This window comes from Spirosoma profusum (assembly GCF_014699005.1).
GTDB lineage: Bacteria > Bacteroidota > Bacteroidia > Cytophagales > Spirosomataceae > Spirosoma > Spirosoma profusum.
This window is the reverse complement of the sequence record NZ_JACWZY010000019.1, coordinates 1-57,671: the sequence shown is the minus strand read 5'-3', so window position 1 is coordinate 57,671 and position 57,671 is coordinate 1. Positions and strand designations below refer to the sequence as shown.

General features: G+C 48.5%; 41 protein-coding genes. 18 read left to right on the top strand and 23 right to left on the bottom strand.

The features are described from left to right. Positions 1-45: 45 nt before the first annotated feature. From nadE to IC229_RS20650, 4 genes are read left to right on the top strand one after another with little or no spacing between them, the layout of a single operon-like run. The gene (gene nadE, locus IC229_RS20665; RefSeq protein WP_190888917.1) at positions 46-2,130 is read left to right on the top strand and encodes an NAD(+) synthase; all 2,085 of its coding nucleotides are present in this window, start codon (positions 46-48) and stop codon (positions 2,128-2,130) included. A gap of 38 nt (positions 2,131-2,168) precedes the next feature. Continuing rightward, positions 2,169-3,443: an AAA family ATPase gene (locus IC229_RS20660; RefSeq protein WP_190888916.1), complete on the top strand. Its 1,275-nt coding sequence runs from the start codon at positions 2,169-2,171 to the stop codon at positions 3,441-3,443. Continuing rightward, positions 3,440-4,063 (top strand): hypothetical protein, encoded by a 624-nt coding sequence (locus tag IC229_RS20655; RefSeq protein WP_190888915.1) that lies wholly within the window; start codon positions 3,440-3,442, stop codon positions 4,061-4,063. The genes IC229_RS20660 and IC229_RS20655 overlap by 4 nt, the downstream gene beginning before the upstream one ends. 10 nt (positions 4,064-4,073) lie before the next feature. After that, positions 4,074-4,931 carry a DMT family transporter gene (locus IC229_RS20650; protein WP_190888914.1) on the top strand — a complete coding sequence of 286 codons (858 nt, stop codon included), beginning with the start codon at positions 4,074-4,076 and terminating at the stop codon, positions 4,929-4,931. 36 nt (positions 4,932-4,967) lie between these two features. On the opposite strand, the gene IC229_RS20645 is transcribed toward IC229_RS20650, so the two are convergent. Next, complete coding sequence (locus tag IC229_RS20645) at positions 4,968-5,903, bottom strand: OmpA family protein (RefSeq protein WP_190888913.1); 936 nt, start codon at positions 5,901-5,903, stop codon at positions 4,968-4,970. 228 nt (positions 5,904-6,131) lie between these two features. Here IC229_RS20645 and IC229_RS20640 point away from each other — a divergent pair, with 228 nt between their 5' ends. Then, a complete protein-coding gene (locus IC229_RS20640) occupies positions 6,132-7,229 on the top strand; it encodes a hypothetical protein (RefSeq protein WP_190888912.1) in 1,098 nt (365 codons plus the stop codon). 430 nt (positions 7,230-7,659) lie between these two features. Here IC229_RS20640 and hemH read toward each other — a convergent pair whose 3' ends face one another. Then, positions 7,660-8,721, bottom strand: coding sequence for a ferrochelatase (gene hemH, locus IC229_RS20635; protein WP_190888911.1), 1,062 nt, complete (start codon positions 8,719-8,721; stop codon positions 7,660-7,662). Positions 8,722-8,813: 92 nt separating this feature from the next. Further along, on the bottom strand, positions 8,814-9,599 hold the full coding sequence (locus IC229_RS20630) for a hypothetical protein (protein ID WP_190888910.1): 786 nt from the start codon (positions 9,597-9,599) through the stop codon (positions 8,814-8,816). 367 nt (positions 9,600-9,966) lie between these two features. Between IC229_RS20630 and IC229_RS20625 the strand changes: the two genes are divergently transcribed. The 3 genes from IC229_RS20625 to IC229_RS20615 all read left to right on the top strand — a co-directional run bounded on the left by IC229_RS20625 (position 9,967) and on the right by IC229_RS20615 (position 12,410). Next, positions 9,967-10,842 carry a PorT family protein gene (locus IC229_RS20625; protein ID WP_223834102.1) on the top strand — a complete coding sequence of 292 codons (876 nt, stop codon included), beginning with the start codon at positions 9,967-9,969 and terminating at the stop codon, positions 10,840-10,842. A gap of 233 nt (positions 10,843-11,075) precedes the next feature. Further along, positions 11,076-11,642 carry a precorrin-2 dehydrogenase/sirohydrochlorin ferrochelatase family protein gene (locus tag IC229_RS20620; RefSeq protein ID WP_190888909.1) on the top strand — a complete coding sequence of 189 codons (567 nt, stop codon included), beginning with the start codon at positions 11,076-11,078 and terminating at the stop codon, positions 11,640-11,642. Between the two features lie 21 nt (positions 11,643-11,663). Further along, on the top strand, positions 11,664-12,410 hold the full coding sequence (locus IC229_RS20615) for a TlpA family protein disulfide reductase (RefSeq protein ID WP_190888908.1): 747 nt from the start codon (positions 11,664-11,666) through the stop codon (positions 12,408-12,410). 128 nt (positions 12,411-12,538) lie between these two features. Here the strand turns inward: IC229_RS20615 and IC229_RS20610 are convergent, their stop codons facing one another. The 4 genes from IC229_RS20610 to IC229_RS20595 all read right to left on the bottom strand — a co-directional run bounded on the left by IC229_RS20610 (position 12,539) and on the right by IC229_RS20595 (position 16,829). Beyond that, the gene (locus IC229_RS20610) at positions 12,539-12,874 is read right to left on the bottom strand and encodes an MGMT family protein (protein ID WP_190888907.1); all 336 of its coding nucleotides are present in this window, start codon (positions 12,872-12,874) and stop codon (positions 12,539-12,541) included. Next, a complete protein-coding gene (locus IC229_RS20605) occupies positions 12,874-13,446 on the bottom strand; it encodes a DUF3109 family protein (RefSeq protein WP_190888906.1) in 573 nt (190 codons plus the stop codon). The genes IC229_RS20610 and IC229_RS20605 overlap by 1 nt, the downstream gene beginning before the upstream one ends. A gap of 262 nt (positions 13,447-13,708) precedes the next feature. Beyond that, positions 13,709-16,144, bottom strand: coding sequence for a LysM peptidoglycan-binding domain-containing protein (locus IC229_RS20600; RefSeq protein WP_190888905.1), 2,436 nt, complete (start codon positions 16,142-16,144; stop codon positions 13,709-13,711). A gap of 43 nt (positions 16,145-16,187) precedes the next feature. Continuing rightward, a complete protein-coding gene (locus tag IC229_RS20595; RefSeq protein ID WP_190888904.1) occupies positions 16,188-16,829 on the bottom strand; it encodes an O-methyltransferase in 642 nt (213 codons plus the stop codon). 198 nt (positions 16,830-17,027) lie between these two features. On the opposite strand from IC229_RS20595, the gene IC229_RS20590 reads away from it, so the two are divergent. Beyond that, positions 17,028-17,438 (top strand): RidA family protein, encoded by a 411-nt coding sequence (locus tag IC229_RS20590; RefSeq protein WP_190888903.1) that lies wholly within the window; start codon positions 17,028-17,030, stop codon positions 17,436-17,438. 67 nt (positions 17,439-17,505) lie between these two features. Beyond that, positions 17,506-18,003, top strand: a complete 498-nt coding sequence (locus IC229_RS20585) for a hypothetical protein (protein WP_190888902.1) — start codon at positions 17,506-17,508, stop codon at positions 18,001-18,003. 269 nt (positions 18,004-18,272) lie between these two features. Here IC229_RS20585 and IC229_RS20580 read toward each other — a convergent pair whose 3' ends face one another. The 7 genes from IC229_RS20580 to IC229_RS20550 all read right to left on the bottom strand — a co-directional run bounded on the left by IC229_RS20580 (position 18,273) and on the right by IC229_RS20550 (position 32,387). Next, positions 18,273-22,394: a non-ribosomal peptide synthetase gene (locus tag IC229_RS20580; RefSeq protein WP_317171605.1), complete on the bottom strand. Its 4,122-nt coding sequence runs from the start codon at positions 22,392-22,394 to the stop codon at positions 18,273-18,275. A 467-nt stretch (positions 22,395-22,861) separates the two neighbouring features. Beyond that, positions 22,862-23,314, bottom strand: coding sequence for a D-aminoacyl-tRNA deacylase (dtd, locus tag IC229_RS20575; protein ID WP_190888900.1), 453 nt, complete (start codon positions 23,312-23,314; stop codon positions 22,862-22,864). A 151-nt stretch (positions 23,315-23,465) separates the two neighbouring features. Next, on the bottom strand, positions 23,466-24,629 hold the full coding sequence (locus IC229_RS20570) for a serine hydrolase domain-containing protein (protein ID WP_190888899.1): 1,164 nt from the start codon (positions 24,627-24,629) through the stop codon (positions 23,466-23,468). Between the two features lie 518 nt (positions 24,630-25,147). Continuing rightward, positions 25,148-26,656 (bottom strand): DUF1501 domain-containing protein, encoded by a 1,509-nt coding sequence (locus tag IC229_RS20565; protein ID WP_190888898.1) that lies wholly within the window; start codon positions 26,654-26,656, stop codon positions 25,148-25,150. 1 nt (position 26,657) lies between these two features. Then, positions 26,658-29,447 (bottom strand): DUF1553 domain-containing protein, encoded by a 2,790-nt coding sequence (locus IC229_RS20560; RefSeq protein ID WP_190888897.1) that lies wholly within the window; start codon positions 29,445-29,447, stop codon positions 26,658-26,660. A 215-nt stretch (positions 29,448-29,662) separates the two neighbouring features. Then, the gene (locus tag IC229_RS20555; protein WP_190888896.1) at positions 29,663-30,838 is read right to left on the bottom strand and encodes a serine hydrolase domain-containing protein; all 1,176 of its coding nucleotides are present in this window, start codon (positions 30,836-30,838) and stop codon (positions 29,663-29,665) included. Between the two features lie 61 nt (positions 30,839-30,899). Further along, positions 30,900-32,387: a M28 family peptidase gene (locus IC229_RS20550; RefSeq protein WP_190888895.1), complete on the bottom strand. Its 1,488-nt coding sequence runs from the start codon at positions 32,385-32,387 to the stop codon at positions 30,900-30,902. A 111-nt stretch (positions 32,388-32,498) separates the two neighbouring features. On the opposite strand from IC229_RS20550, the gene IC229_RS20545 reads away from it, so the two are divergent. The 3 genes from IC229_RS20545 (at position 32,499) to IC229_RS20535 (ending at position 36,604) form a co-directional block, all read left to right on the top strand. Further along, positions 32,499-34,064, top strand: a complete 1,566-nt coding sequence (locus tag IC229_RS20545; RefSeq protein WP_190888894.1) for a serine hydrolase — start codon at positions 32,499-32,501, stop codon at positions 34,062-34,064. A gap of 277 nt (positions 34,065-34,341) precedes the next feature. Beyond that, positions 34,342-35,862, top strand: coding sequence for a M20/M25/M40 family metallo-hydrolase (locus IC229_RS20540; RefSeq protein WP_190888893.1), 1,521 nt, complete (start codon positions 34,342-34,344; stop codon positions 35,860-35,862). 190 nt (positions 35,863-36,052) lie between these two features. Then, complete coding sequence (locus IC229_RS20535) at positions 36,053-36,604, top strand: YceI family protein (protein ID WP_190888892.1); 552 nt, start codon at positions 36,053-36,055, stop codon at positions 36,602-36,604. Positions 36,605-36,678: 74 nt separating this feature from the next. On the opposite strand, the gene IC229_RS20530 is transcribed toward IC229_RS20535, so the two are convergent. The 4 genes from IC229_RS20530 to IC229_RS20515 all read right to left on the bottom strand — a co-directional run bounded on the left by IC229_RS20530 (position 36,679) and on the right by IC229_RS20515 (position 42,361). Continuing rightward, a complete protein-coding gene (locus IC229_RS20530) occupies positions 36,679-39,069 on the bottom strand; it encodes a gliding motility-associated C-terminal domain-containing protein (protein WP_190888891.1) in 2,391 nt (796 codons plus the stop codon). Between the two features lie 299 nt (positions 39,070-39,368). After that, a complete protein-coding gene (locus IC229_RS20525; protein ID WP_190888890.1) occupies positions 39,369-40,127 on the bottom strand; it encodes a DUF2490 domain-containing protein in 759 nt (252 codons plus the stop codon). Further along, a complete protein-coding gene (locus IC229_RS20520) occupies positions 40,072-40,758 on the bottom strand; it encodes a DUF4956 domain-containing protein (RefSeq protein ID WP_190888889.1) in 687 nt (228 codons plus the stop codon). The genes IC229_RS20525 and IC229_RS20520 overlap by 56 nt, the downstream gene beginning before the upstream one ends. 4 nt (positions 40,759-40,762) lie before the next feature. Then, positions 40,763-42,361, bottom strand: a complete 1,599-nt coding sequence (locus IC229_RS20515) for a CotH kinase family protein (protein ID WP_223834101.1) — start codon at positions 42,359-42,361, stop codon at positions 40,763-40,765. Between the two features lie 111 nt (positions 42,362-42,472). On the opposite strand from IC229_RS20515, the gene IC229_RS20510 reads away from it, so the two are divergent. Then, positions 42,473-44,950: a glycoside hydrolase family 95 protein gene (locus IC229_RS20510; RefSeq protein WP_190888888.1), complete on the top strand. Its 2,478-nt coding sequence runs from the start codon at positions 42,473-42,475 to the stop codon at positions 44,948-44,950. A 55-nt stretch (positions 44,951-45,005) separates the two neighbouring features. Here the strand turns inward: IC229_RS20510 and IC229_RS20505 are convergent, their stop codons facing one another. The 4 genes from IC229_RS20505 to IC229_RS20490 all read right to left on the bottom strand — a co-directional run bounded on the left by IC229_RS20505 (position 45,006) and on the right by IC229_RS20490 (position 49,626). Continuing rightward, complete coding sequence (locus IC229_RS20505) at positions 45,006-46,346, bottom strand: DUF4270 family protein (RefSeq protein WP_190888887.1); 1,341 nt, start codon at positions 46,344-46,346, stop codon at positions 45,006-45,008. Between the two features lie 11 nt (positions 46,347-46,357). Further along, positions 46,358-46,717: a DUF4907 domain-containing protein gene (locus tag IC229_RS20500; RefSeq protein WP_190888886.1), complete on the bottom strand. Its 360-nt coding sequence runs from the start codon at positions 46,715-46,717 to the stop codon at positions 46,358-46,360. A gap of 7 nt (positions 46,718-46,724) precedes the next feature. Then, a complete protein-coding gene (locus IC229_RS20495; protein WP_190888885.1) occupies positions 46,725-47,819 on the bottom strand; it encodes a Kelch repeat-containing protein in 1,095 nt (364 codons plus the stop codon). A 334-nt stretch (positions 47,820-48,153) separates the two neighbouring features. Next, entirely contained in the window at positions 48,154-49,626 is a 1,473-nt protein-coding gene (locus tag IC229_RS20490) for a S41 family peptidase (RefSeq protein ID WP_190888884.1), read from the bottom strand. Between the two features lie 591 nt (positions 49,627-50,217). On the opposite strand from IC229_RS20490, the gene IC229_RS20485 reads away from it, so the two are divergent. The 3 genes from IC229_RS20485 (at position 50,218) to IC229_RS20475 (ending at position 53,226) form a co-directional block, all read left to right on the top strand. Next, positions 50,218-50,733: a gluconate 2-dehydrogenase subunit 3 family protein gene (locus IC229_RS20485; RefSeq protein ID WP_190889002.1), complete on the top strand. Its 516-nt coding sequence runs from the start codon at positions 50,218-50,220 to the stop codon at positions 50,731-50,733. An 82-nt stretch (positions 50,734-50,815) separates the two neighbouring features. Beyond that, positions 50,816-52,528: a GMC oxidoreductase gene (locus IC229_RS20480; protein ID WP_190888883.1), complete on the top strand. Its 1,713-nt coding sequence runs from the start codon at positions 50,816-50,818 to the stop codon at positions 52,526-52,528. 83 nt (positions 52,529-52,611) lie between these two features. Then, positions 52,612-53,226, top strand: a complete 615-nt coding sequence (locus IC229_RS20475) for a class I SAM-dependent methyltransferase (RefSeq protein WP_190888882.1) — start codon at positions 52,612-52,614, stop codon at positions 53,224-53,226. A 163-nt stretch (positions 53,227-53,389) separates the two neighbouring features. On the opposite strand, the gene IC229_RS20470 is transcribed toward IC229_RS20475, so the two are convergent. Continuing rightward, positions 53,390-56,014 (bottom strand): PQQ-dependent sugar dehydrogenase, encoded by a 2,625-nt coding sequence (locus tag IC229_RS20470; protein ID WP_190888881.1) that lies wholly within the window; start codon positions 56,012-56,014, stop codon positions 53,390-53,392. A gap of 165 nt (positions 56,015-56,179) precedes the next feature. Between IC229_RS20470 and IC229_RS20465 the strand changes: the two genes are divergently transcribed. Continuing rightward, positions 56,180-57,490, top strand: a complete 1,311-nt coding sequence (locus tag IC229_RS20465; RefSeq protein WP_190889001.1) for a PQQ-dependent sugar dehydrogenase — start codon at positions 56,180-56,182, stop codon at positions 57,488-57,490. Positions 57,491-57,671: the final 181 nt, after the last annotated feature.

The following is a 57,671-nucleotide window of genomic DNA, read 5'->3' as shown; positions in this document are numbered from 1 at the left end:
TCTCTCATTCGCTCCGCTTCGGCGGTCCGATTTCACTCATTAAACATGAAACTCCTCAAAATTGCCGCTGGTGTCCTGAATCAAACCCCACTTGCTTGGGAATCCAATAAACAAAACATCATCAATGCCATTGCCGAAGCACAACGTCAGAATGTCAGTTTGCTGTGTCTGACGGAGTTATGTATTTCGGGTTATGGCTGTGAGGATGCCTTTTTTGCCCAAAATACCATCGATCAGTCCATTGCTTCACTGCTCGATATCGTGGAACATACGAACGATATTGCGGTGGCGGTTGGGTTGCCATTACGTCACAATAACCGCACGTTCGATGTGGCTTGTCTGATCGCTAATAAGCGGATTCTGGGTTTTGCAGTGAAGCAGAATATGGCGAATAACGGCGTGCATTACGAAACACGCTGGTTCCAGCCGTGGCCGGCGTATGTGCGCGAAGAAATAAAAATCGGCGATTTCATGTACCCGTTTGGGGATATTGTTTTCGACCTGTCGGGTGTGCGGATTGGGTTCGAGATTTGCGAAGATGCGTGGGTATCGAACCGCCCTGGCCGGATGCTCTATGAACGAGGGATCGATATTATTCTGAATCCCACGGCCAGCCATTTTGCTTTTCTGAAATCGCAGGTTAGGGAACGGTTTGTGGTGGATGGGTCGCGGGCGTTTGGCGTGAGCTACGTGTATGCGAACATGTTGGGCAACGAATCAGGACGTATCATTTTCGACGGCGATGCAATGGTGGCTTCCAACGGCGAACTGCTGGTGTCGGGAGCGCGGCTGAGCTACGAAGATTTCCTGATTGTGCCAGCCGTAATCGACGTGGATGCTACCCGCCTGAGTCAGACCCAGAACCGGGGTAATCTTGCCCTGGCGTACCCAAATCTGCGCGTAACAGACCGTTTCGACTGGCCTGATGTTGCGCCAGTTATACAGAAAGCCGAACTCGAAGCCTGGGAACGTGGCGGGTATCTGAAGGAAGAAGAATTTGCGCGTGCTGTTGCGCTGGGACTGTTCGATTACCTGCGGAAAAGTCGCTCGCAGGGCTACGTATTGTCGTTGAGCGGGGGCGCTGATTCGTCGGCCATTGCGGCTCTGGTGTTTCTGATGATTCGAATGGCGATTGAAAATATTGGTATTGAGGGAGTTAAAAAGAAATTGAGTTATATAAAAGCGATTCAGGATTGTACTACGTCGGAGCAGATGGTTAGTAAGTTGCTGACAGTCATGTATCAGGGTACCGAAAACTCGTCGGATGATACGTTCAATTCTGCCAAAATGCTGGCCGACGATATTGGTGCTACGTTCCTGAATATCAACATCAATGGCCTGGTTGATACGTATCGCGGACTGATTGAAGAACAACTGGGTCGGAAACTTTCCTGGGATACCGACGACGTAGCACTGCAAAATATTCAGGCGCGGGTACGGGCTCCGGGTATCTGGATGATGGCGAACATTAACAACGCGCTATTGCTCAGTACGTCGAACCGCTCTGAAGCCGCTGTCGGTTATGCGACGATGGATGGTGATACGGCGGGCAGTATTTCACCGATTACGGGTATCGACAAGCATTTTCTACGCGGCTGGCTACGTTGGCTCGAAACGGTTGGCCTGAACGTGAAAAACGAATGGACCCCCGCCGACCGAACTGGTTCCGTTTCTGATCCGAACTCATCCGACCAGTTAATAAAAGTGAACGGATTGAGTGCCGTGAATAACCTGCAACCCACCGCCGAACTACGTCCGCTGGACAAAAAACAGACCGACGAAGACGATCTGATGCCCTACGACGTACTGAACTCCATCGAAGAGGCAGCTGTCCGCGATAAGCAGCCACCCGTGGACGTATTACGTATTGTGGAAGTACGTTATGCAGGTGTACACGACCGCGAAAAACTGCTACTCTGGGTCGAACGATTCTTCAAACTCTGGAGCCGCAATCAGTGGAAACGCGAACGCTACGCCCCCAGCTTCCACCTCGACGATCACAATCTCGATCCCCGTTCCTGGTGCCGCTTCCCGATTTTATCCGGTGGTTTCGAGAAGGAACTCGCCGACATGCGCGACTGGGCCGCCGAGCAGAAGCCAAATACGCGTAAGGGGAAGATTGGGTTTTAGGAAGCCATTATGGTTAACTTTGTGAAAAGCCACCGATTATGATTAAGCCGGAAGAATTTCCTTATATCAAATCCTTGTACGTAAACGATTGTTACGCGTACAAGAAATTTAATATTGAATTACACGATTATAAGCCATTCAGTCATCTAATTCTTACAGGGAAGAATGGTTCGGGTAAGAGTACGATTTTAAGCGCAATTGATCGTCGATTTTTTTTTGAGGATAGACCTGAAAGTGAAAGGCCAAAATTAATCGCTAGTACAGTAGTTGCAGAAAAAGAAGTTATTAGAATAAATGAAACCACAGTTCCTCCCGGGAAGATCTTATTTCAAGTAGAAATTAATTTCACTATACCTCATAACATTAATAAAAACGGGGAAATAAGAGCGATTATGCCTCAAGAGATTTTCAATCATTATCACATTAAAGTGTACTCTTATTTCAAAGCAAGACGATGGATTTCTATTCAGGAAGTTGATGGCCCTTCTAAGGAATTAGATTTTGTTGATAAGCTAAATTCTAAAGATTCTACTAACTATTTCACATCAGCATTTAAACAATATTTAGTCAATAAAAAAATTGATCAAGCGTTTGCTCAAATTGATCAGCGTATTGAACAAGTAAAGACAACGGAAGCTTTCTTTAAAACTCTACGCGAAAAGCTAAGTGAGGTTTTTGGGATTAAAATTGACTCAATCGAATTTGATCACAAAAGCTATGAATTTTATCTTCATTTAGAAGATGGTCGTAGACTTACATTTGATATATTACCAGAAGGTTTTTCGGCTGTCTTAACTATTTTAATGGACTTGTTTATGCGAGTTGATCTTATTCGCAAGCAAGTCAACGATTATAGTTATGATCCTTGCGGCATTGTTTTAATAGATGAGCCAGAAGCGCATCTACACCTTCAACTGCAAGAGCAGATTTTACCACTATTAATAGACTTATTTCCCAATATACAATTCATTGCTGCTACGCACTCACCAGCAGTAATTGCCAGCATAAAAAACGCGACTATTTTTGATCTTACTACGAAAGAAACTCGTATCAGTGAAGACGCTGTTGGGCGGAGTTATTCTGATTTAATGATGTCTCATTTTGGCTTGAATAATGAGTATTCTAAAGCCGCAGATGATATCATTTTGCAGGTCAACAGTGTGTTAAATACGTTTGGAAATAAACCGGAGGAAATGAAAGCTGCTTTGCAGAAAATTTACGATGAGAATAGTGCTTATCTTTCTCCGACCCTAAAAGTAGAATTAGAGTTATTAATTGCTCAGCAAGAAGCCCAACAGATTGCCCATCAATGATTAACGTAGTACGGGGCGTGTCCGCTCCACCTTCATTAGCCAGCCAAATTTCTTACCGGAGTTCAGACGTAATTGACGTACTGCATCAAGTCTTTAATGGTAAGTGCTATTTAACCGAAAAGGTGTTTGATAGCCCGAAGGAAATGGAGATTGACCATTTCCTGACGCAACACGAACGGCCTGATCTTAAATACGAATGGAAAAATCTGTATGCTATAGATCAGAAGGCAAATAAGAAAAAGCCTAAAACTACGCCAGAGGGCGGTTACCTTGATCCGTGTAATCCTGACGATGACGTAGAGCGGGAAATTATTTACATTGTCGAATTTGGAGGAAATGCTTTATTTAAAGCGCGGGATTCATCCAATCAAAAAGCAGTAAATACGGCTAATTTGCTTAATCACCTTCACAAAGATTTAAAACCTGCTGTAAAAGACAAGCATCATGAGGTTGTCAATGCCGTTGCTGAATGGCACACTGCAAAGGTATTATGCAATCAGCGTGAAGAATTAGAAAAGGAATTACTAATAAAAAAGCTGTTATCTCGTGACAGTCATTTTACCATGCTAATGCGCTCAATTAAAGCAATTCAGAGCCTTCCTACTGATTTCTTTGATTGAGTCGAAACGAATGAAATCAGTATTACCCGGTCTTCTTTTTGCGGCTCTCTGGGCCTCGGCTTCCGTTGCTACAAAATTCGGTGTCCAATCTGTTCATCCGCTGATACTGGCCAATATTCGTTTTCTAATTGCAGGAAGTGGAATGGTTCTGTTCGCGTATGGTATCCAACGTTTGCCCAATGCGTCGCCAACACGGATAGAATGGCAACGGCTGACTATTTTCGCCTTACTGAACACAACGATTTATCTAGGGTCTTTTGTGCTGGCTATGAAGCAGGTATCGGCGGGTATCGGAAGTTTGTCTACCGCTACCAATCCATTGCTGATTGCCTTGCTTTCTGCATTGTGGCTACGTCGAAAACCCCGCTGGAACGAACTAGGCGGTTTAGTGCTGGGGCTGTTAGGCGTAGCAGCTGCTACGTATCCACTCCTGCAAAACAGTTACGCAACCATAGAAGGTCTGCTTATTCTGTCGGTGGGTATGGTCTCGGTGTCGGCGGCGACGGTGTACTACGCCCGGTTCGACTGGCGATTACCCAATCTAGTCATTAATGGCTGGCAGGTACTTATTGGCGGACTACTTCTACTGCCCTTTACGTTCCTGTTTGCCGATTTCAGTGGAGCTCACTACGACGTACGCTTTTGGGCATCAGTGCTCTGGTTGATTTTGCCGGTATCAGTAGGAGCGCTTCAACTGTGGTTCTATTTGGTGAAGCAAGATCCTATTCGGGCGTCACTCTGGCTTTATCTCTGCCCCATTTTCGGCTTTACCTATTCCTACCTGTTCATGGATGAACCGATTACGTTATATACAATTGCCGGTACGTTCCTGGTGATTGGTGGGCTTTGGTTGGGGAGAAAGGCATAGGGGCATGGGGCAGAGGGCAACTAGCCCTGTGCTACGTCACTGCTTCACCACAATCATCTCTACCCGCCGATTTAACTGGCGGGACACTTCGTTGCGATTGTTGGCAATAGGGCGGGTGGGGCCGTAGCCTCGTGTTGTAATTCGGTTAGCTGCAATGCCGCCCTGAACCAGAAAGTCTTTTACTACGTCGACGCGCTGCTTGGAAAGCCGCAAATTCTCATCGAAATCGCCCTGATTATCCGTATGACCCGCCAGTTCAATTTCTGTTGTTGGATGATCACGCATGTAGGCCAGAAGCTGCTCTAAAGCGGGCTGAGCATCGGGCAATAACTCTGCTTTACTTTGTACAAACTGAATTGCCTTCAACTGCGTGGTTTTGCCAGGAACCACGACTAGAGGTGGGGGCGTGTACATAATTTTGGCGTCAAGCGTTTTTGGGGGCGCTACACGTGCGCTGGTGCTGGACGTTGGTGGTTGCGCTGTTCCGCGAGCGGTGATTTCCGAGGGTGCAACGGTTGAGGGAGAAGCCTGCGTTTGGCTTACTGCCGATGCCGTTGTGGTGGGTTGGGTTTGTTGGGCTATTGGTTGCTTTCCTGGACGATATAGCAGGGTAGGGCGCATTCTTTCTATGCTACTAGCCCGGTCGGATGTAAATGCAAATACTTCTTCAAAAGGAGCGTACCCGTTTGCCTTCGCCATAAAAATGTACGTTTGCTTAGGGGAGATTTTAAGCTGATACGTACCGTCGGCATTCGTAGGTTGCTTATCCTGTATAATTCCGCTCTGATTTTTGGCCTCAATAGTAGCGCCGGCGATTGGTTTTTTGGTTTCTGCATCGAGTATGGTGCCTTTTACCGTAGCCAGGCCGTCATCAGCGACAGTCTGTGGCGGTGGCTTGGCCTGACTTAGTGATGGGAATGCATTCCACAGGCATAGCCAACTGGCAATCACTATATACTTAATCCACTTCATCTTATAAAGGCAACGTACTATGAGGGCGCAAAAGTACGCCTAAATGCGAAAAAAGTAAGCATCGAATGATACGTTCAGGGAGTGAATTTAGTGTCAATTTTAACACTATTTTAAGTGTTGATTTTAGTGTTAAAAAATGCTAGTTAAATAGTTGTATTTCAAAGGGTTATATGCTGAAAATAATTGCCAGGAAATGAACGTGAAATGGGCTTTTTTCGTTAATTAGTTATGAAACAAATAACCAACGCAACGATGCATTCCCCGAACGCTCAGGCACCTCTTGCTCAACCCTCGACGGGCAATTTGCCACTCGATGACAACTGGCGGAAGTCAATTCCGGCGCAGGTGTTTCTGAACCATTTTTTCGCGATGGATTACCACATCCATCACCAGAATGACCTGTTTGATATAGCCCGTTTTCCGATATTTCAGCAGTTTAACGGATTAGTGACCGACGAAACGCGGAAGTCGCTGGAGAAACTGTTGCTCAATAGCTGGAGTGCCGAATATGCGTTACGTATCACGCCCGTCGTGAACGATGAACAGTATCTGCAAAGCTCGCTGCACTGGACGTTCCCACAGGCGTATTACAGCGCTTTGTTCAGCGCGCGTGCGTTCTTGGCTGTTCAGGGCATTAACGTCAGCAATGAAGAGTTAATCCGCAAACGGATTGGTAACATGGTAGTACGTGGTTATTATCCGGCTTCTATTGGCTATTATGCGCTGGGGCCTATCAATAATTATCGAATTCAGCGGTTGCCTATGTCCCGGCGGTTCAACGTAGTAGGTAAATCGGATTTGCAGCTTCCTTCGCGTGAAGGATCGGTGCAGGCCGAGTTAGCCCAATTCCTGAAAACTACACGCGACCAACGTGTACGGGCACTACGTAATGCGATTCAGAATAATCCGAAAACGGCGCTACGTAGCCCGAAAACTGGAGAGATTTTGCAGAAATTCAGTATTGAACAGTATAAACAACTGGCAAAACAGATTGGCTATACGACGTATTTCGATATGCTGAGCCGCCTGCGGATTTCGTCGTCGAACCGGGGCGGTGGCCCGCGTGAGATCGAGCGATTTGTCGACTCCGATATTGATGTGAAGTTATTTCACGAAAGTCTGGTCAACATTGTAGCGCATATAAATTCGGTGCACGAAGCCTACATTGCTAAAGCATTGGGTATTCAGGCTTATCGTGAGCTTGTAGCCAAACTGCCCTCTTATCTTCAGGAGAGTTTTGTGCGTGAACGGATGAATACCATTATCGCACCTATGCTTGCTCCGCCTAGCTCTGAGCAAGATTCATCCTTACGTATGGCTGCCTAAAAGACCATTCATAGTAAATTCAGTACCAAGTCCCGATCAGCGATGGTCGGGATTTTTTATAAATAATTTAAGCATTAAATGTTTGATAATCAGTATTTTAAAAATAAAGAAGCGTTTTTCTTTAACGAAAAAAATTAATACTTTTTCAAACACTATCAGATTTAGGTCGTTTATAATATGTCATGCAGATACAACTACTAGTTATAAGGAAGACTATATTGCTGTGAACCAGATACTGTATATCGAGTATTGGAGTGTTGTAATAAATTATGTCTTATAAATAGGGGTTCTGTATCTGCCGTAACGAAAAGCCCGCTTTCTCTTCTTGAGAAGCGGGCTTGTTTTGTAGCGCGGGTGACAACCCGCAGCCCTAGAATCTGTAATCATTAATGTAAAAGTGCAGACTCTAAGGCTGCGGGTTGCCACCGCGTTACGCTGTTTTTACCAAATCAACCAACGCGTCAATCCAGATTGGACTATCGTTCAGACTTTCAACCAGTTGCCAGTGTTGACCACCGGCTTTTTCAAAAAGCTCTTTGTATTCAACGCCAACTTCAATGGTTGTTTCCAGGCAATCGGCGACGAACGCGGGCGAAAAGGCCAGTACGCTTTTAATGCCCTTGGCGGGTAACTCCTTGATAACTTCGTCAGTATACGGCTTAATCCAGGGATCGCTGCCGAGCCGCGACTGAAACGACGTAACATATTTGCCTTCAGGAATACGTAACGCTTTGACTAATAAACGTGTGGTTTCGAAACACTGAGCCCGGTAACAATGCTGATTCAGCGCATGGAACGTTGCGCAGCAATCGTCAAATCGACAGGTGGTTTTCGTTACGTCGCCTTTCCGAATCTGACTTTCAGGCAGTCCGTGATAACTGAATAGAAAGAAGTCAAAGTCGTGCGCGGCCATGTATTTCCGGGCAGTTTGAGCGAAACCCTCAATAAAATTCGGGTGCTCCAGAAAGCGGTTAACGAACCGAATGGCGGGTATTACCTCCCAGGACTTTACAATTTCCATCACTTTCTGATAGACAGAACCTGTAGAGGCCGATGCGTATTGCGGGAACAGTGGCACAACAACGATGTCAGCCAGGCCGAGTTGCTGAAATTCGTTCAGACCTGCTTCGATGCTTGGGCTTTGGTAGCGCATGGCTAATTTTACTACGTACTGACTACCAAGCTGTTGCTGTAACTTTTCTTCAACCTGATGCCCGTAGTACTTCAAGGGTGAGCCGGTTTCAGTCCAGAGTTCTTTATAAATCTTTGCTGATTTTGGCGCCCTGAACGGTGCGATGAAACCGTTGACCAGCAGCGACCGTGGAATCAGTGGAATGTCGATGACGCGACCATCCATCAGAAATTCGCGCAGGTATTTACGCACATCGGGCACGGCCGGGCTATCGGGCGTACCGAGGTTAACCAGTAAAACGCCCGTCTTACCAACTGTTTTTTGATTAATAATAGAGGATTGTATAGCAGAAACTTCCATCTTAAGGAATAAATGATAAGTGATAAACGATGAGTGATAAACGATAAGTGATGACCGCTCCGGCGGCCCGGTCATCACTTATCGTTTATCACTCATTTCGCTTCAGGATACCGGCTCAGATCGGTACGTGTGAAATCGCTGAAGACTTCACCAGGTAAACCCGTAAACACCATAATATCACTCAGATCGCGCTCCCCGCGTTCGGTTGCGAGCAAGATGGTACCATGTTGTTCGTAGCCCTCCCAGGGCAACGTAAAGGTTGGTTCTTTATCATTACCGTCTTGAAAATGAGCCCACTGTGAAACAAGGTGTGATTTCTTGTCTACCCATACTTTATATTGGGCGCTGGCTACGTTAGTACTGCCCTTATACGTTACCAGCAATACGTCGGCAGGTTTGCCCGACTGAGTGGGTTCATCGCCAACGTAACAGAGAGTCACACCCGTATCTTTCAGTTTAAAGGGCATAAACAGCCAGTGGGAGTCATTGAGCCAGTGTTTTTTACTCTGCTTAACGTACTTCGCCACCGAATCGGGTTGGGTGAGTTCTTCGCCGTTTCGATAGACGCGCCCCATGTCATTATTGATGTTCAGCAAAATTGTCTGATCGTCGCGCAGATTATCGATACGAACACTGCCTGAGTACTTATTCCACACAAATTTACGTACACCGTCATAAGTCCAGGCAACCAACTGGGTTTCATCCCAGGCAGTACGTCCGCCCATGGCTTCCATCACGGCGTCGGCAATCTGTATGGCCCGTGCATCGGAACCCGACTGGTCGAAGCCGGGTGCGGGTGGATTGGGCGTTTTCTTGACCTGAGCTATACTTATTGTTCCACCCAGCAGCAGGCAGGCAGCTAAACAAATGATTCTCATAGACCGTGTAGATTGTCTTCCAAATACTCGACAAATGAGAAAAATGGGTCTGTCCATCAATCTCGACTGTGCAGTACTGAAGTTTGGGTTCGCAAAATTACAATATTGGTGTATTAGCTTAGGCCGATATATACTGGATTTTACCAATAGGCTGAATGCTCCGTTTACCGTGAATACCTAACAAATACCATTAACTCAATGATTGAAAGCTTTGTTGGCATTATTTATAGTTAACACAATTATTAATAAGCAATCTATTAAGCCAAAACAGAATAGTTCAAAACATTGTCCCCAAATAAGCTGTTAATAGGGTGTAATTTCGATTACGTCTTATTTTTATACAACTCAACGAGTTCTGAAAAACATCATGAAAACCTATGTACCACTGCTGGCCATGTGCCTTGGCAGTTTCGGTCTCGCCCAGGCGCAGACGACGACAACTACAACAACGAACAGCACCTACAGTACGTCTCCTGCAACAACTGACACTACGTACAGGTCATCCTCGATGACCACCGACAGCTCCAATATGGCGCCGACAACCAATAGCACGAACATGGCGCCCACTACGAACAGCAGTAACTCCTCCATGAGTAACAGCAATATGAACAGCGCGCCGACTCGAACGAACGAATCCACGACTACGACCACTACGTATAATTCGGGGGATGCTTCGATGAATTCATCGGATGCAGCGCCCAAAAGCGAGAGATCGTGGGGTAAACAAGGTAAATTTGGGATTTACGCTGGTGTAAACTTCTCCCGCTTTGTGAACGAACCAATTCCTGATGGAGCTTATCGGGCAGGCTGGCAGGCAGGTCTTTATGGCCGTACGGGCGGAACAATATTTGGTCAGTTAGGAGTGGAATACCGTACCTCTACGTCGAATCTGGTACGTTCAGGAACGGGGCAGCCCTCGCAAACCGCCGGCGAAATTCGTGGCCAGATTGATCAGCAGTTTGTAGCTATTCCGGCCTATGTTGGGGTACGGGTGGGTAGTGCACTGGGTCTGCGGATTCAGGTCGGTGCCGAACTATCGACGATGATCATCAATTCGAGCAATCAGTTTGGTATCGGCAAAGATGATGTACGTCGTACCTTGCTGAATGGCCTGGGTGGTGTTGGTATCAACCTCGGACCACTGACACTGGACGCCGTATATAACCTCGGTCTGCAAAACGTTTTCGACAACAACGATACGAAACGTAACATGCTGGCTTTCAATCTTGGCTTCCGATTCTAGATTAGTTGAGATAACGTACTAGATAGGCCGCTCCCTCACAGGAGCGGCTTTTTTGTTGCTGAATTTGAAAATAGTCAATAGTCGATAGTCAATAGTTGTAAGTTTGTCAGCGTAATTCAGTTGGATTTATGAAAACGGTTACAGCTATTAACCTGTAACAGAACGTAGTGCTACGTATCAAACAACATTAGATTTAACTGCTATTGACTGACGACTATCTACTACCGATTGTCATGAACACTCTATTTCCCATTTTCGTCAAGGCCGAAAACCTGCATACGCTTATTGTAGGAGGGGGCTACGTTGGCCTCGAAAAGCTGACAGCTCTGCTTAGTAATTCGCCTGAAGCACGCGTTACGTTGGTTGCCCCCGACATACGTAGTGAAATTCGTGAGTTGGCCCGCCAGTTTCTTAAACTGGAGTTGATTCAGGAACCGTATCACGAACTCTATCTGTCGGATAAGGATCTGGTGATCGTTGGTACAAACGATAAAGCCGTTAATCGACAGGTACAGGCCGATTGCAAACGAAAACGAATTCTGGTCAACGTAGCAGATACGCCTGAATTGTGCGACTTTTACCTGAGTTCGGTCGTGAAAAAAGGCGACCTGAAAATTGCTATTTCGACCAATGGCAAATCGCCGACCTTTGCCAAACGGTTTCGGGAAGTGCTGGAAGATATCTTACCCGACAGCCTCCAGGAAACGCTCGACAACCTGACTGCCATCCGCAACCAGCTTAAAGGCGATTTTGTGCAGAAAATGGAAAAGCTGAATGAGATTACAAAAGTGCTACGCTAATATTCTTACGGTCAACGTTTTATGAAAAATGTATCTGTATTTCTTTTTGTAGTTGTTACGTTCATTTTCACGAATTACGGCTTAATAGCTCAGCCTAATGTGCGCATTGAGCGGGGGGCTATTAGCCGTCAAATTAGAATCGACGAAACGACAAAAATTACTGATAAAAAGACAGGTAAAACTATTTCGTATCAGGAGTATCGGGAACTTACAAAAGCAGACCCATTTGGGTATCATCTGGAGCCCGTTTTCGATGAATATGGCGAAGTAAGCGCGTATAAACTCCGCTCCGTAACCTCAGAAGAAAGGCAAACTCATAGCTTTACGAGCTTTGCCCCGGCCCTACGCCCCAAAGTAGGTGAACCTATGCCCGAATTCGTGATGAAAGGGATCGACGATAAGGTGTATCGGTTGTCTGACCTGAAGGGCCACGTCGTTGTGCTCAGCTTCTGGATTAGTTTACGAAAACCATTCTGGGGACCGAAACAGGCACAGGGTTTTGCTGAGGTGTTACGTCCTTATCGGTCTGAAACTGACCCGCTTTCGTTAGGCGTTTTGCAGGACTCCAAAGAAGATATTGAGCGTTTTTTAGCCTCAGAAACCCTTCCATTCATTCCAGTTCCTAATTCGTATGGCTTCCACCAGAAGTTTCACATTACAGGATCGCCAAGCTTCATGGTTATCGACAAAGCCGGTAACGTAGCGGCCTACATAGAAGGTCAGGATTATGACCAACTCCAGAAAGCTCTGCAAGTTGTGATTCGGTGATAGACCTGTACTTTAACGTAAAGTTTGGTAGCTGCTTTTTGTCATCCTGACGCAGGGAGGATCTTAATGTGGCATCACTAGAGAGCTAGGACACATTAAGATCCTTCCTGCGTCAGGATGACAAAAAATCACAATTCCAGCTCTACATTCGGGTCCCAGAAAACTGTTTTGAAATCAACGACCTTATCGTTTTCAATTCGAACTCCTTCATTTTCCAGCAGTCGCTGCATGACGTTTGGCTCGCCAAAAAAGTGCTTACCGGATAAAACTCCCACACTGTTCACGACCCGATGCGCCGGTACGTCGGGACGGTTATGACAGCCATTCATAGCCCAGCCCACCATGCGCGCTCCCGCCCGAAGACTGAGGTAACGGGCAATAGTGCCATACGTAGTAACACGGCCTCGCGGTACCAAACGTACTACCTCATAAACTTCCTCAAAATAATCGCGTTGTTCGGCCATTAACTGTTACTTTTCTCTTCGATAGCCTGCGACAAACGGTCATACCATTCTTCGCCGTAGGCACGTATCAGAGCCTCGCGAACGAATTTATAGATCGGTACATTCAACTGCTCACCAAAGCCGCAGGCCGGATTGCAGATAGGCCAACGGTCGTAGTTGAGGGCGTGATACGCGTCGTATTTGGTTACTCTAATGGGGTAGAGGTGGCACGAAATGGGTTTTTTCCAATCGACTTTGCCGTCGTTGTACGCTTCTTCAATCCCGCATTTCAGAATGCCACGCTCGTCCCAGATGGCATAGACACACTCGCGCCCACCTACAGTTGTTGTAACGGAGCCGCCAAAACCATCGGGTTCGTGGCCACCGCGTTGTTCAATAACGTTAATGCCTTCGGGTGAAAGATAGGGCTTGATATCAGGGTAAATACGGTCGAGAATGGCGGATTCGTCAGGTTCAAGCGGAGCACCCATATCGCCTTCTACGCAGCAGGCACCTTTGCATTTATCGAGATTGCAAACGAAAAACTTTTCAGCAACATCGTCGCTGATGCAGGTATTATCCAGGAGAATCATATACGTAAAGATACGTATCGTTCCCCAAATTTGTCGAAGAGAACAGTCAATCATTGAAAAAGCCACCCCGATTATTGGAGCAGCTTTTTGGCTTGATACGTATCGAGTGTTAGATTTTTAACATTCCAGCTTTTTTGTGATTCTGGTGATTTTTGTCATTCTGAGGCACGAAGAATCTTGAAGCTGGCAAACCTGAGAATTAGGATACGTTAAGATTCTTCGTGCCTCAGAATGACAAAAATCACCAGAATCACAAAAACGTCTATTTAACAATCTTGATTTTCTGACCCAATTTCACGTTGTTATCAGCCATGTTGTTCCACGACTGAATCTGCTCGGCCGTTACACCGTAGATCTGGGTGAGCCGGAACATGGTTTCGCCTTTGGCAACGGTATGATACGTAACAGATGATTTGTCCGTCGACGTAGCAGTGTTGGCTGGGGCCGATGCCTGACTGGTACGTGTCGGGCTGGCTTTAACAAGTAACTGCTGACCTACTTCCAGTACGTCGTTATTCGTTAAATTATTCATCGCCATCAGTTGATCGACGCTGAGGCCGTAAAGCTTGGAGATGCTGTAGTACGTCTGACCGGCTTCAACGGTATGCGTTCCGGTAGCACTTTTGCCACTACTCGCTGTGGTGGGCGTGGTCGTCGGACGAGTAACAGCAGGTGTGCTGGGTGCCGACGTAACTGGCTTTGTTTCAGGTGCAGTACGTTCAGGTGTAGTACGTTCAGGAGTGCTACGTTCCGGAGTTACAGGACGAGTATCGTTTTTTGCTACGTCAGCGTTGGTCGACCGCGAAGGCGTTTTGCTAACGGCGGTTAAGGAGCCATCAGCCTGTTGCTCACGTGGGCCTTCATATTTACCGGTTTCAGGACGCCCCATATCTGCATCCGATACGTTGGTTGGTTTAGTACGTTGCGTACTGGCAGTTGCATCAGACGTTTTTGGTTTTGATGTAGTGTTTGTAATAACATCAGCCGTCTTGTCGCGTTCAGGAGTTGTTGCTACCGGAACTTCTTTGACGGGTTGCGTAGCATCCGGCGTCCGGACAATCACGACCCGTTGCGAACCATCAGCGTCTGTCGGACTGCTGGTTGTCGGAGCTGGGCGATTGGTGGACGCAGGCGAACTGGTTGGCTGAATAGACGGACGTTGCGGCTCCGTACGAGGGGGAGCAGAAGCGGGTTCCGACGTGCCATCGCTGGGCGTAACACCACCACCTACTAATTTGGGCTGATATAACTTCCGTTCCGAAGCATTTTTGGGTACGTTGTTACCACCGTTCACCGTACGTGTCGCACCTGCCGACGGGTTTACTGAAGCTACTTCACGATTCGCCGGGGTTGGCGTCTGATCGTAAACCGGTGGCGCAGGCGCGTTAATAACTTCTACAGGCTTATTGGCCGGACGCCGGTCGCGGAGCCACATCACACGACCTGTCAGCAATTTCTGGATGCGGTCCAGGCGGTTGTAGCGCATCAGCTTTTTCAGCCGAATACCGTAGCGTTGCGAAATACTACGCGATGTTTCGCCGTCGCGTACGGTGTGAAAGGGCACAAGCGCTTTTTTTCGTTTCTTGGCGAGGTAATACACATCGTTGACGATGATAGGGTCTTTTTCGCCCATATCGTTGTAGCGAAGGAAACTCGACAGACTAATTTTGGCTTTCCGCGACAACAAAGCGGCATTATCGCCAGCCTGCGCCTGAATACCCGGCAATCCGTTGATTTCGTAAAGTACCGGGTCGTTTTTGCTGCTCAACCCGGTCGTAACCCGACGTAGTACTGGAAAACCAACATCGTTCTGGACAAATTCCGGGGTTTTCTTCGACCCCACGTTTACGATTTTCTGCCGAACATCGTTGATCTGATTGCTGGCCACAGGTACAGCCATGATATAAGCCTTGTCGGTCGGGAGGGTTTCGCCAATCACCCAGCGGTTGTATTTTCGAAGCTCAAACTCATCGACATCAAGTTCTTCGGCGATGGTTTTTATGGATTTGCCACCTCCGTTCGGGTATTCAATCAACGCGAAACGGTTGCTGGTCTGGTGCGTCTGGAGGGCGTTTTCGATAGCTACTTTATGGGCGAAGAAACGGAGGATGTAGCGATCAGTACGTCCGTCAAGAGCGATTTCACGGGCGTAGGACCAATCGGGTGGAATCAGTTTGGCAATACCGCCCGCCCCGAGGTAATACGAATACAGTGATGCTACCCAGTTGTTGAACTGTGCATTACTCTTTTTCAAGTACTTAGCCGCTCCCCGCGACGAGCTTGTGATGTTTTTTCGCTCATCAATCTGGTCGTCTACCCGCATTCCATAATCCATTGCGGTTTCGCGCTTGAACTGCCAGTATCCCACAGCCGACGATGACGATACGGCATCGGGCGTGAGCGAACTCTCCTGTACGGCCAGGTATTTAAAATCGGTTGGTACGTCTTCGTCGATGAAAATCGACTCGATCATTGGGAAATAGAGCACTACACGGTCGAGTTTGGCCGTCCAGTACTGCCGGTTCGATAGGAGGGCGTTGACATCCTGCTGAATGATACGTCGGGCGTCGGGGTCGAGACGGACCGAAATATCAGCAAAAGAAAGCTGTTCGGGCACAGTGGGCACCGGCGTCTGGGCTGATACCAGCAGGCTGACTAGTACGTAGAAGAGGGTTAGGGGAAGCGTAATTTTTTTCATGCGGGTACCGCGTTGGCGGTTTGTTTTTGGGGTCAGTTGAACATCAACGTTTGCGTATCATCATAATCCCGTCTCGAACGGGCAACAGCACATTTTCTACACGCGGGTCGTTCTGAATCAGTTGGTTAAACGCTAAGACAGATTGGGTGTCAAGATCCGATTGTTTAACCCTCTCAACAACCTTGCCACTCCATAATACGTTGTCGGCCAGTATAAAACCGCCAGGACGTAATTGGCTGAAAATCAAGTTGAAATATTGTGGATAATTTCGTTTGTCGGCGTCAATAAATACCAGGTCGAAAGTTTCGTTGAGCGTCGGGATGATATCGGAAGCCGAGCCGACGCGAAAATCAATCTTATGGCCTAATGGGGATTGTTGCCAGTATGAACGGGCAAAGGATTCCAGTTCTTCGTTCTGGTCGATGGTAATCAGCAGGCCGTCGTCGGTCAGTCCTTCGGCCAGGCAAAGGGCGGAGTAGCCGGTATACGTACCAATTTCGAGAATGCGTCGGGGACGTATCATCTGCGACAGTATAGCCAGCAGTCGCCCCTGTAAATGCCCCGACAGCATCCGGGGAGCCATTACGTGCGCGTGCGTATTGCGATTGAGCCGACGTAGCAACTCACCTTCGGGCGAGGTGTGTTCTTCTGCGTACGTGGCTATGTCGGCGGGCAAAAAATCCATTCGGCGGACCAATGCTACGTCCTAAATTGGGTTAGGAAAGGAGTAACAAATGGGCTGGTTTAGGTAAAATTAATGAGTTTTTAGAAAACGAACGTCGAAAAAGCGCATCTAGTACGTAAAAAGAAGCTGGAATGCATACTAATATTGCTTTAGAATCACTAAACCTGTTTAAACAGCCTCAATATAAAACAGACATCAATGGAGAAGCACTTTATTAACCCACCCCAACTCCCGAACTGGGAACAAGCCTTTTCTCAGGTAGTCGTGGTTAAAAGTGACTCTCTACAAACAATCTATCTTTCTGGCCAAGTCGCAATGGATCAGAATCTTAAGCTTGTTGGTGAGCATGATCTTAAAAGGCAGGCGACAAAGGCTTTTGAGAATCTGCAAATTGCGCTTGCTTCGGTAGGCGCAGCACCAAAAGATGTGGTTAAAATCACTATTTACGTAAAAGATTATAAACCCACAGATGCAACTATTGTGGGTGACGTATTTAGGAATGCTTTCCCTCATAAAAACCTTCCAGCAAGTACGTGGCTGGGTGTACAAGCTTTGGCTCTGGAAGGATTATTAATTGAGATTGATGCTGTGGCGGTAATGTCAATTTAACATATTCAACCTTTATTTTTTCTCATTTAGTTAGCATAATTGCACTTATACAACAGATCCTTTCCATATGTTTACCATTTTTACAGTATTAATTATGGTAGTAATAGTAGGTGTATTACTGCTGTTTATAGGAGCATTACTGAGAGGAAAAGCACAGAAAATCACGATCACATGCAGTCTAATATTATTATTATCATTTGTACTGTTTAGTAAAGATTGGTTTGGCCCTAGACAAGAGTACATAGACTATATGTTGGGTCAATACAGGATTGATACAACTAACCTGAAATATCCAAAAGAAATAGTTAGATCATATGCAGACTTAACCTTACTAGTAAGCAACGACCTCACTTTTAAATTAAGCAGAACTAGCCCTTATTTTAAATCAACTACTGGTACTTGGACTGTGGAGGCAGGAACCGATTTTGAGCTAGTAAAATTTAAGCTTGATAATGAGAAGTGGGAGGAAGATATGCTCTTGAAGAATGAAAGTTGGAGTTTAAAAAGCCAAGACACAACTCAGCAATACATTCTTTTCAGAAAAATCAAAGCTGTACAACATTAAGTCATTACAATCGTAAGCTCAGAAAACAATACACATTTTTGTACTTCTTCAAGAGTAACGGCAAAATACAAATATGGTCTAAACTAATTCTTTTCCATTAACATAAGATTAGTTATAAAACTATCTGGGAAATGTACAAATAGGTAGTCAATCCACAAATTGTATTCTGAGTAGTTAGCGTTCTTTAAACAATGGATTTATGGCTGATCGCAACTGTAGAGTTTTGCACTCGGAAGCTAGTCTGGTAGCCTCAGGTTAGTAATAAATGTTCAATTGCCTCGACTGTCGAGCACTTTCTGTAATATTCGGGCGAATTCTTTATCGTTGGGTGGCGCAAAAATATAGCTGTGCTCGCCCGGTACGTCGTGAATATGAACGCCTTTCCGGGCGAAATTCCGCCAGCCATAATAATCCTTGTCCGCTACGTAAAACGTCTGAATCAAGGCTTTGAACACGTGAACTTCCAGATCGGCGGGCCGTAACTGGAACCTGGCCAGCGCTATATCGTTGATGGCTTCAATTTTAAAGGCTGAATCAAGAATGGCTTCCTGCTGCTGCGTTTGCCCAAATTTAGCCTGCCAGTACACTTCGATAGCTTTGCGAAGCAGCACATAATCAAAGCGTTGATGTCCCTTTGATCGCCAGTATTTTTTGACAAGCCGTCGGTCAAGGGATTCCAGCTTGTACTTGATTCCCTGCCAACCGTGTTCTTTTAGGAGTGTGATCGTATGAAATAATTTTCTCCCCGACATCTCAAGACCCTTATACTTTCTGAACCACCAGGCCACGTCTGAAGACGACTCAAACGCTTCGGCATCAAAAAGAGCGACCATATCTACCTGTTTCCCCTGCTCAAGAAGCTGTCGGGCCATTTCATACGCGATCACTCCGCCCAACGAAAACCCACTCAGCGAATAAGGGCCTTGTGGATCATGAGCCACAATCTCTGATACGTAATGCGCGGCCATCTCTTCAATGGTCTGGCAAGGTTCATCGATGTTATTTAATCCACGAGCCTGAAGCCCATAAATGGGTTGGTCGGCGTGCAGATTCTGAGCAACTGTGCTGAATAACAATACGTTCAAACCAGCTCCGTGGACAATGTAAAGCGGTTTTCTAGTACCGGTTGGTTTGATGGGTACTAACGATTTCCAGGAAACACGCTGGGTGCCCTGTTTCAAAAAAGTAGCCAGTTTTCGAACTGTAGGTTGCTCAAAGAGCAAGGAAAGGGGCAGGCGACGGCCCGTGAGTTGGGCCAGTTCTGCCATTATTTTCACCGCTGTTAACGAGTGGCCGCCGATTTCGAAAAAGTTATCGTCAAGTGAGATGTAATTGGTGTGGAGTGCTGCTTTCCACAACGACAAGATCATCTGTTCCTCCGGCGTACAGGTTTGGACAGGAGCGTCGGCTTGCCCAGCTTCAACCGGTATAAACGTATGAATTACAGGCGAGGGTAACGCCTGACGATCCAGTTTGCCACTAGCTGTAATTGGTAACGTTGGCAGCATCACAAAATCGGTCGGAACCATATAATCGGGTAGCGACGTAGCAGCCAACTGACGCCATTTCTGAAGCTCTTCACCGATGAGTGATACGTAGCCATGCTGGACGTAACGTTCGGTAATCGTATTCCGAGTTACTACGTATGCCACTAATCGCTGATCGCCCGGTTGGTATTCCCGCGCTAGTACGGTAGCTTCATCAACGTCCGGCAGTTTACGTAGTACGTGTTCAATTTCAGCCAGTTCGATTCGGAAACCGCGAATTTTTACCTGATGATCGAGACGGCCTTTGTACACAATATCCGGACGAGTCGTTGCGGTGCCCGGTGCGAATGCGCCTAAATCACCAGTTCGGTAGAGTTTTTCAGGGATGGAGGAAAAAGGGTTGTCGATGAATTTTTCTGCCGTTAATTCGGGCCGGTTCAGGTACACGCCCGACACGCCTTCGCCCGCAATGCATATCTCACCTGACTGTCCTTCTGGAGCCAGTTGGCCCGTTTCGTCAACTAAATAGATGCGCGTATTGGCGATAGGATGCCCGATGGTTATGTACTCGTCAGTTGGTAAAATACGTTTGCCCGTAGCGTAAATGGTGGTTTCGGTAGGCCCGTAAAAATTCCAGAGTTCAGCGCAATATGTCAACAGCTTTTGGGCTAAATCCATAGGCAGTGCTTCCGCACAGGAGACAGCACGAAGGCGATCATGGCCTTGCCAACCCGCAGCCAGCAGCATCCGAAACGTAGCGGGGGTGGTTTGCACGAAGGTAATCGACGTATCACTCAGCAAGTTGGCGAGCGCTTCGGCATTGCGCGCCGTTGCCGAATCCACTATGATCAGTTCGGCACCCACCAGCAGCGGTGTATAGATTTCTACGACCGCCAGGTCAAAAGCGATAGTTGCCAGCGCAATCGTTTTGTCGGTATGCGTGAGTCCCGGTTCGCGGGCAACGCTATACAGTACGTTCGTTACGCTGTGATGACGGATAAGCGCACCTTTCGGATGGCCTGTCGTGCCGGATGTGTAGAGAATATACGCGATATCCTGCCCAGTGGGGCCATGTTCTGGGAACGTAGTAGGATACTGTCCCAACGTTGGTTCAATGTCCTCGATCAACAACTCATGACCCATCATTAATTTTACCCGACCCTGAAAGGCTTGCGAGGTTAACAGCAAACAGCAGCCGGCATCATTCATGATAAAGGAGAGCCGCTCAGCCGGATGTTGCGGGTCAACCGGGACATACGTAGCGCCCGCTTTCAGAATCCCCAGCATAAACGTAATCATCGCCATCGAGCGCTCGATAGCCAACCCTACGCGGTCGCCCGATTGCACGCCATGAGAACGTAGCGCATGAGCAATCAGGTTAGTTTGTTCGTCCAGGGCCTTGTAAGTCAGGCTTTCGGCCTGAAAACGTAGTGCTACTTTGTTCGGAAACCGGCTTGCCGTTTCTGACAGCAGCGTAGTGAGCGCTTTGTCGTGCGGGTAGGGCTGATAATGAGTCGAGTAATCTGGTATGTTACGTTGTTCCGCCTTGCCCAAAGCCAGACCGATTGAGGCCAATGGTGCATCTGGGCGCTGGGTAATCATTTGCAACAGAGTCACAAACGATTTGTTAAACTGTGCGATGGTCGTCGCTCGAAATAATTGTTTGTTGTAGGACCACAACAGGCGAAACTCATCCTGATCGCCAAGGATATTAAGCGAGAGTTCAAAATTTTCGTAGGCGCGTGGGTTACTGATTAGCTGCTGACGAAGGCCTCCGAACGTAATACCGCGCTCCGGTGTACTATCGACGTTGAACACAACCGGTACCAGCGGAATACGCGCCGGATCACGTGGGATAGTTAATTTTTGTAAAAGCGATCCAAACGTAACGCGTTGATTTTCATTAGCGGTAAACAGTTCTTGCCGAAGCCGATCCACTACGTATAGAAAGGAATACGTTGGGTCAAATTGACTGCGTAAGGGCAGCAGATGAACACAATGACCAACTAAATCATACTGATCGACCGCCAATTGGCCCGCTGCTGGCAGCCCAACTACAATTTCTTTCTGGCGGGTCAGTTGATGCAGCCAGACTTCAAAAGCGGCCGTCAGAGTGACTAAAAGACTACTCTTTGTTTGTAGCGCCAGTCGCTTGATAGCCCCCGTTATATCGGCGTCCAGCACGAAATCGGCTCGATTACAAGCGTACGTACGCGGAATCGGACGGGGTACGTCGGTAGGCAAACTGACCGTCGGTACGTTCGAACGAAACTGGCTAAGCCAGAATGCTTCACAGGACGCATACGTATCACTTTGTACAAAGTCCTGTTGATCAAGGCTGTATTGGCTAATCTGAGCTGGAGTTGGTAAAGGAATGGCTGTGTTACCCTCACTATAATCTGTGTAGAGCTTACCCAATTCCTGAAATAGAACACCCAGCGACCACCCGTCGCAAATGATGTGGTGAACAGTCAACGTGAAATGCCAGCGTGTGCTGCCTAGCTTGATCAAGGTTGCCCTGGCTAATGGCCCGGATTCTAGATCAAATAGAAAATGAGACTCTAATTGCGTATGCTCATTTATGGCTGCGGCTTGTCGAGCAAGATCCGTGTCTGAAAGATCCTGTAGAATAAGAGGTACCGTCAGGTCATCAGAAATGCACATTTGCTCCCCGGTTGGGCTGAACGTAACGCGCAGTGCTTCATGGCGAGCTACTACGTCACTCCAGGCAAGGTGAAAAGCACCTTCATGAAGTTTACCGTCAAACCGTAACGAGATCGACTCATTAAAAGCACGATTTGCGTCATCGCCACCTAACTGACAGGCAGTCCATATCTCCTGTTGTGACTGAGTAATAGGGACGTAGCGTGTCGATTCCTCTCCAGCAAAGGGATCGAAATCCACTGGTATATAAGTAATTGACCAACCATTAATGCTCATAAATACGCTATTTATGGAAAAGTATACGGGGCTATATAGGTAAGCGAATCAGTATTTTTAATCTATTTTTAATGTAAATTAATTTTAAGACGATTTTAATCTCATTTGGTCATCTAGTCCTTCTGGCAAGATTGAAAAAAATTATTTGACAGTAATCTGTTGGGGGAGAGGGGCTTAACAGTAGCCACTGAAAATGGCTTATAATCTGTATTTTACGCTACTGGCCTTAACGTGAAGTATAGGTAATTACTTTTTTGCCATTCTTCCGCTCCGGCGGCCCGGCTTCGTCAGGATGACAAAAAGCAACTACCCATACTTCACATTAAACTTATTAAAGAGCAGCAGAATAATTGGGTGCGCTGGTAAACGACTTTGCGTAACGAATCAAAATAGATTGGGCAGTACGTTCAAAAGCTACTCAGCATGGGCAACTAGATGCGGTTTTTGGAATCGATGATAATCGTAACAGGCCCGTCGTTGAGCAACGATACTTTCATGTCGGCTCCGAACGTACCGGTTTGAATTGGTTTTCCTAACTCATCCGATAAGTGCGAAATCATGGTTTCGTAAAGGGGAATTGCTATGTCGGGGCGGGCGGCTTCGATGAAGCTGGGTCGATTCCCTTTTTTAGTGTTGGCGTGCAGCGTAAACTGGCTGATTAACAGAATATTACCATCTATAGCGGCCAGATCGAGGTTCATTTTACCTTCATCGTCGCCAAAAACACGCAGACCAACAATCTTCCGGCTAAGCCAGTCAATATCCTCACGCGTATCAGTATGCGTAATGCCCAGCAATACAAGAAAACCGGCGCCAATCTGGCCTTTGATTTCATTGTCAATACGTACTGAAGCTTGCGTAACACGCTGAATCACAGCAATCATAAGTGAAAATGGGATTTTTTTATGTCATGCTGAGGAACGAAGCATCTTAAGGCATCCTGACTCGAGAGTGAAGAGGTTTTTAAGATGCTTCGTTCCTCAGCATGACGAAAAATACTATGACAAATTAGATTCAGCAAAACCACTACGTACTCTACCGGCCACTCACTGTCTTCGACCGCGCCGGACGCAGGTATAACGTAGCGATTTCCTGCGCAATCACTCCCGGCAGCGCTTCATCTGCATTCGTTAGAACGATAACCGACAAACCGGTTTCTGGAAAACGAGCGTATTCCGACCGAAATCCGGGTAGCGACCCACCATGGTGAACACGCGGAGTGCCCTGTAACGAATCAATCTGCCAGCCAAAACCATAAGGGTAGGGCTTCCCATCGGTCAGGACAAAAGGTGTCCAGGATTGTTTGCGACTCGCTGCTGTCAGAATTTTGTCCGTATATAAAGCGGCATCCCATTTCGCGAGGTCCAGCACCGTCGACAGAAAAGCACCGCTGGGACGTAGCGCCCGGTAGGCAATTGCCCGGTGGCGATGATCTTTTTCCCAAGTGTAACCGTCGGCCCGGTTTGGAACAATCTCTGTTAATGTAGTGGTTCTGGTGGTTGACATATCCAGCGGAGTAAAAACCCGCTGTTTCATAAACGTAGACCAGGATTGCCCCGAAACTTTACGGATAATATCGGCCAACGCAAAGTAGCCGACATTACAGTATTGCCACTTGGTGCCAACCGGGAACACTAACGGCAGCGGAAATGCAGCTTCTACCAAAGCAGAATCAGGTTTTACTTCTGTGGCATCGAACGCTGGGGATTCCCGGATCAGGCCAGACGTATGCGACAACAAATGACGTAGCGTAATGCCCTGCCAGGTTTGCGGGGCTTTGGGAAAATATTGATGGATTTCGTCATCCAGTTTCAGTTTGCCTTCCTGCGCCAAAATTAGAATGCCGGTGGCAATCAACTGTTTACTGACGGAACCAATGGCATAAACACTTTGCGGTGAGGCCGCTACGTTCAGCTCAACATTCGCGAGACCGTAACCTTTGGCCAGTACTACGTTCCCCTTCTGAACCACGGCAATCGAAACGCCCGGAATATGTTTGGCGTTCATATGCTTCTGAACAATCGCATCAATACTATCAACCGAAACCGACTTGAGCGACTGTGCTGCTATGTTGTCAGTAAAAAATACGGCGCAAACCAGTGCAAACAGACGTAGCGACTGTCGAATACTACGTAGCGCTCGGGAGCTGTATCCAGGAAGGAAACCATTTGTTGATTGACGTAACGGATTTGATTTCATCAGTTTTAGGGAAGTACGTAGTGTAGTGACCGAAATAGCACAGTCGTGCGGCCATAAAATTACGTATTCAACTGTTAACTTGATACGTATCGCCACAATAGCGACAGCCCGGAGCCAACAAAAAACCAGACCGTAAAACAGTCTGGTTTTCCATTAAAATCCCCTCAGTGTTATCGCTTTAGAATTTTCAGTTTTTGTAAGCTTTATGAGTGTTCACCTGCAACAAGAGTATACCAAAAGTATGATCGACGGGTATACTGACGCGCTGTACTACGTCGGCTTGTTGAATTAACCACGTAGCGCGCCCCCGACCGTAACCATTTCGAGTATATATCGGAGGAAGAAGGAGAAGGTAAGTCGACAGCGAAAAAATAGTTGCTTGTGCTACGTTGCGCCGATCGTACAGACCACAGTGGCGACCTGACTTTTCTGATAAATGTCTGACTTGAAGGTATTATGCTATTTTTTGTGGCGTCAGATGCTTTCATCTGACGCCACAAAAAAGCGGAGTTATAAAATTACGCTAGAATGGGCTTGATAACCTTCCCTGCTACGTCGGTAAGGCGGAAGGGGCGGCCCTGAAACTGATACGTGAATTTTTCGTGGTTGAAACCCAGTAAGTGCAGAATCGTAGCCTGTAAATCATGCACATGCACTTTATCTTTCACGCCGTAGTAGCCAATATCGTCGGTTTCGCCGAACGAAAAGCCGCGTTTGACGCCACCACCCGCCATCCAGACCGTGAATGCTTCCAGATGATGGTCGCGACCTTTGAAGGGAAGACTTTGTCCATCGCGGTTTTCCTGCATTGGTGTCCTGCCGAACTCGCCACCCCAAACGACCAGCGTATCTTCGAGCAAACCGCGTTGTTTGAGGTCGGTCAATAAAGCGGCTACAGCTTGATCTGATTGGCGGCATTTGTCATGAAAACCGAGATCGAGGGCGGTGCTGGTATCGGTACCGTGGGCATCCCAACCCCAGTCGAACAACTGTACGAAACGAACGCCACGCTCGACTAGCCGACGGGCCAGCAGACAGTTTCGGGAGAACGAGCCTTTGTTTGGATCAACGCCATACATGTCGAGCATGTATTGGGGTTCGCCTTTGATGTCCATTGCGTCGGGAACCGACATCTGCATCCGAAACGCGAGTTCATACTGGGCAATCCGGGTGAGCACTTCCGGATCTTTAACTTCGTCGTACTGCTGCCGATTGATTTCGGAGATAGCGTCAATGGTACCTTTTCGAATGTCGCGGGGCATCCCGGCCGGGTCCGATACGTAGAGAACCGGTTCGCCGTCGGTTCGGCACTGAACGCCCTGATATACAGAAGGCAGAAAACCGCTGCCCCAAACCGACTTACCGGCATCAGGTTGTTTGCCGCCGGATGCCAACACGATATAGCCCGGTAGATTGTCGTTTTCTGAACCCAAGCCATACGTCACCCACGACCCGATACTGGGCCGACCCAACCGAGCTGAACCGGTGTGCATCAGCAACTGTGCCGGAGCATGGTTGAACTGGTCGGTGTGCATCGCTTTCAGAAACGTAATTTCGTCGGTCACGCGATGAAGGTGCGGCAAATAATCCGAAATCCACGCGCCCGACTGACCACGCTGGGCAAACTTCGCCTGTGGGCCAAGCATCTTGGGAACCCCCCGAATAAAGGCGAATTTCTTCCCTTCAAGCAACGATTGCGGGCAATCCTTCCCGTCGTATTTTTGCAATTCAGGCTTGTAATCAAACAACTCCAGCTGCGAGGGCGAACCGGCCATGTGAATGTAAATCACCCGTTTAGCCTTCCCTGCAAACTGGGCCGTCCGAACATCCATCGGCTCCCTTTCCCCCGAACCCGGCACCTGCGTACCCACTACACCTTTCTTATCCGATTCGCCAAAAAAGCCGCAGCTACCGAGTACAGTGCTCATCGCCATTGCACCTATGCCCGTGGAGCAGGTATGCAGAAAATGCCGCCGGGTTTCCCGTTGCAGAGCTGCTTGCTGGAGTTCTTCAAGGAGTTTTTTCATGTCACTCTTTCGTAATCACTTCATCCAGATTCAACATGGTGTTAGCCGTTACGGTCAGGGCCGCCAGTTCGGGTGTTGCCCTGGGCATGTCGTTAGAGCCATAACACCCCATAAAGGTCTGCGCGTCGGCTGGATGTTTTTTGTAATACATCTCGGACTGCTTGTATAAACGTAGCAGTACCGCCAGTTTGTTTGGGCTTGGATTACGTAGCATCACCTGTCGGAAACCTGCCTGAATCTGCTGTTCCGCCGTTTTACCCTGTTGCTGCATCGAAGTCGCCAGCGCCTGCGCCGACTCTACGAAAACGGGGTCGTTCAACGTAACGAGCGCCTGCAAAGGTGTGTTGGTACGTATCCGACGTACCTGACAAAACTCGCGGCTGGGGCTGTCGAACGTGAGCATCGACGGATAGGGGGCGGTACGTTTCCAGTGGGTATACAACGCTCGGCGATACTTGTCTGAACCATCGCTTAATTTCCAGCTTTCGCCGTTATAGGGCGATTGCCAGATGCCATCGGGTTGGGCGGGCATTACGCTGGGACCAAACATTTTGCGACTCAGCAACCCGCTGACAGTCAGCGCCTGATCACGAACCTGCTCGCTGGTGAGCCGCACGCGTGGCCCCCGCGCCAGCCAGCGATTGAACGGGTCTTTGGCCAATACGTCCGCCGACACACTCGACCGTTGCTGATACGTTGCCGACATAACCATGCGCTTCAACAGGCGCTTCACGGACCAGTGATCGGTTTCCATAAACTCGGCAGCCAGATAATCCAGCAGTTTCCGATGCGTGGGCGGGATGCCCTGCGTGCCCAAATCCTCAACCGTTTCAACCAGACCAGTGCCGAATAATTGCTCCCACAACCGATTGACAGCCACACGAGCCGTAAGTGGGTTTTCGCGGCTGACCATCCATTGGGCCAGACCCAATCGGTTGCGTGGTAGTTCTTTTCCATTCGTATCGGTCGTAAACGCGGGCAACGATTTTGGTACGTCTGGCGTCACAACTTCCCCTTTGACCAGCCAGTTTCCCCGCTCGAAAACGTGCGTTTTTCGGGCGAAATTGCCTGATCCTTCCAGTAAAACGAGTGTGGTTTCTGGATTGCCGTTGAGGATGGTTTGAAGCTTTTGATCTGCCTCTCCCAGCGACGTAGCAGGTGTTCCGGGGAGGGCGGGTCTGAACGACAGCCACTTAACCATAGTCCAGTCTTGCGGCTTTTTCGGATTGTCGAGCGTTAGGTAAAGATGATGACGCCCCGACAGTTTCGGCAGCGCCAGCACCATAATCGAGTCATTCCACGGACTACCGGTTTTCGGAACAGGCAGCGTCAGGATGGATGGTCCGGTTGGGCTATCCTGACGTAGCGTTAACGTAGCACTATCCGATTTTGTCCCGATTGCCATCACCAGCCGGTTCATGCCGGTGAGGTTTACACTTTTAATACGTGACGACCCACCGTGGTAAAATCCGTAATACTGCGCGCCAAGTAACGACGAATTGACGTATTGATCGAAGTCGTGCGAATTGATTTTAGGCTCGGTCATCCGAACGAAATTCATCCAGTCCTGCACCTGCTGCGGTTGCGATGCATGGGTTTGCACCCACGTTTTCAATTCCGCTACGTTCACCGAATCCGTACCTTTGAAAAACCGGAGCTTGGGTGAGTCATTCTCTACGTCTTCGTCGCGCGTATTGTTGAAAAAAGCGAGGTACTTGTAGTATTCATCGTGCGTAAACGGGTCGTAGGGGTGACTGTGGCACTGTACGCAGGCAAACGTAGTACCTTGAAATACGTCCCACGTAGTATTGACCCGGTCGATGATGGCGGCTGTTCGGAATTCTTCATCCTGCGTACCGCCTTCGTCGTTAGTCATCGTATTGCGGTGGAATCCCGTCGCAATCAACTGATCGTCAGTGCGGTTGGAGAGCAGATCGCCGGCCAGTTGTTCGACTGCGAACTGGTCGTATGGCTTATCCTGATTGAACGCGTTAATAACCCAGTCGCGGTACCTCCATAGACTTCGCTGGGCATCTTTTTCATACCCTTTCGAGTCAGCGTATCGGGCTAAATCGAGCCAGAGAGCCGTCCAGCGTTCGCCATACGCAGGCGAGGCCAGAAGCCGGTTTACTACGTTCTCGTAAGCATTTAGGGATTTATCCTGGACAAAATCGGTAACCTCTTTTTCAGTCGGAGGTAGTCCGGTAATATCGAGTGAAAGGCGACGGATGAGTGTGGCTTTATCAGCTTCGGGCGATGGTTTGAGGTCGTGTTCGCGAAGTTTTTCGAGAATGAAATGGTCGATTTCATTCTTGGCCCAATTCTGCTCCTGATTATCAGCAATTCCCAAACGGCTCCAGAATGTGCCAATTTTTGGTACGTCCGGTTTTTCGACGCGGGTATAAGCCCAGTGATCGCCCCATTCAGCACCCTGATCGATCCATTTGCGGAGTACATCAATGTCTTCCGGCTTGAGCGGGTCAGCTTCCAGCGGCATCCGTTCCTCATGGTCGGTCAGGGTTAACCGACGTATCATTTCACTGGCATCAGCATCGCCGGGGATGATGGCGGGTTTGCCCGATTTAGCCGGAGCCAGCGCTTCGTGCCGAAACAGAACCGAAAAGCCACTCGCTTTTTTAACTCCTCCGTGACACGTAATGCAGTTCTTGTTCAGAATCGGTTTTACCTGCGTATTGAAATCGATACGTTCCTCGAACAAACCCAGGAACGATGAAAGCAGCAATCCTACGCCGATAATAGCCGCACTAAATACGATGACTCTGGTATGCATATGCCGAAGAGAATACGTATCAACCTAAGCAGAATTTCGGGTTAGTCTACTTGTAAACGTAAGCCTGGGTTAAGCAGAAGCTTCCCAAATTTAACTCTAACACTAGTCTCAAAACCAGGGTTTTTGTCATGCTGAGGTACGAAGCATCTTAAGGCATCCGAACGATCTAGTTAGTAAACCTTAAGATGCTTCGTACCTTAGCATGACAAAAAATATTACTGCTTCACCGCTGCCAGTACCCGTTTGAACAATTCATTAGGGTTGCCGTCGTGCCACCGCCAGACAATCACCAGGTCATGCTCTGGATCGACCCAGATGATATTGGAACCGGCACCGATGGCGGCATAACTCGTTGTTGGAGCGTCAGGCCAGGCTTTCTTGCCGGTCGAACTGGTGCCCGTATTCAGCCACCACAAATACCCGTAATCCGGGCCATACGGACTGGGCCTGGTCGCCTGTTTGACCCAATCCGAGGAAACAATCTGCTTGTTGCCCCACCGTCCCTGCCGCAGAAACAGGTATCCGAAACGAGCTTCGTCACGGGTGTTTATCCACAGACCACCGCCCCAGCGGGTACCGCCACTAACCGAGGGCATTTGTTTTCCGTCTATGTCGGCCACAGCATTCGGATAGGTAACGTAGCGCCAGGTATCTGACGCACCAATCGGGTTCATGATTTCGTCCCGTACTACGTCGGGGATGGGCTTTTTCCAGAGACGTAGCAGCGAAAGCGCCATACGGTTGATTCGTACGTCGTTGTACTCATAGAACGTACCGGGTTTCTGAAGCGAGCGGGGTTTGCGTTCTCCTCGGCCGAAGGCTTCTTTTCCAACAAAATCGCTGTTTTTACCCCACAACGCCCCTTCCCACTCGCTCGATTGCTGAAGATGGTGCTCCCACGTAATGTTTCGGTTTTGTTCGGAATCGTAGCCACCGTCGTGAATCAATTTGGCTACCGGTTCGTGAATATCAGGAATCAATCCGCGTTCGTGTGAGATGCCGACAATGGTTGATAATACGCTTTTAGCCGCGCTATATGTCGGGTCAGGGCGTTGGGTTTCTCCCCATTCGGCCACAATGTAGCCGTGCCGGATAACGATGCCATTCGTAGCCGCCCGGCTGGTCGGCATCGGGCCGAGTAACTTTCCGAAAATTTCTTCCTGCGTCGAAAAATCCGGCGGCATCTGCTTGGTTTCCTGCGTTTTGGCAAAAGCAACCGCCTGTTCGAGTAGGTTAGCATCCATACCAACCTGAGCCGGAGCGCGGTGTTCCCAAGTATCGCCCTTTGCCGGGAAGTACGTTGTCTCTTTAGCCGGTTGGCGGTGGCAGGCAGTCAGAAAAGCTAGTGCCAGCCAATAAAAATAGATGCTACGTAGTGGTTGTAATTTCATTTGAAAGTTTTGATCATAAAGGAGTTTTTTATCATGCTTCGTTACCCAGCATGACAAAAAACTACCGTTCCAGTTTAAAATCTTTATCCAGTCCTACGCGCTGCGGTCGATTTGCTACGTCCCAACCGGTCAGGTAAATCCACTTGGCGATACGTGTCACTTTGGACGTATTGATACGTTCCGGTTCGTCTTTGGGCGTATGGTAGTCAGGATGGAGCAGGCTGGTGAAGGCAATGGCCGGTACGTTGGCGCGGGCGTAGGGGAGGTGGTCGGAGCGGAAATACCAGCCTTCAGGATGATCGGGTTTATCCCAGAGCGTATCCAGTTTGAAATGCGATTCTGACTGGTTTACGGCCAGAGCTGCATTCACCAGATCAGTTGAGTTGCGGTGCGGGGGGTGCTGACCCAGAATGCAGGCACTATCGGCGGCATTCCGACCAATCATCTCGGCATTCAGAACGGCCACGATAGACGAACGGGGTACTGTGGGTTTTTCAACGTAGTATCGAGAACCTAACAATCCACGTTCTTCAGCCCCGTGAAAAACAAACAAGGCTGACCGTTTCCCTGGTTTTCGGGCGAACGCTCGTCCGATAGCCATTGTCGCTACGCAACCACTGGCGTTATCGTCGGCGCCGTTCCAGATGGAATCACCCGCTACCGCCCGCCGAACACCATCATGGTCCTGGTGAGTGCTGAACAGGACGTATTCATTTTTGAGTGTAGGATCAGTTCCCGGCACTTTAGCAACGATGTTCACGGATGGATAGTTAAAACTTTCGACGTTTACTACGTTGGTAAACTGCTGGTTAGGTTGCTTTATCCAGTCCAGCGTACTAGCCGGTAGCCAAACAGTGGGTGCTTGCGAAAACACGCGGGTGTTGGTTCCGCCGGGGAGGTCGTAGCGGCCCCGTTCAAGGCCGGTGGTCCAGCGGTCGAAATAAAACTGCGCATCGGCGTTCGATACCCAAATAACGGCCAACGCCCCGGCTTTCACTAACTCGGCCGCCCGACGGTTCATGGTACCAAGCAGAAAGCGTCGGTAGCTTAATTCGGCCGGTGCCGTTCCGGAAAATTCCAGCGCAACGGCTTTTCCCTTTATATCGACCTTCGCCAGTTCATCGGGCGTACCTTTTCCCACAAATACCAGTGGCGCATCGACTGAGGCAATGGCTGGAGCCAGAATAAATGCGTCCTGACCATGCGTCAGTTGATGCGTACCGATGTTCAGTCGGCTGGTTTCGGTGATACGTGTGCGCTGAATATGAAAGAACTGGAAGAACGTACCGTCGTCGCCCGCCGGTTGCAGACCCATAGCCCGTAGCTGATCGGCAATCCAGACCGAAGCCTTTAATTCATCGAGTGAGCCACCTTCGCGGCCTCGAAAATGATCGCCGGCGAGTGCAAAAAGGTCACGTTTAATGTCACTTTCGGTGATAGCCGCTACAGCGCTGGCTTTCGATTGCGCCCAACTGGACTTGGGAACGTAAAGAGCTAACAGGAGAATAGCTACAGCTTGCCAGAATTTATGATGCTTTCGATAAAACATGGTTGTATTTGAAGAACAATAGAAGGAATAAAGCAAATCTACACATAGACGCCTGAATTCGCGTTTTGGCAAACTGATAAAACATTATCTTAGGGCAACCATCAACCTGCCATGAAACAAGCCTTTACTTTCCTGACGGTCTTCGTCACTACGTGTCAGCTTCTGTTCGCCCAATCCACAAAAAAACAGACGGATTCCCTCGCTCACTTTGATGCGTACGTGCAGCAAGCTGTGCGCGACTGGCACGTACCGGGTTTGACGGTTACGGTTGTGAAAGAGGGTAAGGTACTATTCAAGAAAGGCTACGGCGTTCGGGCGCTACGTCCGGCATCAACTGCCAAAACCGAATCCGTTGATACACAGACACTATTTGCGATGGCGTCGACCACCAAAGCCATGACTGCCGCCTGTCTGGGGATGCTTGTCGATGAAGGGAAACTGCGATGGGACGATCCCGTGGTCAATTATTTACCCGACTTTCTGTTTTATGACCCCGCCGTTACGCGTGAGGTTCGGGTGCGCGATTTGCTCATTCATAATACGGGCGTCGGAAATGCCGACGTATTGTGGGCCGCCATGCAGATTCCGTCGGATGAAATACTACGTCGGATGCGGCTGATCAAACCTTCGTATTCGCTACGTTCGGGGTTCATTTATCAGAATATCATGTATCTGGCTGCCGGGAAAGTGCTCGAAAAAGTGAGCGGAATGCCCTGGGAGGTATTCATCCGAACGCGTCTGTTCGAACCACTGGGTATGCAACGTACCAAAGCGTTATTCAAGGACGTAACAGACGCCAATCGGGCGAAACCGCACGTAGAGGTGAACGATACGATCCGGCTTGTCGACAGTCCAACCGAAGAGGGACTGGTAGATGCCATAGGTCCGGCGGGTTCGGTGTGGACCTGCCCCGACGACGTAGCGGCCTGGATGCAGTGCATGCTCGACAGTGGCCGATACAACGGAAAAACGTTGCTAAAACCCGCTACGTGGGCCGAACTGTTCAAGCCGCAGACGCTCGTAACCGACGGCCAGTTCTACCCAACGCAGCGACTGACGAAGCCCGTTTGGAAAACCTACGGCCTGGGCTGGTTCCAGCACGATTACCGGGGACATCGCGTCAATTTTCATACGGGTAGCCTGACTGGTATGGTCGCCATTCACGGGCAACTTCCCGACCGGAAACTGGCTGTTTACGTACAGGGAAACCTCGATCATACCGAAGTACGTCATGCACTGATGTACCGGGCTTTTGATACGTTCGGTGGGCTAGGTATTGACCGTGACTGGAGCCGGGATTTGAAACAGCTATACGGCGGTATTCGTCAACAGGCAAAACAGACCGAGCGAAAAATCGACAGTACGCGGGTAATGAATACAAAACCATCGCTTCCAATGACCGCTTACGTGGGTACGTATACCGACCCGCTTTACGGAAAAGCCGACGTAACGCTTCGGAACGACAAACTCTACGTAACGATCAATAGTCTGTCGACGGGCTATCTGGACCACTGGCATTTCGATACGTTCCGGCTCCGGTACGATCAGTTCTGGAATGGCAAAGACCCCGTCAGTTTCATCCTTGATACGCAGGGTAAGGTGATCAAATTAATCTGCGGAGGCATGGAGTTCACTAAAACTCCCGACGTAACAAACAAGGCGGCATCGGGGCGGTAGGCGTAGTGATTTTGTCATGCTGACGAAGGAAGCATCTTAGAAACTGTCTGAAAAACCCCTAAATCCCCTGAAGGGGACTTAACTCGCACAAAGTCCCCTTCAGGGGATTTAGGGGTTTTTGAACGAATTACAAAATAGTTTTCAGACAGCTTCTTAAGGTTTTCATACTCTCAGGTTTTGATGCTTTAAGATGCTTCCTGCGTCAGCATGACAAAATCGCTCGATGAATTGCCTAAAATCAGTTAGTGGAAGAACTCATACAACCTGAATTATACTCATGAAAAAAACCGTACTCCTTGTATTAATCAGTGTCATTTCAACCCGCGCCCAGACGGTGACGGAGCAGGTTCGTCAATATCGAAAAGCGCATGAAACCGCGTTGATGGATGAATACCGACAGTTTTTATCCATTCCCAACGTATCGAGTGATTCGGTTAACATCCGAAAAAATGCTACGTTCATTATGCAGATGATGAAGCAGCGGGGCATTCAACCGATTCTGCTCGATGGCGCTAAACCTGGTACGACACCTGCCGTTTTTGGAGAAATGAAGGTGCCGGGCGCTCAAAAAACGGTCATCTTTTATGCCCATTACGACGGCCAGCCCGTAAACCCGAAACAGTGGGCGGATGGATTGCAACCTTTTACGCCTGTTTTCGTTACGGCACCGGTTGAGCAGGGCGGCAAAATCGTGACAACGTACAAATCAGGCGATGCCATTGACCCGAACTGGCGGTTGACGGGGCGGGGGAGTGCCGATGATAAAGCCGGTGTCATGACTATTCTGAATGCCTATGATGCCCTCGTAAAAAGTAAGATTACGCCTACTGTCAATCTGAAATTTTTCTTCGAAGGCGAAGAAGAAGTTGGCTCGACGCACCTGGGTGAAATTTTCGAGAAACACCGCGATAAACTCGCCAGCGATCTCTGGATTATTGCCGATGGCCCTCGCCACGTATCGGGGAAACGTATCGTTCAGTTCGGGGTTCGGGGCGATGTGAATATGCACCTAACTGTGTACGGACCGAAGCGCCCATTGCACAGTGGCAACTATGGCAACTGGGCACCCAATCCGGCTTGGCGACTAGTGAAATTACTAGCCAGTATGAAAGATGATGATGACAAAGTGCTCATCAAGGGATTCTATGACGACGTAGCACCATTATCAGCCTCCGAAAAACAGGCGCTGGCCAAGGTGCCAAATATGGAAGCCGCCCTGAAACAGGAATTAGGCATCGCAAAACCCGACGGCAACGGAACGCCGTTTGTCGAATTGCTCATGCGTCCGACGCTGAATATCAACGGATTTCAAAGCGCTAATGTGGGCGCGATGGCAGGTAACGTAATACCGGCCAAAGCCGAAGCAGTTCTCGATTTGCGACTTGTTCGGGGGAACGACGTAACACGGCAGATTGGGCGGGTCAGAGATCATATTCAGGGTCAGGGTTATCAGATCATCGACCACGACCCGACCGATGCCGAACGCCAGCAGTATCCGAAGCTCATCAAAATCACCCAGGGACACGGCTACAACGCCCAGCGAACTCCCCTCGATTTACCTGTTGCACAATCGGTCATTAAGGCGGTTCAATCAACTACCGCTGAGCCTATTGTTATTTCGCCCTCATCGGGTGGGAGTTTACCGCTTTATTTATTTGAAAGTGTATTGAAAGCCAACGTAGTGTCGGTGCCGGTCGTAAATTATGACAACAATCAACACGCCGAAAATGAGAACGTTAAGGTACAATATCTCTGGGAGGGCATGGAGATCATGGCGGCTATCATGCTAATGAAGTAGCTTCATCAGTATGACAAAACACTCATTGGCAACATTTTCTCGGAATGTCTAAACAGGTTCGGTATGTAACTTCCTGTATAGCAGGACTCCTGACAAAAATCTGAAAAAATATATCAGCTAAGCGAACAATTTTCTGTAATTAAATGTATATACATCAAATGTTGAAACATAAAATTAAAACTATATAACCATGGCAACGCAAACAGCCGTAGACACAACCTGGGTTATTGACCCTTTACATTCTGAAGTTCAATTCAAAGTGAAACACCTCGTTATCTCGACCGTAACGGGTTCTTTCGGGAAATATGAAGGACAAATTGTTTCGCATGATGACGACGATTTCGACGGGGCTTCTGTTTCATTTTCTGCCGATATAGACAGTATCACCACAGGCCAGGAACAACGTGACGGTCACCTGAAATCGGCTGATTTCTTTGATGCAGCTTCGCACCCAAAACTGACTTTCGTATCGACAAGCATGACCAAAACCGGTGATGATACGTATTCGCTCATTGGTGATCTGACCATCCGGGGCACAACCAAATCCGTTACGTTAAACGTTGAGCACGGCGGACAGATGCAGGATTTTTACGGACAAACCAAAGCCGGTTTTGAAATTTCGGGCACGATCAAACGGAAAGAATTTGGCCTGACGTGGGATGGCGTTACCGAAGCCGGTGGCGTTGTGGTCAGCGATGACGTGAAACTAGCATTGAACATCCAGGTCGTAAAACAAGGATAATTAAATGTATGAAGTATGATGTGTGATGTATTGCTCAACAAGTATCACACATCATACTTCATACATTTACCGCACTATCTGACCAGCATCAGACTTCCTCGTAAAATAGGTTTTTCAGGGACGGTACGTACCGCGTAGGCATATAAACCCGCTGGCAGGGACGTACCGTTCAACGTACCATCGAAAGGATTTTTATAACCCTTTTCGGAGGAATAAACAATTTCTCCCCATCGATTGAAAACGGTTACAATGGCGTCCGGAAATGCTTCGATACCGGGTAATTCCCACGTATCGTTCATACCATCGCCATTGGGCGAGAAGGCATCGGGCACCCATACCCGGGCAAGCACCTTAATGTAAATGGTGTCTTTAACGGGACAGCCCGACTTGTTTTTCACATTAATAGTGTAGGTAATATCTTTTTCGATGTTGGTAATCGTGGGATTCGCAGCGTTTGGATTGTCGAGAAACGTAGCAGACTCCCACTGAAACTGGGTTGGTTCTCCGGTATAAACCGGATTCAGAGAGAACGTATTGCCGGTGTACGTTGTCAGCGAATCCCGCAGTTCAATGGTTGGAATAGGAGCCACTATTGCCGTTCGGATCGCAACTGTACCCTGACATTCAGGGGCCACCTTTACTGTGTACGTTATCTGATGATTGCCCACGCCAGCATCCTTCGGGTTAAATTGATCGCCCATCACGCCCGGTCCGACAAATATGCCCTCTGATGGACTGCCTACCAACGTATAAACTGGATTATTTGGTCCGCAAACGTCTGGAATAGAGTCCAGCGTAACCACAATAGGGGCAAGCTGGATGATGGCGACCGGTGGCGATGTTCCCTTGCAGCCAAAAAAATCAGTAGCAGTCAGCACAAATGTTCCGGGCTTGCTGGTTACGTATTGCTCACTGCCGCCTACTGTCGTGCCATCTATCTCCCAACTATAGCTACTACCACCGCTGCCCTGCAACTGAAGAGAGTCTTGCGGACAAATCCGATTTTGGCCTGTCGACGATTTGATGAGCGCCTGTACTGCTGCCGAGCGTTGGATGTTGGCTGTATCCGTATTGACTTTACATCCCAACGTATTATACGTTAGCCTCACGTAGTACCGTCCTGGTTGTTCGGTACGTAGCGAATCCGCAGTTTCACCAGCCATCGCCTGATTGTTCCGATACCATTGATACGTTACATCGTCATCGCCCTTAACGGTGAATTGTACAGAACCCGTCGTAGCGCATAAATGGCCGGCTTCAAACAGCTTCGCTGCTGCACCAATGACAATAACCCGCAAATTCTCGGAATTTCCGACTTTACTACAGGCTGCTTTCTGAGAAACGACAACCATATATTCGCCAGGTTCCCGTACGGTTAGTGAGGAACTGGTTGCGCCAGAAAGGTTTATACCATCCCGACGCCACTGATAGTTCCAGTCTGCATTGACTGTCGCCTGAAGTAAAGTCGAATCGCCCAGGCACATAGTTTTTGCCTGCTGATCAGGTGAAGCCTGGAATTTGGCAACTGGATCAGGCACCGTTTGAGGGGGACAGTCAATAACCAGAAACTGAAAATCCCGGCGGACTTCCCCAATTTTCACGCCGTTCCGAATTTCTTCCACTCGTACGGTGAATACGTAAAGCCCTAACGCTGTAGCCGTTACAGTCAACTGACCTGTTTGTTCATCGACCTGTAATGTAGGGCTGCCAGGAATAGCGTTGGTGGCACTGAAACCCGGTAGCCAGTTTAATTCTGGATAGGGAGCGGGCGATAGACTATTCTGATTACCACCACCACCTCCGTTGACATTATTGCCTCCTTTCTGATTGAGGGGTGTGGCCATCGAATACCGGAGTTGGTCGCCGTCGGGATCAGTTCCTCCGAATGGGAACGTGAAGGGAGCGCCCAAACAAATGTATTCGCCATTGATAGGGCTAAAATGAGGGGATGAATTTTGAAAATACAGCCCGTTTTTTAGCAATGATGGAAATTCGAGGTAAAACGTGAAGCCGGTCTGGTCGGGCGTGCTAACATTATTGATACTTACATTTCGGTTGCGTGTCTGATACGACATGTAGTAGCCCTGCTCGTCGTTGTAGGTATTGGGCGACAGTTGAATATCGGCTTCGTACGTGAGTACAATGAAGTTGAGATTTCGCTGGGCGGCACAGAACTCGTTTGCGTAAATAACTTTCTCCCGGCCACCTGTCTGACGTACCGTGAAGCTGTACATCAATGTGTTATCACGTACTCGGTAAATACCGACGGTTCCACTGGTGCCCTGGCTGGCGGCTCCCCGGGTTCCATCTTCCAGGTAGTTAGTAACAGTAATATGAAAGTGCCCAGGTACGTCGCCAACGGCGCGCATTTCCAACTGCCCGCCAACCTGATGGGTTGCCAGTACGGCCAGTGGTTGCGCCACTGCCAATAGCCAGAATATATACCGAAAGGTAGATATGCGCATAAAAAAGCCGTTCTAAAAACTCCACTCAAAATCACACTACGACTATGCACTAACTGGACTACCGTATACTTAGATGATCTCTAAGTTACAGTGAATAAGCAATTTACAGATTCTTAATCGATAACCAACTTCTAAAACTGCGGAATGTATCTCGGGTTCTTTTCTTTTTTCGCCTGATTGCCCAACTTCAGTATTATGTTCTGATTCGGGTTGCCCGACGTAATAAGTTGTCAGGGATATTTACTTACTCACATCGCTATTTACGTACTACGTAGATCGGTGTTGCTACGTTGCGTCGCTCACTTCTTTTTTAGCCCAATTTTTAATTTATATGTAGCACCGATAATAATTTCGCTCGCTTCGTTGCCGTTTAAAGGTACATCGTTAAAAACACTCAGGTCGATACTGTGACGAAATCGGGCACCGTTCGGGCTTAGGTCAGTAGAAAGGCCGGCTTTCACGCGAACCTGATCGAAAAGCCCCTTACTATCTTCGTCACCAAGTCGGTAAAACAAATCAGCAGAGACAAACGGGCTAAAGCGCGACGTAGTATTCAACGACAACTCCAACTTATTGCGGAGATAGCTTTTGTCGGCCACAAGTCCCTCGGCGTCGTCTTTAAATTGGTTCTGATACCGAAGCCGGTAATCAAGTTTGATACGTTTACCGAGCTTATGATCGAACGACAACTCGCCGTAAAACCGGTGATAGGGACGGTAGTAATACTCGTCGATGTCTTTATCGAATTTCCGGCGGCCAACGTAACGGTAGTAGCCGCTTAACTGCCAGTGTTTGGTGAGATTGTACGAAATCCCCAATTCGCCCAGATAAGCCCCCGTTACGTTCAGATTGTCAGTGAATCGTAACTGACTGGTTCCCTGAATCGAAAACGCTTTCGACAGTTTCAGTTCAGCGCTCACACCTGTCCAGAGGCCAACCGTGCCGGTTTGCGACCAGCCGTAAAAAGGCAGTGAGCCCGTCAGAATGCTGGTTAATAGCCATTTATTCAGCCGTAATCGTTTGCTGAATTTTTGATTTTGGGGAAGAAGAAGGGGCATGAATGGTCTGATTTGCGTAGTAATACATGACGAGTTGCACTGATCCTTTCACGAAATCGATACTTTGCATATCGACCCGGTGAACGGGCAAACCGGTACGTAGCTGTAATTCGGCCAGTAGTATCGGCAGTTTTTCGGGACGGATGTGGTCAATACGGTCGTAGTTAATGGCTTTACTCAGTTCACGCTTAAAGAAGTAATTACCCTCCAGCAGTTGTACACTGATGAGAATCAGCCCGTTGATGCACACCAGCGCGAACCAGCCTCCCTGACTGATCGCCGAAATCAACCCGATGGAAATCACCATGAACAGGTACGTCATGTCTTTGGCCGAGATGCCCTGCGTGCGGTAACGTAGCATCGAAAAAACAGCGAACAGTCCAAACGCAGCTCCTATCGACATCTGCACCTGATTGAGCAGGTACGTAATGAGGAAAATGACGAAGTTGAACCCAAAAAAGGTCAGGAACAGGTCAGATCGGCGATAGATACGATAATAAACCAATCGAATCAGTAGCCCGACCGCCAGTACATCCAGAGCGATACGTACCAGAAAATCGGTAGAGAACGTATCGAGCCCTCCGAAGTGTAGAATCGTTTCGGGCGTAGCGGGAATTTGCAGAAAAATCATACGGTTATTTGAGGAAAGCAGTAACGGCCTGATTACGAGATACTACGTGACTTTTCAGTGCAACTTGTGCGTTGGTGAAATCGGTAGCGCTACTAAGATACGAATAGGGTTTCTGTTCTGATTCTGATCCCGTTACGTAAGGCGCAATCAAGTTATAGTTTCGGTCGATGAGGGCATTCATATTGGTCGTCGTGAATACCATTTCCGTGAATTTTTCAACGTACTGTTTATACTTCGCGTAATAAACGGGGTCCTGTGTTACGTACCGAATCAGCGGCCATCCCGAACCGACTTCGGTCATTTCCAGCGATACAGCCCGGTTGCCACCACCATTTCCACCCATATTGCCCCCGCCACCAGCCGTGTTGGTCATCGACATGTTGTGGTCCCATGGAATCCAGGTCAGTTTACCGGTGGGAGAGTTATAGAGGTAATAATTGTGCGCCATCGCCCCATAGGCATCCCAGTTGACAATTGTATTGTTGACGGCCAGGTATTTCAAATATTGATCTACGTTGAAGGTCTGTTCCAGTGCACTTCGCCAGGCGGCTGCATTGGAGGTGCGATTGGTAGCGTTCAGTGCATTGATAAACGCCTGTACGTCAGAATAATCGGCTTTTGTTTCGTTGTTTTTCTTCTCGAACTGCGCTACGTTAAACGTTTGCAGCGTCGATTCAGGTTTATAAATGTTTCCTTTTTTCTCGCCGAACTGCGTTTTCACCATCGTATCGTCGATGACCTCTACCATCGTGTAAACACCACAGTATTTTTTGCCTGCGCCAAAGTCGATATACACCCGATAGAAAGCCGTTTGAGCCGCTGGTACGCCCGCCTGCCGGAAAATATCGGCCACAATTTTCTCCCGTAGTAACGAATTGTCACTGTATCCCGGCGACATACTTAGTTCTTTAAAACCATAATAACGCTGGTCGGTAATATCGGGGTAGGTATCCTCAAACTCGTCCATTTTCAGCCGGAATGGTAACTTGTACGTGCCAGATCGCCAGGCGGATGATAAACTCGAATTACCCTTAAGCCGGAAACCGACATTCTCCCACAGTTTGCCGTTGATACGTACGGGCAATGCTACGTAGGCGGGGTCTTGACCAAAAATTCCACCGCCACCTCCGACCGGATTCCCTCCGCCTGGACCAATGCCCGGGTTACCACCTCCCGGGTTTCCGGTGCTGCCTGTCCCAAAGCTACCCCATGACTTAGACGCCATGTCGGTCTGGATAGACTGCCACTGGGTTGTCGTCATGCTGATTTCCAAGGTTTTAACCTCAGTTTGCGAAAAGGCGACGGCATAATTTGGCTCAGCATCTCCTCCGTGCGATTCGGCAGTCCAGTCAGCATTCGTGCCGCCCGTCCCGACCGGGTCAGGATTTTTGGGTTGGCATGACACACCGACCCAGAGCAGTGCTCCGAAGAAGAGTAAATGATTCAGTTTCATATTGGTGTCAAAAGTCCCGGTGGCGCTTTTCCTGTCCTTACGCCAGAACGTACCGTTACGTTGCAAAGGCTTCGGGTTCAGCGGTGAAAGCGGTAAATGTGCCGGAGAATAGGGCACCAACGTAGCAAAACGTGTTTGTTTGCTGGTCATTTTGCCCAATTTGGCCAACTGAGCGATGATAAAATGGCAACAAATTCCTTTTACAAAGAACGTATCACTAAATAGATTTAACTTGAAATACTACGTCGGTACGTATCATTTATGAAACAACTCTGCCTGTTCGCAACTTTACTTATTTGCTCAACCCTGAGCTTTGCCCAGTCGAATTTGAAATTATGGTATAAAAAACCCGCTGCCATCTGGACCGAAGCGCTGCCCGTTGGGAACGGACGTATTGGGGCGATGGTGTTTGGTCGGGTCGATGAAGAGTTGATTCAGTTGAATGAGTCTACGCTCTGGTCGGGTGGGCCGGTTAGCGGGAACGTCAATCCCGAATCGCCGACGTATCTGCCGCAGGCTCGTCAGGCACTGGAGCGGGAAGAATACAGCCAGGCGGTGGCACTGGTGAAACATATGCAGGGGCTTTACACACAATCGTACCTGCCGCTGGGCGACCTGATTATCAGGCAGAACGTAGCAGGAGCAAAGCCCACTACGTATTACCGTGACCTCGATATTCAACGGGCAGTAGCCACCACAAAATTCACCGCCAACGGTACGGAATTTACCCGCGAAATCTTTACGTCGGCACCCGACCAGCTCCTGGTCATTCGGTTGACAGCCAGCAAACCCGGACAACTCACTTTCGACGTAACAACCAAAAGCCAACTACGCTTCCAGAACGTAGCGTCGGGTAGTAGTGAATGGGTTATGAAGGGCAAGGCCCCGGCGCAGGTTGATCCTAACTATTACAACCCGAAAGATCGCGAACACGTTGTTTATGAGGACGTAACAGGTTGCAAAGGGATGCGCTTTCAGGTACGTATGAAGGCCCTGAACAAAGGCGGTACGTTGCAACGTGATACGTCGGGGATTCACGTTCGCAATGCTACCGAAGTACTTTTATTGATCACGGCTACTACGAGTTTCAACGGATATGACAAATGCCCGGATAAATACGGAAAAGATGAAAACAAGCTAGCGGAGGAAATTATCCGTAAAGCCACGAATACGGATTATCAAATGCTGTTAAAACGCCATCTGGCTGATTACCAGTCATATTTTAATCGGTTTACGTTGCAGATAACCGATACGACGAAGGCAAATCCAAACGCAAAGCTTCCATCCGACGAGCGATTGCTGGGATACACAAAAGGAGCTTACGACCCCGGCCTGGAAACACTTTATGGGCAATATGGTCGTTACCTGCTGATTTCCAGTTCGCGGGTGCCGGGTGTGCCAGCCAATCTTCAGGGTATCTGGAACAAGGAATTGCGGGCGCCGTGGAGTTCCAACTATACCATCAACATCAATACCCAGATGAACTATTGGCCGGTGGAAGTCACGAATCTGTCGGAAATGCACTGGCCGCTGCTGAGTTTTCTGGAATCGCTGGCCAAAACGGGCAAGATGACCGCCAACCAATTTTACAACATGCGTGGTTGGGTAGCGCACCACAACACCGATATCTGGGCCATCTCGAACCCCGTGGGCGACAAGGGGCAGGGCGACCCGAAATGGGCCAACTGGAATCAGGGTGCGGGCTGGTTATGCCAGCATTTGTGGGAACACTATCGCTTCACCGGTGACCAGAAATTCCTGAAAGAAACCGCGTATCCGCTCATGAAAGGTGCAGCAGAATTTTACCTTGACTGGCTCATCGAGGATAAGGAAGGCTATCTGATTGTCTCACCGTCGGTATCGCCCGAAAACGATTTTATTGATGCGAAAGGTAAACCATCGCCTATTTCGGTGGCTACTACAATGGATATGTCGATTATCTGGGATTTGTTCACGAACCTTATTGATGCCTCCACGGCACTGAATTTCGAACCTGATTTTCGGAAACTGCTCGTGGAAAAGCGGAAAAAATTGTACCCATTGCATATCGGACATAAAGGCAACTTGCAGGAGTGGAACAAGGATTGGGAAGATGTGGACCCGCAACACCGGCACGTATCGCACCTGTTTGGCCTGCACCCCGGACGGCAGATTGCGCCCATTACTACCCCTGACTTTGCGGCAGCGGCAAAAAAAACGCTCGAAATTCGGGGTGATGCCGGAACGGGCTGGAGCCGCGCCTGGAAAATCAACTTCTGGGCAAGGCTGCTGGATGGTAATCATGCCTATCTATTACTCCGTCAGTTATTGACGTATACTAGTCAGACGGCAACAAATTATGGTAATCGGGAAGGAGGTGGTACGTATCCAAACTTCTTCGACGCGCACCCACCGTTTCAGATTGATGGGAATTTTGGGGGAACGGCTGGTATGGCTGAGATGCTGATTCAAAGCCATTTAAACGACATTCATCTCCTGGCCGCACTGCCTGATGCCTGGAAAGACGGTGCTGTCTCGGGAATAAAGGCGAGGGGCGGTTTTGACGTAACGATGCACTGGAAAAACAAGCATCTAACAACTGCAACAGTTAAATCGCTCAACGGCAATTCGTGCAGTATCCGAACCAGCCGGCCGATTCGTATTAAGGACGTAACAGCTCAATCGAAGCCAACTGATTTTGGTTTTGTTACGTCGTTTCCTACGCAAAAAGGCAAAACATACGTAGTAACCGGCTTATAACGTAGCAGGCCAGACATTATATCTGGCCTGCTACGTTATCTATTTCTTATGAAATCTAGATTCCAGACGTAATGAAAAGCTTCAGTTGAAGCCGGTCGTTTGCCTTGAAACGGTCGCCAATGGCCACCCGTTGAACCAGCGAACGTAGCGATGGCGGGGCTCCATTTCCAGTAGGGTTGAGCGGGATACTGAGCACCATGGGCCGATTGGAAATTTTGCGCTTGATTATCTGACCAATGTAATACGTTAAGTCAAACGTATAGTAATCGGTGAGCGTAAGCGCATTGGCATCATAAGTGTAACCGCCAATAGCCGAACTTAATCCTGTTGGGCCTCCCGGCACGATTGTCGCACCCAAAATTTCATTCTGATTATTGGTGAAATTTAGCTCCAGTTGCGCCGGTAGTGGGTAGTTATCCCGGAAATCACGCCGAATCGGGCCAAGCACCAGTATCGCGCTGTTTAAATCGGCGTAGTCTTCTGGGCGGGCAAATTCGCTCAGATAAGGCAATTCGATACGTGTCTGTAAACCAGCTGCCGGCACAATAAACGTAGTGTTACCGGTTTGCTGGCTAGGTATAATATCCGATTTCTTTTGCAGACCGCTCAGTGCGCTTCCCTTAAGGTCTCGCTGTAACTGCGTAAAGTGAATATTCGCAATCGGAAACTGGACTGAGGTCAACGTAGTACCAACATCCGTACCTGCCGTACTGTGGTAATATAACCGTAATCCACTGGACGTAGCGGCTGCCGTAAAGCCAACAAAGGCATTGGTTGACGAACTTCCCGTAAAAGCAAAACCCGTCAGGAAGTTGTTTAACGTATTCCCATCAATTTCATTTTTAACCAGCTTGTCATACATGGTTTTTCCAAATGCATCAGGAAACCGTATTCGAACTTGCCTGGTACGGCTGCCAGGCTGGGGAATGACCGTTTTTTGTAAAAAAGGAGTGGCTTCGTAAGGAACCGAACTGGTATTGTAGTAAAACTGGTTCGGAAGCGCTCTGTTCAGACGATGAACACCTAGTGTAAATGCAGACGTCGTATCACCATAGGCGAACGAATAACCCAACTCAAGTACCAATGAATCGAACTGGAACGTAGTTTGTTCAGCCAGTGGATTGCCGCTAAAATCAAGCGACGTGTAGGTACGCGCCGTTACTTTACCCGTTTGAGGATCAGACCAGCTTCCGACCACCAGATCAACGTCACTGTAAGTCGCAAACGAGTCCGATCGCATAACCGTAGCGGATTGAACCGTCACGGAATCAACGGATTGAATCAACAGCTCCTGAGGATTGATGACCGACTGCCCTACGTCGAGCGTACCCGATTGGCAGGCAGATAATAATAAACCGGTTAACCAAAGCAAACCGGCGTACCAGCAAGTACGCATAAGTAAATATTTCAGGGAATCTGTACGCCTAACTGGCGTAGTTCATCATTCGTTAACGTAGGCATTGCCTGCGTCTGTTGTATTTTCTCGACCACCCGTTCTCCAACCCGACGAGCCTGTTCCTCACTGGCAAAGCCGTCTTTTCCCGACTGACCGGGAACTGTTGGCTGGTGAATAATCAATGTGCCACGGTTCAGGATGTCGTACCCCCAGCCTTCAGGCATTTGTATGACCCGAACTTCGTACTGTGGCTGGCGCTGGTACAGAAAAAAGGCAGTCAGAATAGCCAGAATAGTCAGCAGCGTCAATAATCCTGCCCGGATAAGCTTTATGCGCGACCAGGGCCGATTTTCGTTTGGCGCTGCTGACATACTAATCTTATTCTTGAACCTGCTCAATAGTAGGGTCAAACGACCAGATATCGTCGTAGCGTTGTGTTCCAGCACCACCCGTCGTTACGTATCCTTTATTATTGATGGCAAAGCCAATCCCGTATGAACGCGAACTACCTTCAAATACGCCCAACGTTGCCCAGGTGTCAGCGGCAGGATTATACTGCCAGACATCTTTCGTACCCGTATCGCCACACGTAATGTATCCAAATCCATTAATGGCGAAAGCAACGGCGTAGCTACGTGCAATGGCCGCCTGATCGGTAATAAAGTCGGCTTTCTGCGTCCACAGGTCCTGCGCAGGATCGTAAACGTACCAGTCTTTTTGCGGGATACCGTTGTTGTTGCCCGTTCCTACATAGGCTTTATTGTCGATAACGAACGACACAGCACCGATACGTTTGGCACCGCCGTAGCTGGCAACCTTTGTCCAGGCATTGGTCGCTGGATCGTACGAATACATATCTTTCAGGTAGTTACCATCAAAACCGCATGTAACGTATCCCTTGTTGCCAATCGTAAAAGACGTAGCGGCCTGACGAGCCGTGCCGGTGAAATCAGCCACTTTTTTCCAGGCATTGGTCGCTGGGTCATACTCCCAGAAATCCTTCAGACGATTGCTGTTGACGTCAATGCCAGTACCAATATAGCCTTTGCTACCTACCGAAAATCCGACGGCCGCGTAACGAGCACCTCCGGCAAAGTCAGCTTTTTGCGTCCAGGCGTTACGTGCTGGGTCATATGCCCAGAAATCCTGTAGACGTTCGTTGCTTACGTTCGTCCCCGTTCCCATGTAGGCAATGTTATTCACAACAAAGCCGCTGGCCTGATAGCGGGCTACGCCTTCCAGGTCTGAACGTTTTACCCAGTCGCCCAGCGTCGATACGGTGCTGCTGGTACCGTTACAGCCAATCAATAAACCTGCCCAGCCTATAGTAAGCAGACCCAGAGCCCAGTTGATACGTTGGTTACGGCGTTGATTTTGAGGGGTTTGACCGATGGGTGAGAAAGCTGCCTCAGTGGGTATAGATTTCGGCGCAGATTCAGTTGCCGAAAAGATTCGAAATGGTAAATGAATCATGAAAGATAGCGTGTACAAAAAAACTGAAACGTAAAGTTATACCAATTTGAGTTAAGAACGATGTTTTTGCTCTTCCTGACGGAAGAATCAGCTTCCACGAAACCTCTGAAGAATTACGAATTTATTGGTTTCTGTTGCTGTCGGCGTATGCCTTTGAGGGCAATTCCGTTTGGCAAAATTACGCCAAATGCCTGTTAGTTAATAACGTGTTGCTCTCATAAAAATTCTTAATTGTTGTTATCATTCCTTTTTCAAGAGTAAAAATCGAAACGACTATAGCACAAAGACCCACTTCGTGCTATAGTCGTTGGAACGGTTTTCGGAAACCGAATACCTACAGATTCAGGCTTTTAAGCGCACGTACCATCGCATGACCACCTGCTTTACGCTGGATGGATGATCCCACTGACGAAAGCGGATTTGCCGTTACACCCTGCCGACCCGACGTAGCAGCACCCGAAATCTGGTTGAACGCAGTACGTAACATGGCTTCATTCGTATCGCCGAGCGGAAGCAGAGTAAGCGGCTCTTCAACTTCTATGGATGGTTTGAAGCCCGTCGAATAATCCGATTGCCCTAAACTGTTGTACGATTTGAAAACGATAGGCTGCATACCCCACTTGATCTTGCCAGACTCATCTGTGACGGTAATGGAGCCAACGTTTTTGCCATACGTAGTGGTACCGATGGTCGTTACAGTCATGTAAGGACGTAACCCATTGATGATTAGCTCACTGGCCGAAGCAGTTTGGTCAGTCGTCAGCACAAACACCCGCGAAAGATTGGCGCCAATGTTCTGCGCTTTCGTAACAAAATTCTGGGCGAAAAAGCTGCTGCCGTATTCTTTCTGCAACTGGGGTGTCAACGTAGCATTCCATTCTTCCCGGAAATACAACTTGCTGGAACTGACTCCTTTGCCGATAAGGCTGGCCAGATTAGCAGACGACGATGTATAACCACCTGGGTTGTAGCGTAAATCCAGCACGAGTTCGTTTACGCCCTTGGCTTTGAAATCGCTGAAAATAGCGTCTACCTGTGCATCGTATTCGCTGGCGTTGCTGCCATTGGCTCCCGGAACAAACTGGTTATAAACCAGATAGCCTATTTTTTTGTTGCCGACTGTATAAACAGAGTCAAGAAAAACCGGATTTTCCTGAAAAACAGTGGCCGTAACGGTCCGGGTCTGGTCGGAATCAACCAGCGATTGTCCACTTAGGCTGGCGAGCCCAAACGTATACGTACTACCCGAAAACAGAAGATTGGCGTAATTGGTCGTCGATAACAGCTGACCGTTCACTTTTGAGATAATATCCCCCCGTTTCAGACCTGCTTTTTCGGCTGGCGAACCCGGCAATACGTACAGTACCTGAGCAATAACCCCTGTACCTCCTGAAGACCGCAGGAACAGGTTATATTCCATACCCGTCGTAGTAGTCTGCCCACTCAGACTGGCAGCCAGTTCGTCAGCACTTTCCTGAATCCATGAAAACCGGTCGCCGTTGGGGTTGGTGGTAGCATCGTATTTGTTGAGAAGCGACTCAAAAAACACATCGGGAGCCTGCGTTTTGTCAGGATTCGCCGGAATCTTGTCATTCCAGTAATACAGTTCCTGCATGTTGGACAGAATCCAATCGTTAATGGTCTGATTCTCCGAAGCTGTAGCGGAAGTCGACGTACTACCCGTCGTGGTTTGAGGGGCAACCTCGTCAGTAGGTTTCTGACAGGAAGCGAGCGATAACGTAGCACCGACCAAAGCCAACAAAAGGCTGGACCGAACCGACAGCAAACGATTTACAGTTTTGCGCATGATATTCATAACAGGTTGTTCGATAGAACTTATCGAGTAATCAAATAGATGGATTTATACACACTTACGACATTAACCGAAGGATTGTTGCACAACCCGTCGACTGCACTCCGGATTTAATGGCTATTTAACAAAACAGACCAGCCATCCGACGAGCCTGGCAGAGGAAGAGAATAATCAGAAATTGAATGATGGAGAGGAATCATTACTGCTATGCAATCAGTCTTGAGTTTGATAGTAAACCGCTGATTGGCAATGGCAATGATACTGAATGGCTGCATATTAAGGTAACATCATGCCTTGACGGAACGTTCATTTTATTGCAACAATACTGGCTGCAAAGAGCAACTATTTTGACTGCATATCCTGGACATGAAAAGGTGAAAAATTATCGATTTAAGCGAAGGCATTGAATCCCGAAATCGTAATAAATTACAAATGCCACTATGCCAACGTAATGATATGTGAAAAGAACACTGCACGGCAGCTCTGCCAAAATACTAAACAAGCCGTGTTCGTTTCTTCAGTATATTTGAGTGATAAAACATAACCAAAGCAAGATCGGTGGAAAGACGGAGTGCGCTTAAAGCAATGGTTGGTACCGTTGGTGGACTGGTAAGTTTGCCTGCCTGGGCCAACGGCTGGACAACGGATACGGTGCGTTTAAATGCACAAATCCTCACACGTGGGCAGGCAGAACAATTGACCGACCTGGTCGAGACGATTATTCCGGCTACTGATACGCCGGGAGCTAAGGCATTAAAAGTAGATCAGTTTATCCAGAAAATGGTAGCCGATTGTTACGATCCCAAAGCGCAGGATACGTTCCGCAATGGGCTTGATACGTTGGATAACTGGGCGCAGAAATCGTTCGGGAAGTCCTTCCGGGAAGGGGACGTAGCACAACGTACTGGCTTGCTGACACAACTGTCGCAATCGACGGATGCTGCACAGAAAGATTTTTATTCATTGGTGAAAGGACTGACGATACGTGGGTACATGACCTCTGAATATGTTATGACCAATTTAACTCATTATCAGTTCATTCCCGGCCATTACAACGGCTGTGTCCCCGTTCAGAAAAAAGCCATTTTGCAAGGAAAATAAGGATTTTAGTCAATAGACACTGATGACTATCGACTACTGACTGACCGCAACGGCGGACCGTAACTATTGACTCTATATACCTATGTCTTATTTAAATATTGATGCTCAGGCGCTTAATACCTACGATGCCATTGTCATTGGTTCGGGAATTAGTGGCGGATGGGCGGCTAAAGAACTGACTCAAAAAGGTTTACGTACGCTCGTGCTGGAACGCGGACGCGATGTTCGGCACGTAACGGACTACCCAACCACTAATAAACAGCCGTGGGAGTTTGAGCACCGCAATCAACTCCGCCGGGAAGTGAAGGAGGCCAATCCGATTATTAGTAAATGCTACGCTTTCTATGAAGGAACGGAGCAATTTTTCGTGAAAGACGCCGAGCATCCCTACGTTCAGGAAAAGCCATTCGACTGGATTCGCGGCTATCAGGTGGGCGGCAAATCGTTGATGTGGGCGCGGCAAACGCAACGTTGGAGCGATTTCGATTACGAGGGGCCCGCCCGAGATGGCTATGCAGTCGACTGGCCAATTCGCTATGCTGATATTGCGCCGTGGTATAGCTACGTTGAGAAGTTTGCGGGTATCACCGGTAACAAAGACGGAATCGCTACGTTGCCCGATGGTGAATTTCTGCCCCCGCACGAGTGGAATTGTGTAGAGAAACATTTTCAGCAGAAAATGGCGGCTAAGTACAAAGATCGGCCAATAATTATGGGTCGGGCTGCGCACATAACCCAACCACAACCAATTCATTTTCAGCAGGGTCGTGCGCAATGCCAGCACCGGACTATTTGCGAACGGGGTTGCCCGTTTGGTGGGTATTTCAGCAGTAATTCTTCTACGATTCCCTGGGCGGCCAAAACCGGAAAAATGACGCTACGTCCCAATTCGGTGGTTCATTCCATCATTTATGATGAGAAAGTAGGTCGGGCTACGGGCGTTCGGGTAGTTGATACGCAGACCAAGCAAATGCAGGAGTTTTACGCCCGTATTATTTTCCTGAATGCGGCTGCACTGAACTCAAATCTGGTATTGTTGAATTCAACGTCGCACCGTTTCCCGAATGGCTTAGGCAACGATAGTGGCGTGTTGGGTAAATACGTAGCGTTTCACAATTACCGGGCAGGTATCTCCGGCGAATTTGACGGTTTTCTTGACTCTACTACGGATGGTCGACGACCGAATAGCCCGTACATTCCCCGTTTCCGCAACGTAATGAAACAGGAAACCGACTTTTTGCGTGGCTACGCGGCTGGTTTCTCTGCCGGACGCATCTCTCGTTCCGACCAGAGTGGGGTAGGGGCTGAGTTGAAAGAAAGTCTGTTGAACCCAAAATTAGGTGGCTGGCATGTTGGCTCGCACATGATGGGCGAAACTATCCCAAAAGAAACCAACTACGTAGCACTCGATTCGTCCCTGAAAGATCCTTTTGGCATTCCGCAACTGAAAATCTCCATCGTTTACGACGACAACGACGACAAGATGGTGAAGGATTATCAGGAGCAACTGACCGAGATGTTTACCGAAGCCGGTTTCAAAAACATCCGCGTTCGTGACGATAAGCGTAATCCGGGACTTGACATCCACGAAATGGGCGGTGCACGTATGGGAAAAGACCCCAAAACGTCGATTCTGAACAAGTGGAATCAGGTTCACCACTGCAAAAACGTGTTTGTAACCGACGGCGCCTGTATGACCTCCACCTCTACGCAAAACCCGTCCTTAACGTATATGGCTCTTACCGCCCGAGCAGCCGATTATGCCGTGAAAGGCATGAAAAAAGGTTTGGTGTAGAATAATAATTCGATAATAAAAAGGCCATCTGCGGAAGTGGGTGGCCTTTTTACTGCGTTATAAACCAAATTTAAAGTGCGAATATGAATGACTTTGGAATTGGGGTAGCCTACGAAGCGATTGCAGACTGGTTTGATCAGAACCGCACAAAGATTCTATTTGAAAAGCCGTATCTGGAGATTTTGCTACAACACTGCCAATCAAATACTTCCGTACTGGATTTAGGCTGTGGAACGGGTGAGCCTATCGCCCGCTATCTTATTGAACAAGGCTGCTACGTTATCGGCGTCGACAACTCACTCAACATGATTGCAATGTGCAGAAAACGCTTTCCTAATATGGAATGGATTGTGGCTGACATGACAAAAGTGAGCCTCCCACAAAAATTTGGTGCCGTAGTTGCCTGGGACAGTTTCTTTCATCTGCCTCATGATGCACAACGGGCCATGTTTCCAATATTCGCCAGCCATACGGCGGATGGAGGAATTTTACTTTTTACCTCTGGAACTGAGCAGGGAATTGCTTACGGCGAAATGAATGGCCATACCGTATACCACGCCAGCTTAGATTCTGCGGAATATCAATCGCTTCTCGAAGCGAACGGTTTCGACGTAGTGATCCATAAAATCAATGACGAAACCTGCGGCAATCGTACTGTGTGGCTTGCCCAAAAAAAGGGTACTAAAACTCAACCTTAAGCCTTCTACTTCTGTGTTAACTCTCGACGAATTTCGTCATGCTGAGGCACGAAGCATCTTAATGTTTCCAAACGAACTTGTTCAGAGGATTTAAGATGCTTCGTGCCTCAGCATGACAAACCGCTCATTCTGGACTTGGTTTTCAATAGTTTAAACAACTCATTTATTTAAACGTAACAGATTTCACTTCGGCCAGGTTGAAAATATTACCCCGATTCTCAAAACAGAGGTAAATATCGTGCCGACCAGTGAGCGGTTTAAGCGAAACGCTACTTTCCTGCCAGTTTTTCCACTTGCCAACGGGCACAGCTACTTCACCTAACGTATCACCCGTGGGGCTATCGGCTCGTATACGGATGGTTGTTCCCGGGGTTTCAGTGATGAATTGAAAAAGAAGTTGGCGGACGCCCGACATATCAACCTGTTTTGCCATCGCATACGATAAATTATTGATGCCTTGCAGGATTTCGCCCCGGTGCAATTCCAGCCCTTTGTCAAAATCCTGTCCCTGAAAAACGGGCGAACGTAGCACGCTGACTACTTGGCGCGAGAGGGGTTTTATCGCTTTGTTTCCCCGATCAGTATAACTGGCAGTGAGAACGTACGTACCGGGCTTTTTTAGGTCTACGTCGATTTGCCCTTCAGTCGGAAGTGTTTTTTCAACAGGTTTATCATCGGTCAGCGACAGGATGTAGCGTACCATTTCATCGGTGACGTCGGGGGCGAGTTGTGGGTGAGCACTCATGTTGGCTTCACCCCAGACACCGTGGCCACCTCTGATAATTTTCTGACCGAGCGTAGCAATCAGGTCCGGCGCTTTCTTCTGAGATTGATACCGTTGTGCAATCGCCTGAAAACTTGGGCCAACGGATTTCGACGTCAGCGCATGACAAGCCTTGCAATCGCTTTCTTCAATCCACGTCAATCCACGCTGATATTCAGAAACAACGGCCCCTGTGGATGATTGCGTCAACGCCCGATTCGTTGGCAGGTACGTTAGTTTTACTGCTACGTCCTTTGGGTTGATACGTCCGTCTTCCGGGTCGGAAACATGAACCCGATACGTCATTTGTGGGGTTCGTAAAAGCCCCGTATCTGGTAGCTCGATACGTATCGTCGGGGGCGTATTACCGACCAGAATTGTTTTTTCGGCAGTTGACGTAGCACCGGCTTTATCGCGGACTACTAATTTGATGCGGTGCGTTCCGGGTTTGGTTAGCACAGGTTGAACATCAACGGATTTCTGCGCCAATGGTTTTCCATCGGCAAACCACTGATACGTTAACGCATCATCCTGGTCATAATCAAGCGATTGCCGGGCCGATAGAGAAACGCGCATAGGCGATGGTCCGGCCTCGGTGGACGTAGTGATTTTGGCAACCGGTGGTCGATTCCCCGCGATGTAATCAATACGTACCAGCCGGGAATCTTTATTGCCGCCCCAAAGCGATCCGTGCTCGATAACGTATAAGGCACCATCTGGCCCGAATTTCATACTCATCGGTTTGCGGAACGTAGCAGATGGCATGAACGGGTCGATGCGATTCAGTTTCTTCTGATCGTCCAGCGAGACTACTTTTATCCAGTTCCGCATCCAGTCCGCTATCAAAAGCTTTCGGTCGAAATAGGCTGGGAACTTGGTTTTGGAAGGATTCTGCGCGTCGTAATAATAGATAGGTCCCATGATGGCGGTACGTCCTCCGGCACCGAGTTCGGGGAACTCGGATGAGTTGTCGTAGGGATACCAGATCATCGGTTTCTGGGCAGGTGGCAACTCACGCAGCCCCGTATTGTTGGGCGATGAATTGATGGGTTTGGCCGGATCGATTTTTTCGCGGATGGAATCGTTGTCAAAATTGACTTTGGCGTAGGGTTCGTTGTTGCCGATCACCAGCGGCCAGCCATGATTTCCCGGTTTCGCAGCCTGATTGAACTCGTCATAGCCTCGTGGCCCACGGGCCTGAGTATCACTGGCGTCTGGACCAACTTCGCTCCAGTACAGCAAATCTGTATCGCGATCGACCGTAACGCGGTAGGGATTCCGGCAGCCCATGATGTAAATCTCTGGCCTAGTTCGGCGGTCGCTACCGTTATCTATTTTAGCAAATAAATTTCCGGCTGGAATGGTGTACGAACCGTCGTCTTCGGGATGGATACGTAGCACTTTACCACGTAAATCATTCGTATTGGCCGACGAACGTTGTGCATCGTATTCTTCCCGGCCGGGCCGCTCATCGCTGGGCGAATAATTGGTGCCGAATGGGTTCGAATTGTCGCCCGTAGCGATGTACAGATTGCCATGTTTGTCGAACGCCATGCCACCACCCGCGTGGCAGCAATGCCCTGAGTCAGTTATTTCGATAACCACCTTTTCCGTCGACCGCGCCAGTGAATCACCCTGCAACGTAAAACGCGAGACACGATTCACTTTGCCCTGATTGAGCGGAGCATAAAATAAATAAAGTCGACGGTTTTGGCTGAACTTGGGGTCAAGTACAATCCCCTGCATCCGCGCTTCGGTAGCCATGCTGACAGGGATTTTCGACAGCATTCTCGTATCTTTTTTACGGACATCGTATACCCAAACGCCACCCGTCATGGTGATGAAATAAATATCGCCGTTGGGTGCTACGTCCATTTCGATCAAATCGGGCATATTACCCGTCAGAAATACTTTTCGGAAACGGTGTTCGTCGGGAGCTGAGGTGGGTGGCGTATCCTGCCGAAAGGATAGTAATAGACCAACAACTGCCAACAGAAGTAGCAGCGGTCGTTTGACGCGTTGCATGATAGAATAGGGTTTAGTCGGGTATGTTCACAAGAGGCAGTTGGTAGTAAAAATTACTGATTGGGGTATCAAACAAATCCTGTTAAGTATCTGAACAGTATTCCACGCTTTTGAAGGAAACTTCTGCTAACCGGAGTAGCCGCCTGTTACTCCATTTGACAAATGATGCAAACCTCTATTTACGGCCTGACGAGCCTCCTTGCCGTTCTCGTAACTGTACATGGTCCGGGCGAAAACCCCGGCAAATCAACGAACCGCTCTGCGAACCAAGAAAAACCACCACTCGCCTTAAAATTACCTTCGGGTTTTTCAGGAACCGTTGTCGCGGAAGATTTAGGAGCACCCCGCCACATCGCCATCATGAAGAACGGCGACATCTACGTAAAGCTCAACAAACTGAAAGATGGCAAAGGTATTTTTCGCCTTCGCGATACGAACAACGACGGCCAGATTGATGAACGGGTTGGCTTTGGCGATTATCCGGGCACAGGCATCGCCATCAAAAATGATTACCTGTATACCTCATCTAACAACAGCGTTTTTCGCTATAAGCTAAATGATAAACAAGAAGTTATCGACGTAGAGAAGCCGGAACTACTCGTGTCGGGTTTGCGGGAGAAGGATCGTGATAAATCGAAATCGATAGCTATTGATAATCAGGGAAATCTTTACGTCAACGTAGCGTCTGATAATGACCCTTGTCGCGAACCCGGAACCGGCAAAGGAATGATGCCCTGTCCATTGGTCGATACGGCGGGTATCTGGATGTTTAAAACGAACGTAGCAAACCAGAAAGCCACCGAAGGCGTGCATTACGCGAAAGGGCTGAAGAACGTAGTGGGACTCGACTGGAATGGTAAAACCAATACGTTATTCGTGCTGCAACACGGTCGGGGGAAATTCGACGATTTCTACCCGCAATATTATACGCCCCAGCAAAGTGCGGCTCTGCCCGCCGAAACGATGTATGAACTGCATAAGGGCGATGATGCTGGCTGGCCTTACGTATATTATGATCCGTTTCAGAAAAAGAAAATCCTGGCGCCGGAGTACGGTGGCGATGGTAAAAAAACGGGTGGCGAAAAAGCGATCAATCCTGTCGTAGCTTTCCCGGCGCACATGGGTCCGAACGCGCTGCTGTTTTACACGGGAACTGCATTCCCCGAAAAATATCGGAACGGCGCATTCATTGCTTTTCACGGACAATCGCAGCCGATGAAAAAAGGGTATATGGTTGGATTTGTGCCGTTTAAAAACGGAAAACCATCTGGCCCCTGGGAAATCTTTGCCGACAATTTTGCTGGTATCGATCTGGAAAAACCGACTGGTCCCGTTCAACACCGCCCCTGCGGACTCGCGCAAGGGCCCGATGGCTCGTTATACGTAACGGACGACCTGAACGGTATGCTCGTCAAAATCAGCTATAATGGGGCTCCACAGGGTAAAAAATCAGCGATGACGTCGAAAAATAAATAACAGATAAACACATTCGTAGTTCATGCCTATACGGTCGTTCAGGTCGTATAGGCTTATTTTTTGAACAGTAAGTGGCAGTCTAAAAATATATTGGATATGCTTTTTTTGTCATGCTGACGAAGCCGGGCCGCCGGAGCGGAAGCGTCTTAAAATTTCCTTATTCTCTGGCTTGGAAACGCTA

What these genes read in the sequence shown, in the direction of transcription:
- IC229_RS20505 (WP_190888887.1), bottom strand. Translation starts at nt 46,346, where the DNA reads ATGCGTACTTGCTGGTACGCCGGTTTGCTTTGGTTAACCGGTTTATTA.
- IC229_RS20640 (WP_190888912.1), top strand. Translation starts at nt 6,132, where the DNA reads ATGAAACAAATAACCAACGCAACGATGCATTCCCCGAACGCTCAGGCA.
- IC229_RS20645 (WP_190888913.1), bottom strand. Translation starts at nt 5,903, where the DNA reads ATGAAGTGGATTAAGTATATAGTGATTGCCAGTTGGCTATGCCTGTGG.
- IC229_RS20530 (WP_190888891.1), bottom strand. Translation starts at nt 39,069, where the DNA reads ATGCGCATATCTACCTTTCGGTATATATTCTGGCTATTGGCAGTGGCG.
- IC229_RS20535 (WP_190888892.1), top strand. Translation starts at nt 36,053, where the DNA reads ATGGCAACGCAAACAGCCGTAGACACAACCTGGGTTATTGACCCTTTA.
- IC229_RS20655 (WP_190888915.1), top strand. Translation starts at nt 3,440, where the DNA reads ATGATTAACGTAGTACGGGGCGTGTCCGCTCCACCTTCATTAGCCAGC.
- IC229_RS20510 (WP_190888888.1), top strand. Translation starts at nt 42,473, where the DNA reads ATGAAACAACTCTGCCTGTTCGCAACTTTACTTATTTGCTCAACCCTG.
- hemH (WP_190888911.1), bottom strand. Translation starts at nt 8,721, where the DNA reads ATGGAAGTTTCTGCTATACAATCCTCTATTATTAATCAAAAAACAGTT.
- IC229_RS20490 (WP_190888884.1), bottom strand. Translation starts at nt 49,626, where the DNA reads ATGCGCAAAACTGTAAATCGTTTGCTGTCGGTTCGGTCCAGCCTTTTG.
- IC229_RS20630 (WP_190888910.1), bottom strand. Translation starts at nt 9,599, where the DNA reads ATGAGAATCATTTGTTTAGCTGCCTGCCTGCTGCTGGGTGGAACAATA.
- IC229_RS20610 (WP_190888907.1), bottom strand. Translation starts at nt 12,874, where the DNA reads ATGGCCGAACAACGCGATTATTTTGAGGAAGTTTATGAGGTAGTACGT.
- IC229_RS20590 (WP_190888903.1), top strand. Translation starts at nt 17,028, where the DNA reads ATGGAGAAGCACTTTATTAACCCACCCCAACTCCCGAACTGGGAACAA.
- IC229_RS20560 (WP_190888897.1), bottom strand. Translation starts at nt 29,447, where the DNA reads ATGCATACCAGAGTCATCGTATTTAGTGCGGCTATTATCGGCGTAGGA.
- IC229_RS20565 (WP_190888898.1), bottom strand. Translation starts at nt 26,656, where the DNA reads ATGAAAAAACTCCTTGAAGAACTCCAGCAAGCAGCTCTGCAACGGGAA.
- IC229_RS20555 (WP_190888896.1), bottom strand. Translation starts at nt 30,838, where the DNA reads ATGAAATTACAACCACTACGTAGCATCTATTTTTATTGGCTGGCACTA.
- IC229_RS20525 (WP_190888890.1), bottom strand. Translation starts at nt 40,127, where the DNA reads ATGCCCCTTCTTCTTCCCCAAAATCAAAAATTCAGCAAACGATTACGG.
- IC229_RS20475 (WP_190888882.1), top strand. Translation starts at nt 52,612, where the DNA reads ATGAATGACTTTGGAATTGGGGTAGCCTACGAAGCGATTGCAGACTGG.
- IC229_RS20615 (WP_190888908.1), top strand. Translation starts at nt 11,664, where the DNA reads ATGAAAAATGTATCTGTATTTCTTTTTGTAGTTGTTACGTTCATTTTC.
- IC229_RS20485 (WP_190889002.1), top strand. Translation starts at nt 50,218, where the DNA reads ATGGTTGGTACCGTTGGTGGACTGGTAAGTTTGCCTGCCTGGGCCAAC.
- IC229_RS20660 (WP_190888916.1), top strand. Translation starts at nt 2,169, where the DNA reads ATGATTAAGCCGGAAGAATTTCCTTATATCAAATCCTTGTACGTAAAC.
- IC229_RS20465 (WP_190889001.1), top strand. Translation starts at nt 56,180, where the DNA reads ATGCAAACCTCTATTTACGGCCTGACGAGCCTCCTTGCCGTTCTCGTA.
- IC229_RS20620 (WP_190888909.1), top strand. Translation starts at nt 11,076, where the DNA reads ATGAACACTCTATTTCCCATTTTCGTCAAGGCCGAAAACCTGCATACG.
- IC229_RS20650 (WP_190888914.1), top strand. Translation starts at nt 4,074, where the DNA reads ATGAAATCAGTATTACCCGGTCTTCTTTTTGCGGCTCTCTGGGCCTCG.
- IC229_RS20605 (WP_190888906.1), bottom strand. Translation starts at nt 13,446, where the DNA reads ATGATTCTCCTGGATAATACCTGCATCAGCGACGATGTTGCTGAAAAG.
- IC229_RS20520 (WP_190888889.1), bottom strand. Translation starts at nt 40,758, where the DNA reads ATGATTTTTCTGCAAATTCCCGCTACGCCCGAAACGATTCTACACTTC.
- IC229_RS20500 (WP_190888886.1), bottom strand. Translation starts at nt 46,717, where the DNA reads ATGTCAGCAGCGCCAAACGAAAATCGGCCCTGGTCGCGCATAAAGCTT.
- IC229_RS20550 (WP_190888895.1), bottom strand. Translation starts at nt 32,387, where the DNA reads ATGTTTTATCGAAAGCATCATAAATTCTGGCAAGCTGTAGCTATTCTC.
- IC229_RS20585 (WP_190888902.1), top strand. Translation starts at nt 17,506, where the DNA reads ATGTTTACCATTTTTACAGTATTAATTATGGTAGTAATAGTAGGTGTA.
- IC229_RS20480 (WP_190888883.1), top strand. Translation starts at nt 50,816, where the DNA reads ATGTCTTATTTAAATATTGATGCTCAGGCGCTTAATACCTACGATGCC.
- IC229_RS20545 (WP_190888894.1), top strand. Translation starts at nt 32,499, where the DNA reads ATGAAACAAGCCTTTACTTTCCTGACGGTCTTCGTCACTACGTGTCAG.
- IC229_RS20570 (WP_190888899.1), bottom strand. Translation starts at nt 24,629, where the DNA reads ATGAAATCAAATCCGTTACGTCAATCAACAAATGGTTTCCTTCCTGGA.
- IC229_RS20625 (WP_223834102.1), top strand. Translation starts at nt 9,967, where the DNA reads ATGAAAACCTATGTACCACTGCTGGCCATGTGCCTTGGCAGTTTCGGT.
- dtd (WP_190888900.1), bottom strand. Translation starts at nt 23,314, where the DNA reads ATGATTGCTGTGATTCAGCGTGTTACGCAAGCTTCAGTACGTATTGAC.
- IC229_RS20595 (WP_190888904.1), bottom strand. Translation starts at nt 16,829, where the DNA reads ATGGATTTTTTGCCCGCCGACATAGCCACGTACGCAGAAGAACACACC.
- IC229_RS20515 (WP_223834101.1), bottom strand. Translation starts at nt 42,361, where the DNA reads ATGACCAGCAAACAAACACGTTTTGCTACGTTGGTGCCCTATTCTCCG.
- IC229_RS20470 (WP_190888881.1), bottom strand. Translation starts at nt 56,014, where the DNA reads ATGCAACGCGTCAAACGACCGCTGCTACTTCTGTTGGCAGTTGTTGGT.
- IC229_RS20600 (WP_190888905.1), bottom strand. Translation starts at nt 16,144, where the DNA reads ATGAAAAAAATTACGCTTCCCCTAACCCTCTTCTACGTACTAGTCAGC.
- nadE (WP_190888917.1), top strand. Translation starts at nt 46, where the DNA reads ATGAAACTCCTCAAAATTGCCGCTGGTGTCCTGAATCAAACCCCACTT.
- IC229_RS20540 (WP_190888893.1), top strand. Translation starts at nt 34,342, where the DNA reads ATGAAAAAAACCGTACTCCTTGTATTAATCAGTGTCATTTCAACCCGC.
- IC229_RS20495 (WP_190888885.1), bottom strand. Translation starts at nt 47,819, where the DNA reads ATGATTCATTTACCATTTCGAATCTTTTCGGCAACTGAATCTGCGCCG.